The 57,671-nt window shown below is 73.0% G+C and carries 44 protein-coding genes (2 of these 44 cut by a window edge); 18 read left to right on the top strand and 26 right to left on the bottom strand.

Features of this window, described 5'->3' with window-relative positions:
* The 4 genes from ACLZOT_RS34230 to ACLZOT_RS34215 all read right to left on the bottom strand — a co-directional run.
* Positions 1-2,504: the 5' portion of a family 78 glycoside hydrolase catalytic domain gene (locus ACLZOT_RS34230; RefSeq protein ID WP_416973041.1), read on the bottom strand. The gene continues 583 nt to the left of window position 1, outside the view; only the first 2,504 of its 3,087 coding nucleotides appear in the window; the start codon lies at positions 2,502-2,504; its stop codon lies beyond the left edge, outside the window.
* A gap of 28 nt (positions 2,505-2,532) precedes the next feature.
* Positions 2,533-3,783: an ABC transporter substrate-binding protein gene (locus ACLZOT_RS34225; RefSeq protein WP_416973040.1), complete on the bottom strand. Its 1,251-nt coding sequence runs from the start codon at positions 3,781-3,783 to the stop codon at positions 2,533-2,535.
* A 23-nt stretch (positions 3,784-3,806) separates the two neighbouring features.
* A complete protein-coding gene (locus tag ACLZOT_RS34220) occupies positions 3,807-4,307 on the bottom strand; it encodes a carbohydrate ABC transporter permease (protein ID WP_416973039.1) in 501 nt (166 codons plus the stop codon).
* A gap of 316 nt (positions 4,308-4,623) precedes the next feature.
* Positions 4,624-5,505, bottom strand: a complete 882-nt coding sequence (locus tag ACLZOT_RS34215) for a carbohydrate ABC transporter permease (RefSeq protein ID WP_416973038.1) — start codon at positions 5,503-5,505, stop codon at positions 4,624-4,626.
* A 187-nt stretch (positions 5,506-5,692) separates the two neighbouring features.
* On the opposite strand from ACLZOT_RS34215, the gene ACLZOT_RS34210 reads away from it, so the two are divergent.
* Together ACLZOT_RS34210 and ACLZOT_RS34205 are read left to right on the top strand one after the other, a co-directional pair.
* Positions 5,693-6,727, top strand: a complete 1,035-nt coding sequence (locus ACLZOT_RS34210; RefSeq protein WP_416973037.1) for a LacI family DNA-binding transcriptional regulator — start codon at positions 5,693-5,695, stop codon at positions 6,725-6,727.
* A gap of 93 nt (positions 6,728-6,820) precedes the next feature.
* Positions 6,821-7,282, top strand: coding sequence for a hypothetical protein (locus ACLZOT_RS34205; RefSeq protein WP_416973036.1), 462 nt, complete (start codon positions 6,821-6,823; stop codon positions 7,280-7,282).
* Between the two features lies 1 nt (position 7,283).
* Here ACLZOT_RS34205 and ACLZOT_RS34200 read toward each other — a convergent pair whose 3' ends face one another.
* The 10 genes from ACLZOT_RS34200 to ACLZOT_RS34155 all read right to left on the bottom strand — a co-directional run bounded on the left by ACLZOT_RS34200 (position 7,284) and on the right by ACLZOT_RS34155 (position 22,994).
* Complete coding sequence (locus ACLZOT_RS34200) at positions 7,284-8,090, bottom strand: SDR family oxidoreductase (RefSeq protein WP_416973035.1); 807 nt, start codon at positions 8,088-8,090, stop codon at positions 7,284-7,286.
* 397 nt (positions 8,091-8,487) lie between these two features.
* A complete protein-coding gene (locus tag ACLZOT_RS34195; RefSeq protein ID WP_416973034.1) occupies positions 8,488-15,510 on the bottom strand; it encodes an SDR family NAD(P)-dependent oxidoreductase in 7,023 nt (2,340 codons plus the stop codon).
* 182 nt (positions 15,511-15,692) lie between these two features.
* Positions 15,693-16,733: a pyridoxal phosphate-dependent aminotransferase gene (locus ACLZOT_RS34190; RefSeq protein ID WP_416973033.1), complete on the bottom strand. Its 1,041-nt coding sequence runs from the start codon at positions 16,731-16,733 to the stop codon at positions 15,693-15,695.
* Positions 16,730-17,095 carry an aromatic amino acid lyase gene (locus ACLZOT_RS34185; RefSeq protein WP_416973032.1) on the bottom strand — a complete coding sequence of 122 codons (366 nt, stop codon included), beginning with the start codon at positions 17,093-17,095 and terminating at the stop codon, positions 16,730-16,732. Before ACLZOT_RS34185 ends, ACLZOT_RS34190 begins: the two co-directional genes overlap by 4 nt.
* A gap of 381 nt (positions 17,096-17,476) precedes the next feature.
* On the bottom strand, positions 17,477-18,301 hold the full coding sequence (locus ACLZOT_RS34180; protein WP_416973031.1) for an aldo/keto reductase: 825 nt from the start codon (positions 18,299-18,301) through the stop codon (positions 17,477-17,479).
* Between the two features lie 35 nt (positions 18,302-18,336).
* Entirely contained in the window at positions 18,337-19,344 is a 1,008-nt protein-coding gene (gene dmpG, locus ACLZOT_RS34175; RefSeq protein WP_416973030.1) for a 4-hydroxy-2-oxovalerate aldolase, read from the bottom strand.
* Positions 19,341-20,276, bottom strand: a complete 936-nt coding sequence (locus ACLZOT_RS34170; RefSeq protein WP_416973029.1) for an acetaldehyde dehydrogenase (acetylating) — start codon at positions 20,274-20,276, stop codon at positions 19,341-19,343. Before ACLZOT_RS34170 ends, dmpG begins: the two co-directional genes overlap by 4 nt.
* Positions 20,273-21,052 (bottom strand): 2-keto-4-pentenoate hydratase, encoded by a 780-nt coding sequence (locus ACLZOT_RS34165; RefSeq protein WP_416973028.1) that lies wholly within the window; start codon positions 21,050-21,052, stop codon positions 20,273-20,275. Before ACLZOT_RS34165 ends, ACLZOT_RS34170 begins: the two co-directional genes overlap by 4 nt.
* Before the next feature lie 5 nt (positions 21,053-21,057).
* Positions 21,058-21,996, bottom strand: a complete 939-nt coding sequence (locus ACLZOT_RS34160) for a 3-carboxyethylcatechol 2,3-dioxygenase (RefSeq protein ID WP_416973027.1) — start codon at positions 21,994-21,996, stop codon at positions 21,058-21,060.
* Between the two features lie 29 nt (positions 21,997-22,025).
* Positions 22,026-22,994, bottom strand: coding sequence for a zinc-binding dehydrogenase (locus ACLZOT_RS34155; protein ID WP_416973026.1), 969 nt, complete (start codon positions 22,992-22,994; stop codon positions 22,026-22,028).
* Between the two features lie 149 nt (positions 22,995-23,143).
* Between ACLZOT_RS34155 and ACLZOT_RS34150 the strand changes: the two genes are divergently transcribed.
* Together ACLZOT_RS34150 and ACLZOT_RS34145 are read left to right on the top strand one after the other, a co-directional pair.
* Complete coding sequence (locus ACLZOT_RS34150; RefSeq protein WP_416973025.1) at positions 23,144-23,704, top strand: helix-turn-helix domain-containing protein; 561 nt, start codon at positions 23,144-23,146, stop codon at positions 23,702-23,704.
* Positions 23,705-23,809: 105 nt separating this feature from the next.
* Positions 23,810-25,597 carry a DUF4157 domain-containing protein gene (locus ACLZOT_RS34145; protein WP_416973024.1) on the top strand — a complete coding sequence of 596 codons (1,788 nt, stop codon included), beginning with the start codon at positions 23,810-23,812 and terminating at the stop codon, positions 25,595-25,597.
* A 7-nt stretch (positions 25,598-25,604) separates the two neighbouring features.
* On the opposite strand, the gene ACLZOT_RS34140 is transcribed toward ACLZOT_RS34145, so the two are convergent.
* Complete coding sequence (locus ACLZOT_RS34140) at positions 25,605-26,393, bottom strand: IclR family transcriptional regulator (protein ID WP_416973023.1); 789 nt, start codon at positions 26,391-26,393, stop codon at positions 25,605-25,607.
* 148 nt (positions 26,394-26,541) lie between these two features.
* Positions 26,542-26,697 carry a hypothetical protein gene (locus ACLZOT_RS34135; protein ID WP_416973022.1) on the bottom strand — a complete coding sequence of 52 codons (156 nt, stop codon included), beginning with the start codon at positions 26,695-26,697 and terminating at the stop codon, positions 26,542-26,544.
* Positions 26,698-26,744: 47 nt separating this feature from the next.
* Between ACLZOT_RS34135 and ACLZOT_RS34130 the strand changes: the two genes are divergently transcribed.
* The 12 genes from ACLZOT_RS34130 to ACLZOT_RS34075 all read left to right on the top strand — a co-directional run bounded on the left by ACLZOT_RS34130 (position 26,745) and on the right by ACLZOT_RS34075 (position 41,444).
* A complete protein-coding gene (locus tag ACLZOT_RS34130) occupies positions 26,745-28,028 on the top strand; it encodes an aromatic ring-hydroxylating dioxygenase subunit alpha (RefSeq protein ID WP_416973021.1) in 1,284 nt (427 codons plus the stop codon).
* Positions 28,025-28,366 carry a bifunctional 3-phenylpropionate/cinnamic acid dioxygenase ferredoxin subunit gene (locus ACLZOT_RS34125; protein WP_416973020.1) on the top strand — a complete coding sequence of 114 codons (342 nt, stop codon included), beginning with the start codon at positions 28,025-28,027 and terminating at the stop codon, positions 28,364-28,366. The genes ACLZOT_RS34130 and ACLZOT_RS34125 overlap by 4 nt, the downstream gene beginning before the upstream one ends.
* Positions 28,363-29,532 carry an NAD(P)/FAD-dependent oxidoreductase gene (locus tag ACLZOT_RS34120; RefSeq protein WP_416973019.1) on the top strand — a complete coding sequence of 390 codons (1,170 nt, stop codon included), beginning with the start codon at positions 28,363-28,365 and terminating at the stop codon, positions 29,530-29,532. Before ACLZOT_RS34125 ends, ACLZOT_RS34120 begins: the two co-directional genes overlap by 4 nt.
* A 93-nt stretch (positions 29,533-29,625) precedes the next feature.
* A complete protein-coding gene (locus ACLZOT_RS34115; protein ID WP_416973018.1) occupies positions 29,626-30,186 on the top strand; it encodes a 3-phenylpropionate/cinnamic acid dioxygenase subunit beta in 561 nt (186 codons plus the stop codon).
* A 13-nt stretch (positions 30,187-30,199) separates the two neighbouring features.
* Positions 30,200-31,066: an alpha/beta fold hydrolase gene (locus ACLZOT_RS34110; protein ID WP_416973017.1), complete on the top strand. Its 867-nt coding sequence runs from the start codon at positions 30,200-30,202 to the stop codon at positions 31,064-31,066.
* Between the two features lie 3 nt (positions 31,067-31,069).
* Positions 31,070-31,909, top strand: coding sequence for an SDR family NAD(P)-dependent oxidoreductase (locus tag ACLZOT_RS34105; protein WP_416973016.1), 840 nt, complete (start codon positions 31,070-31,072; stop codon positions 31,907-31,909).
* 50 nt (positions 31,910-31,959) lie between these two features.
* Complete coding sequence (locus tag ACLZOT_RS34100; protein WP_416973015.1) at positions 31,960-33,534, top strand: acyl-CoA synthetase; 1,575 nt, start codon at positions 31,960-31,962, stop codon at positions 33,532-33,534.
* Positions 33,531-33,836: a hypothetical protein gene (locus tag ACLZOT_RS34095; RefSeq protein WP_416973014.1), complete on the top strand. Its 306-nt coding sequence runs from the start codon at positions 33,531-33,533 to the stop codon at positions 33,834-33,836. Before ACLZOT_RS34100 ends, ACLZOT_RS34095 begins: the two co-directional genes overlap by 4 nt.
* Positions 33,837-33,955: 119 nt before the next feature.
* Positions 33,956-36,175 carry a hypothetical protein gene (locus ACLZOT_RS34090; RefSeq protein ID WP_416973013.1) on the top strand — a complete coding sequence of 740 codons (2,220 nt, stop codon included), beginning with the start codon at positions 33,956-33,958 and terminating at the stop codon, positions 36,173-36,175.
* Between the two features lie 17 nt (positions 36,176-36,192).
* Complete coding sequence (locus ACLZOT_RS34085; RefSeq protein WP_416973012.1) at positions 36,193-36,582, top strand: hypothetical protein; 390 nt, start codon at positions 36,193-36,195, stop codon at positions 36,580-36,582.
* Between the two features lie 240 nt (positions 36,583-36,822).
* Positions 36,823-40,764, top strand: coding sequence for a hypothetical protein (locus ACLZOT_RS34080; protein WP_416973011.1), 3,942 nt, complete (start codon positions 36,823-36,825; stop codon positions 40,762-40,764).
* 128 nt (positions 40,765-40,892) lie between these two features.
* A complete protein-coding gene (locus ACLZOT_RS34075; protein WP_416973010.1) occupies positions 40,893-41,444 on the top strand; it encodes a hypothetical protein in 552 nt (183 codons plus the stop codon).
* Here ACLZOT_RS34075 and ACLZOT_RS34070 read toward each other — a convergent pair.
* Positions 41,441-41,935 carry a hypothetical protein gene (locus ACLZOT_RS34070; RefSeq protein ID WP_416973009.1) on the bottom strand — a complete coding sequence of 165 codons (495 nt, stop codon included), beginning with the start codon at positions 41,933-41,935 and terminating at the stop codon, positions 41,441-41,443. The two genes, ACLZOT_RS34075 and ACLZOT_RS34070, sit on opposite strands and share 4 nt — an antisense overlap.
* A gap of 13 nt (positions 41,936-41,948) precedes the next feature.
* Complete coding sequence (locus tag ACLZOT_RS34065) at positions 41,949-42,473, bottom strand: sigma-70 family RNA polymerase sigma factor (RefSeq protein ID WP_416973008.1); 525 nt, start codon at positions 42,471-42,473, stop codon at positions 41,949-41,951.
* 151 nt (positions 42,474-42,624) lie between these two features.
* On the opposite strand from ACLZOT_RS34065, the gene ACLZOT_RS34060 reads away from it, so the two are divergent.
* A complete protein-coding gene (locus ACLZOT_RS34060; protein ID WP_416973007.1) occupies positions 42,625-43,626 on the top strand; it encodes a MerR family transcriptional regulator in 1,002 nt (333 codons plus the stop codon).
* Here ACLZOT_RS34060 and ACLZOT_RS34055 read toward each other — a convergent pair.
* From ACLZOT_RS34055 to ACLZOT_RS34020, 8 genes are all read right to left on the bottom strand, one after another.
* Positions 43,601-44,914 (bottom strand): cryptochrome/photolyase family protein, encoded by a 1,314-nt coding sequence (locus ACLZOT_RS34055; RefSeq protein WP_416973006.1) that lies wholly within the window; start codon positions 44,912-44,914, stop codon positions 43,601-43,603. The two genes, ACLZOT_RS34060 and ACLZOT_RS34055, sit on opposite strands and share 26 nt — an antisense overlap.
* 82 nt (positions 44,915-44,996) lie before the next feature.
* Positions 44,997-45,647: an alpha/beta hydrolase gene (locus ACLZOT_RS34050; RefSeq protein WP_416973005.1), complete on the bottom strand. Its 651-nt coding sequence runs from the start codon at positions 45,645-45,647 to the stop codon at positions 44,997-44,999.
* An 81-nt stretch (positions 45,648-45,728) separates the two neighbouring features.
* A complete protein-coding gene (locus tag ACLZOT_RS34045) occupies positions 45,729-46,574 on the bottom strand; it encodes a hypothetical protein (protein ID WP_416973004.1) in 846 nt (281 codons plus the stop codon).
* Positions 46,575-46,603: 29 nt separating this feature from the next.
* The gene (locus ACLZOT_RS34040) at positions 46,604-47,260 is read right to left on the bottom strand and encodes a hypothetical protein (protein ID WP_416973003.1); all 657 of its coding nucleotides are present in this window, start codon (positions 47,258-47,260) and stop codon (positions 46,604-46,606) included.
* Between the two features lie 40 nt (positions 47,261-47,300).
* Entirely contained in the window at positions 47,301-51,203 is a 3,903-nt protein-coding gene (locus tag ACLZOT_RS34035; RefSeq protein WP_416973002.1) for an eCIS core domain-containing protein, read from the bottom strand.
* 148 nt (positions 51,204-51,351) lie between these two features.
* A complete protein-coding gene (locus ACLZOT_RS34030) occupies positions 51,352-54,639 on the bottom strand; it encodes a BTAD domain-containing putative transcriptional regulator (protein ID WP_416973001.1) in 3,288 nt (1,095 codons plus the stop codon).
* A 149-nt stretch (positions 54,640-54,788) separates the two neighbouring features.
* Positions 54,789-56,336, bottom strand: a complete 1,548-nt coding sequence (locus ACLZOT_RS34025; protein WP_416973104.1) for a glycoside hydrolase family 43 protein — start codon at positions 56,334-56,336, stop codon at positions 54,789-54,791.
* A gap of 80 nt (positions 56,337-56,416) precedes the next feature.
* Positions 56,417-57,430 carry a LacI family DNA-binding transcriptional regulator gene (locus ACLZOT_RS34020; RefSeq protein WP_416973000.1) on the bottom strand — a complete coding sequence of 338 codons (1,014 nt, stop codon included), beginning with the start codon at positions 57,428-57,430 and terminating at the stop codon, positions 56,417-56,419.
* 202 nt (positions 57,431-57,632) lie between these two features.
* Between ACLZOT_RS34020 and ACLZOT_RS34015 the strand changes: the two genes are divergently transcribed.
* On the top strand, positions 57,633-57,671 hold the 5' end (the start) of the coding sequence (locus ACLZOT_RS34015) for a cellulase family glycosylhydrolase (RefSeq protein WP_416972999.1). Its footprint extends 1,665 nt past the window's final position; the window shows 39 of its 1,704 coding nt (coding positions 1-39); the start codon lies at positions 57,633-57,635; its stop codon lies off the right edge, out of view.

Here is a 57,671-nt window from a genome sequence, read left to right as displayed (position 1 = left end):
AGGAAGCCCACGGAGAGGGTGTTCTCGGCGTAGCGGACGCGGGCGCTGTCCGGGTGGGCGGCCTTGTACGCGGCGTCGTTGCGGATGTTGTCCGCCAAGTGTCCGACGAGGGCGCGGCGTTGGGCCTCGGTCTCGTAGAAGCCGAGTTTCAGGACCCAGAGCAGGGCGGTCTGGGTGTTGTCCTCGGTCTTCTGGTTGGGGTCGGCGCCGGGTTCGATGGGGGACGCCGGGCTGAGGCTCGACTTCACGGTCACCGAACTGCCCTCACCTGCGAGGTACTTGGTGATGAACGCCTGCCGGATGCGGGCGAACAGGTCGGCGTAGGCGCGGCCTTCGGCGGGGCGGCCGATCGCGGGGGCCATCTGCGCCATGAGGCGGGCGACGTAGCCGTAGTAGACGTCGCTCGTGAGCTGGGCGCTGGTCTTCTGCGGGGCGAGCCAGTCGCCGGTGAGGGAGCCCTGTCCGGCGTAGGTGTCGCCGGTCTGCCGGCGGATCCAGTCCAGGTAGGCCACCATGGCGGGCCAGTTGTCGCGGACGATCGTGTCGTCGCCGGTCATCTGCCAGACCGTCCAGGGCAGGACGACCCCGCAGTCGGCCCAACCGCTGCCGCCGCCGGGGAAGTTGTAGCGTCCGCCGGGGGCGACGCCGGTGAACTGGGCCTTGCCCTCGCCGTAGATGCCGGCGGAGTCGACGACGGTGTCCTGGAACTGGGTGAGGAAGGCGCCCGCGTCGGCGTTGTAGAGGCCGGTGGTGGCGAAGATCTGGGTGTCGCCGGTCCAGCCGAGGCGTTCGTCGCGCTGGGGGCAGTCGGTGGGGACCCAGAGGTAGTTGCCGCGCTGTCCCCAACGGACGTTGCTGATGAGCTGGTTGGCGTCGGCGTTGTCGGTGGTGAGGGTGCCGGTCTCACGGATCGCGGAGGTGGCGACCTTCCCGGTGAGCCCGGTGAGGGTGACGGTGTCGCTCGCGGTGACGGAGACGTACCGGAAGCCGTAGAAGGTCAGGGAGTCCTGGTGGGTCTCGCCGGCGCGGTCGCCCTTGAGGATGTAGGCGCTGGTGGCTTTCGCGCTGCGGAGGTTGGCCCGGTAGACGGAGCCCTCGGGGCCGTCGGCGCCCGCACTGGCGTCGTTGAGCATCTCCGCGAACCGGAACTCGACCCGGGCGCCCGCCGGTCCGCGCAGGCCGTAGCGGGCGACGCCGACCATGTTCTGGCCGAGGTCGAACACGGCGGTGTCGCCGGCGCCGATCGTGACCTGCGCGCCGGCCGCCTCGGCGGGGTCGGTGACCGTGCGGTCGGGGTCGACGACGATCCGGCCCCGGCCCTCGCCGGTCACCCCGGTGTACACGGTGACCGACTGGGGGCGGCGGTCCCAACGGGCCATCAGGCGTGCGGAGTCGGCCGGGTAGGCGAGCAACCGGGCGCCGGGGTAGCGGGTTTCGTACGGGACCTGCTGGACGTCTCCCCAACTGCTCGCGTCGTAGCCGGGCTTGGTCCAGCCGGGGAGTTCGCGGCGGGCGTCGTAGGTCTCGCCGTCGTAGATGTCGTCGGCACGCCAGGGGCCGGTGTCGGTGGCTCTCCAGCGGGGGCCGGTGACGACGGACTCGGTGGTGCCGTCGGTGTAGCGGATCAGGAGTTTCGCCTTGAGGGCGAGGGGGTTGCCGTCCTGTGTGTAGTAGGTGCTGCCTTCGGAGATGCGGCCGTTGTACCAGCCGTTGCCGAGGACGGCGGCGAGGGTCAGGGTCCGTTCGCCCGCGAGGAGTTGGGTGACGTCGTAGGTGAGGTAGCTGGCGCGGACGTCGTAGTTGGTCCAGCCGGGGGGCAGGAGTTCGCGGGTGGGGGTGCCGTCCTGGAGGACGGTGAGGGGGCGGCCGTTGACGTAGGCGTCGTACACGCCGAGGGCGGCGACGTACAGGCGGGCTTCGCGGACCCTCGTCCTGAGGGGGGTCTCGGTGCGCAGGAGGGGGGCGCCGGGGGTGTGGGGGGTCTTGCCCTTCATGCCGATCCACTGGGCGCCGTCCCAGCCGGTGGTGCCGTCGGTGGACAGGAGACCGGTCTCGAAGAAGGCGACGGGGGCGGCGGTGCCGATCGTGCGGTCGTGGGTGTCCCAGACGGTGACGGTCCAGTGGTAGCGGGTCGAGGGGCGCAGGGCGGGGCCCGTGTAGCGGACGGCGACCGAGTCGGCGGAGCGGACGCGGCCGCTGTTCCAGACGTCGGCGCGGGTGGTGGTGAGGCGGTCGGGGGAGGTCGCGACGAGGATCTGGTAGGCGCCCTGGGCACGGCCCCGGGCGAGGGAGCGGGTGCGCCAGCCGAAGCGGGGGGCGGTGGCGTCGATGCCGACGGGGTCGGTGCGGTGCTCGACGGTCAGGCCGGTCACCGCGCCGTCCCGGGTGCGGGGAGCGGCCGCGGCGGGCGTCGCCGGGATCGCGCCGCCGGCGCAGGCTGCGGCGACAGCGGTCGCGGCGAGGACGGTCCGGCGTGGGAGGCCCTTGTCGGGTTCATGGTTCACACCGTCTTCCTTTCGTGGTGGGGGGTGGTCAGCGGGCGGCCCGGTAGTCGTCGTCCATCTCCTTGAGGAGGCGGGCGGGTGTGGACTGGCCGCTGAAGATCTCCTGGAGGCCGCTGAGCATCGTCTGCTGGACCTTGGCGTCGGGCCAGAGCTGGTCCATGAAGGGGACGGTGCGGCCGGTGCGGATGTACGTGGCGAGTTCGGCGAGGGCGGGGTCGGCCTTGTTGCCGGTGCCGGGGAGGGTGGGGAGGCTGCCCTGCTTGGCGGTGAAGAGGTTCATGCCCTCGGGGGACATGACGAAGTCGACGAACTTCAGGGCGAGTTGTTCGTGCTTGGTCTTGGCGTTGACGCCGTATCCGGCGCCCGCGGCGGCGGGGACGAGGGTCTGTTCGGGGTCGTCCGTGGCGGGGAGCGCCGTGAAGGTGAAGGTGCCCTGCGGGTTCTTGCCCTTGAGGAGGGCGATGACCCAGTTGCCCTGGACGAGGCCCAAGGTCTTGCCGGTGGCGGCGAGTTGCTGGCTGGCCTCGTAGCTGGTGCCGAGGGGGTTCTTCTGGAAGCAGCCCGTCTTCTGCATCGTCACGTACTTGTCGACGGCGGTGGTCCACGGCGAGGCGGCGAAGGTGGCCTGCCCGGCCTGCATCTTCTGGTCGAAGGCGCGGTCGGGGCCGTAGACGGTGGTGGCGACCAGCGCGTACTGGACGAGCTGGGTGACCCAGTTGTCCTGGAGGCCGAGGGCGAAGGCGGGGGTGCCCTTGGCCTGGGCGGCGCGGCAGAAGGCGAGGAGGCCGGTCCAGGTGTCGGGCGGGGTCAATCCGGCTTTGTCGAGGGCCTGTTGGTTGTAGATGGCGCCGATGCCGTTCTGGCCGAAGATCGCCGTGTACGTCTTGCCGTCGTCCTGGGCGACGCTCTTGATCGGGGCCGGCAGCTTCGCCGCCCAGGGGCGGTCGGAGAGGTCGCGGAGGTAGCCGGGCCCGGCGAGGACGTGGGTGGCGGCCGGGTTGCCGTTGCCCGGCCACACGGACATCACGTCGGGTGCGATCCCGGAGGAGAGCTGGGTGCGGATCTGCTGCTGGTACTGGTCGGCGCCGCTGGTGGTGTAGCGGACGTCGACGCCGGGGTTGGCCTTCTCGAACGCGGCGACGACGTCCTCGACGGAGCCCTGGTCGACGGAGGCGAGGGTCAGGGTCTGCGAACTCCCGCCGGAGCCGCCGGTGTTGGTGCCGCCGCTGCACGCGGTGAGCAGGGCGAGCAGGGCCACAGGTACGGCGTATCTCTTCATCGTGTTTCTCCCTCGGAGAGGTCTCATCCCCGCAGCCCTCCCGCGAAGCCGTTGATGATGCTGCGCTGGAGGACGAAGTAGACGGCGAGGACCGGCAGGACGCTGATCACCAGGGCCGCGAAGACGAGGTTCCAGTCGGTGACGTACTGGCCGACGAACCCGGCGATCGCGACCGGCATGGTCTGCCGGGAGCTGCCGCTGAGGTACAGCAGGGGGGTGAAGAAGTCGTTCCAGACGGCGACCGTGTTGAGGACCAGCGCGGTGACCGTGACGGGTTTGAGCATGGGCAGGACGACGTACCGGAAGCCCTTGAGCGGGGTGCAGCCGTCGATCAGGGCGGCGTCCTCGAAGTCCCGGGGCAGGGCGCGCAGGAACCCGGTGTAGAGGAAGACGGTGAACGGCACCTGGAGGCCCGCGTAGTAGAGGACCAGCGCCCACGGGGTGCCCAGCAGGCCGAGGTCGCGCATCGTCTGGTAGAGGGGCAACGCGCCCAGCTGGAAGGGGAGGACGAGGCCGAGGAGCACCAGCAGTACGTGCCGCGTGACCAGCGGGCGGTGACGCGGGCCAGCGGGTAGGCGGCGAGCGAGGAGACGGCGAGGACGACGGCGACGCTGCACGCGGTGACCAGCGCGCTGTTGGCGAGCGCCCCGCCGAGCGCGCCCTGCTGCCACGCCTGGCGGAAGTTGTCGAGGGTCGGGGAGGCGGTCGGGGTGAGCGGGGAGGAGGTGTCGGAGGCGGGGCGCAGGGCGAGGTTGACGAGGACGTAGACGGGGAACGCGACGAACAGCGCGGCGGCCGTCATGGCGAGTTCGAGGACGAGGGTGCGGGGGCGGTAGCGGTTCATGAGGCGGCTCTCTCGCCGCGCGCGAGCAGCGCGTACTGGCCGGTGGAGGCGACGGCGACGACGATCGTGAGGACGACGGCGAGGGCGATGCTGTAGCCGAACTCGCCGAGGGTGAAGGCGTCCTTGTAGATCAGCGTCGAGATGGTGTCGGTGGCGTGGCCGGGGCCGCCTCCGGTCAGCGCGTAGACCTGGTCGAAGAGTTTGAGGCCGCCGATGACCGACAGCATCAGGTTGACGGTGATCGCGGGGGCCAGCAGGGGCCGGGTGACCGACCAGAACCGGCGTACGGGGCCCGCGCCGTCGAGCTGGGCGGCCTCGTGGATCTCCTGCGGCACGGACTGGAGCCCGGCGAGGAAGATGACCATCGAGTAGCCCGCGAACTGCCAGACGACGACGCCGACGACGGACCACAGGGCGAGGTCGGGGTCGCCGAGCCAGTCCTGTGCCGCGCCGCCGAGCGCGCTGTTGACGGCGCCGTCCGGGCCGAGGAGGTTGCGCCACAGGTAGGCGGTGACGATCGGGGTGATGACCGCCGGCGCGAACAGCAGGACCCGCAGGAGGTTGCGGGACTTGATCGCCGAGTTCACGCCGAGGGCGAGGAGCAGGCCCAGCGCGTTCTGGACGACCGTGACGGCGCCGGCGATCAGGAGGGTGTGGCGGACGGCGGCGAGCGCGTCGGGGTCGTCGAGCATGTCGCCGAAGTTGCCGAGGCCGACGAAGGAGAAGCCCGGGTCGAGACCGTCCCAGTCGGTGAAGGCGTAGTAGACGCCCCGGGCACTGGGGACCAGGACGACGAAGGCGAACAGGAGCAGGGCGGGGAGGGCGAACCACCAGGGCGGGGAGGTCCTGGTGCGGGCGGTCTTGGGGCGGGTGGTCACGGGCCCACCTCTTCCATGGAACGTTTCAATGAGCGGTGCGGCTCGGGGGCGGCTCGGTACGGGCAGTGGAGTGGGTAACGTTTCCCACGGGGTGTTGCCAGACCCTAAGGACGGAGGTGAGGGACGTCAAGACACTGCGCAGTACACTGTCGGGCAACGTTTCCCACTCCGACCGGAGGACACCGGGATGGCCCCACCCCCGCCGCGCCGCGTCACGATCGTCGACGTCGCCCGGCACGCCCAGGTGTCGACGACGGCGGTGTCCAAGGTGCTGCGCAACGCCTACGGGGCGAGCCCCGAGATGCGGGCCAAAGTCCGGCGTGCCATCGAGGAGCTGGGGTACCGGCCGCTGGCCGCCGCGCGCGGGCTGCGCGGGCGGACTTACACGATCGGCGTCATGCTGCCCGACATCCGCAACCCCTTCTTCCCCGAGATCCTCGACGGGATCACCGGGCGCCTCGCCGACACCGACTACCAGGTGTTCCTGGGGCCCGGCTGCAACGGCGAGAAGGAGGAGGCGCGGGTCACCGAGGCGATGGTCGACCGGGGCATGGACGGGCTCGTCCTCATCGCGCCCGTCTCCTCACGCGAGCGCCTCGAACAGGTCGCGTCCGCCGTCCCGACGGTCGTCGTCGGACGGCACGGGCACTCCGCCGTGTACGACACCGTCGTGGACGACGACGTCGCGGGTGCCGGCCTCGTCGTCGACCACCTCACGGCGCTCGGGCACCGCCGCATCGCCCACGTCGAGCACCACGACACGGACCCGACGCGGCTCGTGGAGATGCCCAACTCCCAGCGGGCGGACGGCTACCGGCGGGCGATGCGGGAACGGGGCCTGGTGGACGACGTCGTGTCGACGAGCTACACGCACCGGGGCGGCTACGAGGGCGCGCGGCAGCTATTGGCCCGCGCGACGCGCCCCACGGCGATCTTCGCGGGCGCCGACATCGTCGCGATGGGCGTCCTGGAGGCCCTCGCCGAGGCCGGTCTCTCCGTCCCCGGCGACCTCTCCCTCGCCGGGTACGACAACACGGTCTTCGCCTCCCTCGCCCCCGTCTCCCTCACCAGCGTCGACCAGGCCGGCCGGGAGATCGGCGACAACGCGGCGCGGCTGCTGCTGGAGCGGATCGAGGACCGGGGGAAAGCCTCGGCGCAGGTGAAGCTGTCGCCCACGCTGGTGGTGCGCCGCAGCACGGCAGCGCCCCCGGCGGAGTCGTAGGCGCCCTCGCCGGGGTCTTAGTGCTTTCTGCCGACCCCGTATGCGTCGCGAGACCGATCTCCGTGAGCCCCTTCGCTCCCTATCGTCGACGGTATGAGCGATGCAGTGCGGGACATCGGCCGCGACCGTGCGCTGGAGGTCGTCCACGGCTACGCCGACGGTGACGCCGACGCGGTGAGCCGCGCGCTGGACGGGCTGGACGAGGACGGCTGGGCGGCGGTGTACACCGTCCTCAGCGGGCTGCTGAACACGACCGTCGGCATCGTCGAACTGACCGGTACGCGCCAGCCGTTGGGGCAGGTCGTGCGCTGCGCCGACGAGGTCGCCTCCGTCGCGCCGCCGCACTACGAGTTCGCGATCGCCGAGGCGACCCGGGCCTGGGCGCGCGGCGACCGGGGTGTGCTGCGGGCCATGTCGGGACAGGACCTGCCGGGCGCGGTGCACATGACGGCCGTGTTCGTGACGGTGCTGGGGGTCACGCTGTGGGGGCGGGCGGGGTTCTTCGGGGTGCTGAGGACGTTTCACGAGACGGTGACGGCGCTCCTGGAGGAGTAGCTCACGCGGGCCCGGTCGCCGCCGCGATCAGCGCCGTCAGGTCGTCCTCGTACGTCAGGTAGCGGCCCGTCAGGGCGTCCGCCTCGCCGCTCAGGAGGCGCAGGAGGTTGCCGAGGGCGGTGGGGACGTCGGTGTAGCGGCCCGCGCGGCGCTGGGAGGCGAGCCAGGTGTCGATCCGGCGCTGCCAGGGGTTCTCGGCCTCGTGGGCGGGGGCGGCTCCTATGCCGATGTCCAGGAGGCCGGGGTGGTAGCTGAAGGCGGCGATGTCGTGCGGGAGGAGTTCGATCGCCAGGTTCTCGGTGAGTTTGTTGACCGCCGCTTTGGAGACCGAGTAGGCGCTGACGTAGGGCCAGCGGGTGTGGCCCGCGTGGCTGGAGATCGTGACGACCCTCCCCCGGCCGCGCTCGATCATGCCGGGCAGGACCGCGCGGCACGCCGCGAGGGTGCCGCCCAGGTTCACGTCCATCGCGCGCTGCCACTGCGCCGGGTCGCTCTCCCACACGGGGCCCGCCGGGCCGGTGACACCCGCGTTGTTGACCAGCACGTCGATGCCGCCGAGCCGGTCGGTGGCGAGCTTCACGGCGGCGGCCAGCTCGGCATCGTCGGTGACGTCGGCCACGGCGGTGACGACCCGGGGCCCGAGGTCCAGGCCGGCCGCCGCCGCGCTCCGCGACTCGGGGGTCCGGGTGGTGAGCACGAGATCCGCCCCGGCCGCGTGCACGGCCTCGGCAACGGCCCGCCCCAGGCCACCGGCGGCACCGGTGACGAGGATGCGCAGACCGGTCAGGTCAGGCGGACTTTGGGACATCACTACCTCCAGCACGAGCAAGTACGTTCCTGATCATCCGACCATGGGTGGATCTGTCGCAGGTGAACGGGGTGGGGACGCGGGGAGAGGGGACGGCGGGTGGGGCGGACGGGCTGAGCGGGCGAGCTGAGCTGCCTGCCTGCCTGCCTGGCTGGCTGGCTGGCTGCCTGGCTGGCTGCCTGGCTGCCTGGCTGCCTGGCTGCCTGGCTGGCTGGCTGCCTGGCTGGCTGGCTGCCTGGCTGGCTGGCTGCCTGGCTGCCTGGCTGGCTGGCTGGCTGGCTGGCTGGCTGGCTGAGCCGAACCCGCCCGGCCGCCCCGCCCAGCCCAGCCCAACCGTCCCAGACCGTCCGCCTCAACCCGACCGCCCCGCGCCGCACAGCCCCACCGGCCCTCCGTTCTACCTCCCGCCCTCCAGCGAAGCCGTCACCTCCCCGTCCAGGTGTTCCGCCAGCCCCCGCAGTGCCGAGTGGTCGAACACCAGCGTCGCCGGGAGGCGCAGGCCCGTCAGGGTGCTCAGTCGGTTGCGGAGTTCCACCGCCGTCAGGGAGTCGAGGCCGAACTCGTGCAGGCTCCGGTCGAGGGGGAGCGCCTCGGGGTCCGCGTGGCCCAGCAGTTCGGCGGCGATGCAGCGGACTTCGGTGAGGAGCCGTTGCGCGCGCTCGGCGGGGGCCAGGTCGCGCAGGGCGACGGCCGGGACGGTGGCCGGCGTGGCGGGCACCAGTCCGCGCAGGAGGCCGGGGGCGCCCCGCGTCCGCAGCTTGCCGAGGTCGAACCGGGCCAGGGTGAGGGCCGCCTCGTCCTGGCGGAGCGCCTCGTCGAAGAGGGCCAGCGCGAACGGGGTCGCCAGCGGCAGCGTCCCGTCGGGGAAGTCGCGGTCGCGGACGACGGCCGTCATTCCGGAGATCTCCTCCCAGAAGCTCCACGCCTGAGACTGGACGGGCAGCCCCTCGGCCCGGCGCTGCCGCGCGAACGCGTCGAGGAAGGCGTTGGCGGCGGCGTAGTTGCCCTGCCCGGGGCTGCCGAGGACGCCGGCGACGGAGGAGAAGAGGACGAACGCGGCGAGGCCGGCGTCCTTCGTGAGTTCGTGCAGGTTGAGGACCCCGTCGACCTTGGGCCGCAGCACCTCTTCCACCTGGTCGGCGGTCATCCCGGTGACGACCCCGTCGGCGAGGACCCCGGCCGCGTGCACGACGGCGACGAGGGGGTACCGGTCGGGTACGAGGCTCAGCGCGTCGGCGAGGGCTTCCCGGTCGGCGGCGTCGCAGGCGGCCACGACGACCGAGGCCCCGAGCCCGCGCAGTTCCTGTGCAAGGGCGTCCCCTCCCCCGCTGCGGCTGGTCAGCAGCAGGCTGCGCACCCCGTACGAGGTGACCAGGTGCCGGGCGAGCAGCGAGCCGAGCGTGCCGGTGCCCCCGGTGACGAGGACGGTCCCGGCGGCGAGCGAGGGCCGTTCCCCCCGGGCGGGCGCGACACGTGCCAGCTCCGGTGCCTGGAGCCGCCCCGCGCTGATCCGTACATGCGGTTGCCCGGTGGCGACGGCGTCCCCGATACGCGCCGTGGAGCGGGGGTCGCCGTCGGTCTCGACGACCAGGAACCGCCCCGGGTGCTCGGACTGCGCGGACCGGACGAGCCCTTGGGCCGCCGCGTGCGCCAGATCGCCGCTGCGGGTCAGCACGACGAGCGGTACGTCGGTGTCCCGCTCCCCGTCGAGCCACTGCTGAAGCCGGGACAGCGTGTCCAGGGTCGCCTTGCGCACGTCACCGGGCGACGGCGTGAACACGACCGGCTCCACACCCGACTCCCCTGCGGCGGCGGCGAGTTCGGTCCAGCGGATCCGGTACACGGAGTCCGTGGGCACCGCCCCGGTCAGCTCCCGCAGGGGCACGGACCGCATCCCGAGCGTGCCGGCGAACATGGGCTCACCGGTGAGGGCGAAGACGCGCACGGCGACGTCCGAGCCGCTGGGGACCAGGTGGACGTACGCCTCGGTGTCCTGGCGGTCGCCCGCCCACACGTCACGCCACACGAACGGCAGCCGTACCTCTCCTTCGGAGGTGTCGGCGGTGAACGCGAGGGCGTGCAGGGCGGCGTCGCCGAGGACGGGGTGCAGTCCGGTGCCGCCGAGTCCGCCCGGCGACTCTTCCGGGAGCCGGAGGTGCGCGAAGAGTTCCTCGCCGCGCCGCCACACGCGCCGCACCCCTCGGAAGGCGGGCCCGTACTCGTAGCCCCGCGAGGCGAGCAGCGCGTAGTCCGTGTCGGTCTCCTCCGCGTCGGACGGCACCAGGTCGGGGGTGTTCAGCGGCTCGACTCCCCTGTCGCCCAGGGTCCCTTGGGCGTGCCGCCGCCAGCGGGCACCGGGCTGGTCCGGGCGGGAGAAGACCTCGACCGTGCGCCGCTCGGGCTCTACGACGACCTGGAGTTCGGCGGCCCCCTGCCGGGACAGCACGAGCGGCGCCTCGATGATCAGCTCGTCGACTCCACCGCCGCCGGCCCGCAGCGCCAGGTCGAGGAGCGCGGTCCCGGGCAGCAGGCACGTCCCGTTGACCGCGTGGTCCGCGAGCCAGGGCAGGTCGACGGGCGAGATCCGGCTCGTGGCGACCAGTTCCCCGCTGCGCGCGGACTCGACGACCGGTCCGAGCAGCGGGTGCCCGGTCCCGGTGCGCGGTGCGGCGCTCGTCGTGAGCCAGAACCTCCGGCGCGAGAACGGCGTGGTCGGCAGGGCCACCGGCCGTCCGGCGGCGGGCGTGAGCCGTACGCCGTCCACGCCACGGACGTACAACCGCGCGGCGGACGCCAGGAAGCGGGCGGGGCCGCCGTCGTCGCGGCGCAGGGTTCCGGTGACGACGGCGTTCGCGTCGGCGGCCTCCAGGGTCTCCTCCAGGGCGGAGGTGAGTACCGGGTGGCCGCCCGATTCGACGAAGACCCGGAACCCGTCCTCGGCGAGCCGCTCGACGGCGGGTTGGAAGCGTACGGGCTCGCGGAGGTTGCGGTACCAGTACTCCCCCGTCAGCGCGCCGTCGCGCACCCACTCCAGGTCGACCGTGGAGTACATCGGCACCGATGGCGTCCCCGCCCGTACCTCGCCCAGCCGGTCCAGGAACTCTTCCCGCAGGGCCGCCATCCGGGGCGAGTGCGAGGCGTAGCCGATCCGGACGCGCCGCGCCCGCACCCCGTCGAGCGCGCACTCGGCGAGGAGGCCCTTGAGGGCGATCTCGTCCCCGGCGACGGCGGTCGCGGTGGGCCCGTTGAGCCCGGCCACCCACAGCTGGTCCGGCCACCGCTCCAGCAGCCAGTCGACCTGCTCGCGGGGCGCGGACACGGACACCATGCCGGTGCCGCCACCGAGTCCGGCGATGACCTGTCCACGTACGGCGACGATCCGCGCGGCCTCCTCCAGGGTGAGCGCGCCTGCGACGTACGCGGCGGCCAGCTCGCCGACGGAGTGGCCGAGTACGGCGTCGGGCTCGACTCCGTGGGCCCGCCACAGCGCGGCCAGGGACACGGTCACGGCGAACAGGGCGGGCTGCACGATGTCGACCCGTTCCAGCCGGTCGGGATCGGTGAGGATCTCGGTGAGGGACCAGTCGACGTGCGGGGCGAGGGCGCGTTCGCAGGCGAGGAGGGTCTCCGCGAACACGGACTCGCCCATGAGCCCGGCGGCCATGCCGGGCCACTGGGAGCCGTGTCCGGGGAACACGAAGACGACTTTCCCGGTGACGTCGGCCGTGCCGGTGACGACGTTCGGCGCCGTCCCGCCGTCGGCCAACGCCCGTACTCCGGCGTCGAGTTCACCGCCGATGACGACGGCCCGGTGGGGGAAGCGGGTGCGGGCGGCCAGGGCGTGCGCGAGGTCGCCCGGCGGCGTGGCCCGGACGGCCGGCAGGAGCCGGGCGGCCCAGTCGCGGAGGCGTTCGGGGGACTTCGCGGACAGTGGGAGGGCGACGGCCTCCGGCTCGGGGGCGGCCGAGGGAGCCGGTTCCTTCGGCGGCTCCTCCAGGATCATGTGGACGTTGGTGCCGCTGATCCCGAACGACGAGACGGCGGCCCGCGCCGGGCGCCCGCGCTGCGGCCACGGCATGCTCTCGGTCAGCAGCCGTACGTCCCCCGCCGCCCAGTCGACGTGCGGCGTCGGCGCGTCCACGTGCAGGGTCCTGGGCAGGGTGCGGTGCCGCATGGCCTGGACGACCTTGATGACCCCGCCGACCCCGGCGGCGGCCTGGGTGTGTCCGACGTTGGACTTGAGCGAGCCCAGCCACAGCGGCGCGCTGCGCCCCTGTCCGTACGTCGCGAGCAGGGCGCCCGCCTCGATCGGGTCCCCGAGGCGGGTCCCGGTGCCGTGCGCCTCGACGGCGTCGACGTCGTCGGGTCCGAGCCCGGCGTCCTGGAGGGCGAGGCGGATCACCTCGCGCTGGGCGGTGCCGCTGGGCGCGGTCAGGCCGTTGGAGGCGCCGTCCTGGTTGACGGCGGAGCCCCGGATCACGGCGAGGACGGGATGTCCGGCCCGCCGCGCGCTGGAGAGGCGCTCCAGGACGGCCATCCCGGCGCCCTCGGCCCAGCCGGTGCCGTCGGCGCCGGCGGCGAACGGCTTGCACCGGCCGTCCTCGGCCAGCGCGCCCTGTTTGCTGAACTCCAGGAACCCTTGCGGGGTTCCCATCACGGCGACCCCGCCCGCCAGCGCGAGGTCGCACTCGCCGCGCCGGATCGCCTGGGCGGCGAGGTGCAGGGCGACCAGGGAGGAGGAGCAGGCGGTGTCGACGGTGAGGGCGGGTCCGCGCAGGCCCAGGGTGTAGGCGATGCGCCCGGAGGCGACGCCGCCCTGGACGCCGGTGGCGAGGTAGCCCTCCAGCTCGCGGGGTACCCGGTCCATGTCGTTGATGTAGTCGTGGAGCATCAGCCCGGCGTACACGCCGACCCGTTCGCCGCGCAGCCCGGCGGGGTCGACGCCGGCGCGCTCCAGGGCCTCCCAGGCGGTCTCCAGGAGCAGCCGGTGCTGGGGGTCGGTGGCGAGGGCCTCGCGGGGGGAGATCCCGAAGAACTCGGCGTCGAACTCGGCCGCGTCGTGCAGGAATCCGCCCTTGCGGGTGGTGGACGTGGCGAAGAGCCGCTCCAGGTCCCAGCCCCGGTCGTCGGGGAAGCCGGAGATGGCGTCGACCTCGTCGGCGACGAGCCGCCACAGCTCGTCGGGGGTGGTGACGCCGCCGGGGTAGCGGCAGGCGAGCCCGACGAGGACGACGGGGTCGTCATCGGCGGCGGTGGCGAAGGCTGTCGGGGCGAGGGTTTCGGTGGCGTCGGTGAGTTCGCCGCGTACGTATCCGGCGATGGCGCGGACCGAGGGGTGGTCGAAGACGAGGGTGGTGGGCAGGCGCAGGCCGACGGCGGCGGCGACGCGGTCGCGCAGGCGGACGGCGTCGGCGGAGGTGAGGCCGTACTCGCGCAGGGCGCGGTCGGGTTCGATGCCGACGGGGTCGCCGAGGACGTGGGTGACCTCGCGGGTGATGACGTCGACGAGGGAGGTGCCGGTCAGGTCCGCCTTGTCGGGGAGGCGTTCGGGGGCGGTGGACCGGACGGCGGTGACGAGGGTGGCGCCGGGCCGGCAGAGGGCGACGTCGAGGGCGTCGAGGATGCGGCGGTCGGTGAGTCCTTCGGCGAGGACGAGGGTCGTTCCGGCGACGGTGACGGTGGAGCCGGTGACGGTGACCGCCAGGTCGTACTGCTCGCCGGTGACGCGCCGGGCTCCGTGGCCCTCGGTCAGGTGCCCGGCGATGAGGTCGGCGAGCCGTCCGCCGGTCACGGCGACCTCTCGGCCGGCCAGGGACGGCAGCGGCTCGCTGCCCGGCAGGGGCATCAGCTCGCCGCCCGGTCCGACGAGCTGGAGCCCTTCGTGGACGCCGGAGACGCCGAGGAGGCGGCCGGGGAGGTCGGGCAGGAAGCGGCGCAGGACCTTGCCCGTCGCGGTCTTGGGGAGTTCGTGGACCGCGCGTACCTCCACCGGCACCTTGAAGTAGGCGAGTTCGCGGCGGCAGCGGGCGAACAGGGCGGCGCAGTCGACGCCGTCGGGCCCCGGCACCACCAGGGCGACCGGGACCTGCCCGAACTCCTCGTCGGGGGCGCCGATGACGGCGGCGTCGCGGACGCCGGGGACCTTGAAGAGGACGGCCTCGATCTCGGTGGGGTGGACGTTCTCGCCGCCCCGGATGATGACGTTGCTGCGGCGGCCGGTGATGTAGAGGTAGCCGTCGGCGTCGCGGCGGGCGAGGTCGCCGGTGTGGTACCAGCCGCCCTTGAGGGCCTCGGCGGTGGCGTCGGGCCGGTTGTGGTAGCCCAGCATCACGTTGGGGGCCTTGACCCAGATCTCGCCCTCGATCCCGGCCGGCACGTCGGCGCCGGTCTCGGGGTCGACGACGCGCAGGCCGAGGCCGGGCAGCGGCAGCCCGCAGGAGCCGGGCCGGGGTTCACTCCCGGGGCGCATGGTCGCCATGGGGCCACTGGTCTCGGTACTGCCGTAGTGGTCGGTGAGCCGGACGCCGAAGGCGGCCTCGAACGACGCGGCGAGCTGCGGGGTGGTGACCGCGCCGGCGACCAGGCAGACGCGCAGCCCGTGGAGCTGGAGCCCTTCGGAGCCGGCCGCGTGGACGAGGTTGTGGTACATGGTCGGGACGCCGACGAGGAAGCTGTACGGGCGGGCGCGCAGTTCGTCGAGGACCTCGGCGGCGGAGAAGCCGGGCATGAGGTGCGCAAAGGCGCCGACGGCGGTCACGGACAGCACGCACAGGGTGTGGGCGAAGGAGTGGAACAGGGGCAGCGGCCACAGCATCGTGTCGTCCGGGGACAGTTCGATGATCGGCGTGTAGCAGGTGGCGGTGTTCCACAGGACGGCCCGCAGCGTCGACAGGACACCCTTGGGGAGGCCGGTGGTGCCGGAGGTGTAGAGCAGGAACGCGGGTTCGTCGAGGCCGAGGTCGTCGCGGGCCGGGGCGGCGGGGTCGCGGGTGACGAGGTCCTCGTACGTCTCGTCGACGACGATGACGTGCCGTTCGCCGGGCGGCAGGGCGGTGCGGACCTGGTCGGCGTGGGCGGTGTCGGTGATGACGGCGAGGGCGTCGCTGTCGGTGAGGACGTGGCCGAGTTCGGCGTCGGAGGAATGCGGGTTGACGGGGACGCCGACGCAGGCCGCCCGGTTGACGCCGAGGTAGCTCTCCACGATCTCGACGCGGTTGCCGAGGAGGATCGCGACCCGGGAGCCCCTGGGCAGGCCGAGGGCGGCGAGGTGGCCGCCGAGCCGTGCCGTGCGCAGGTCGAGGTCCGCGTAGGTGACGGACCGCCGGGTGTCGGAGAACGCGACCTTCGTGCCGCGTGTCCCGGCGTGCCCGCGCAGCAGTTCGGGCAGCGGTCGGACCAGGTCGCCGGGTGTCGCGGGCATCGGTGTCTCTTCTCGCGGTGCGGTCATGGAAAGGGTTCCCCTCGCTGTTTCGGCCACCACGAGTACATCGCATCGGCCGACGGCCGGGCCGGGTCTCGGGCGTGGTCAGGGCGTCGGGGTCGGATGGAAGACGCGGTTGTGGGGGATGTCGGGTTCGGTGCGGGCGAGTTCGGCGGCGGCGGTCACCGGGGGGACTCCGGGGTGAGGGCGGCTTCGAGGCGGCGGACGAAGGTGAGGACCTCGGCGGGGGTGCCGACGGAGACGCGGATCCAGCCGGGCATGCCGAGGTCGGTGGTGTCGCGGACGAAGGTGTCGTCGGCGAGGAGCTGCCGCGTCACCTCGGGGGCGGTGCCGGGCAGGTGGAGGGTGACGAAGTTGGTCTGCGAGGGCAGGTGGCGGATGCCGAGCCGGTCAAGGCCCGTGCACAGGGTCAGGCGGGCGGCGGCGGTGCGGATCCTGGTCTGCTCCAGGAACGCCTGGTCGGCGAGGGCGGCGCGGGCGGCGGCCTGGGCGAGCCGGTTGACGTGGAAGGGCATGGCGTCCTGGACGGCGGCGGTGCGGGCGACCGCGCCGGGGTCGCCGATGAGGGCGCCGACGCGCAGGGAGGCCAGGCCGTACGCCTTGGAGAAGCTCCGCAGGACGCTGACGTTGCCCTGTTCGCGGGCCCAGGGCAGGGCGGAGGTGAAGGAGTCGTCGGCGAACTCGGCGTACGCCTCGTCGAAGACGACGTGGGAGCCGGTGGCGCGGGCGGCGTCGCACAGGTCGTGCACGGCGTCCGCGTCCAGGACGGACCCGGTGGGGTTGTGCGGGTTGCAGACGAAGACGAGGGCCGGGCCGCGCTCCATCTGGGCGACGAGCGCCCGGTGGCCGACGCGGTGGCGGTCGAGGGGGACGGCGGTGACGTCGAGGCCGGTGGCCTCCAGGGACTTGGGGTAGCCCTGGAAGGTGGCCTCGGTGACGACGGCGCGTCCGGTGTCGCGCAGGGCGAGGGCCAGCATGAGGACGACCTCGTCGAGGCCGTTGCCGACGACGATCCGGTCGGCGGCGACGCGGTGGTGGGCGGCGAGGGCGTCGATGAGCGCGGTGTGGCTGGGGTCGGGGTAGCGGTTGACGCGCAGGAGTTCGGCGCGGGCCGCGTCGACGGCCCGGGGGCTCGCGCCCCACGGGTTCTCGCTGCGGTGCAGGCGCAGCGGGGCGGCCGGTGCCCGGGTCTGCGGGCTCATGAGAGCGCTCCCGCGACGGCCTCGGCGGTGGCGGGGCGGATGCCGGCGCTGCCGGTGGCGAGGGTGGACAGGCGCGGCAGCATGGTGGCGCGGACGATCTCGCGTTCGACCTCGGGGCCGGTGCCGGCGGTGTGCGGGCGGACCAGGGACTTCTGGAGCCGGGCCCGCTGGGCGGTCGGGACGCGTTCGGTGGAGACGCCGTACACCGCGTCGGGTCCGGCGATGATCTCCTCGACGCGGGTGCGGCCCTGGTCCAGGGCCGCGAGGGCGTCGTCGCCGAGGCGGACGCCGGCGCCCTCGCGGGCCACGGCGACGACGTCGGCGAAGGAGACCGCGCCGGTGCCGACGGTCACGGTCCTCATCGGGTCACCGTCCCGGCTGCCGGGCGGGGTGGCGGCCACTCGGGGTGTCCGTTCACGGCGTTCCTTCCTGTCGAACCGGTGATGTGGGGGGACACCGCCGGTGGGGGGACGCGGGGTGCGCGCGTCGGCGGTGGTGGGAGCCCGTTCCGGGAAAGGGGGTGATCTAGGAGACCGCGCCCGATGCGGGGGTCGACGACGTCAGGTGCACGTCGGACATCTCGTTCCGCATCAGATCTCCCGCCGCCTTTGGTCGGAGAACGTGTTTCCGGGCTGACACCAGCAAAGACCTTGACTATTCAGGCGTCACGCCGCCGTGCCGCACCGTGGCACGAGGGCGACGGAGCGTGCACGGGTAAGGGCGGTCTTCTCCCGGGAAGTTCCTTACGACCGGCCCGCCGGCCCGTCGAGGCGGGCCCGCTGATCCGGCGTCAGCTCCAGCCGCTCCGCCGCGAGGTTCTCCTCCAGGTGGTCGATCCGCGCGGTGCCGGGAATCGGGAGGACGACCGGTGAGCGCGCCAGCAGCCAGGCCAGGGCGACCTGGGTGGGGGTCGCCGCCAACTCGGCGGCCACGGCGGCGACTTCGGCGCGCTCCCCGGTGTTGCCCCAGGCGACTGGGCGCCACGGCAGGAAGGCGATGCCGTACGCCTCGCAGGCAGCGAGGACGGGGTCGTGCTCGCGGTCGAGGAGGTTGTAGCGGTTCTGGACGCTCGCGATGTCCACGATCCGCCGGGCCTGCCCGAGTTCGGTGACGCCCACCTCGGACAGCCCGATCCGCCCGATCTTCCCCTCGTCCCGCAACTCCCGCAGGGCGCCCACCTGTTCGGCGAGGGGCACCTCGGGGTCGACGCGGTGCAGCTGGAGCAGTTCGATCCGCTCGACGCGCAGCCGGCGCAGTGCCTGTTCGACCTGCCCGCGCAGCACGCCGGGCCGCCCGTCGAGCCTCCACTCGCCCTCCGGGGAGCGCGCGACGCCGACCTTGGTGGTGACGACGAGACCGGCCGGGTAGGGGTGCAGGGCCTCGGCGAGGAGTTCCTCGTTGGCGCCCCCGCCGTACAGGTACGCGGTGTCGACGAGGGTCACGCCCAGCTCGACGGCCCGCCGGGCGACCGCGAGGGAGGTCTCGCGGTCCCGTGCGGGCTCGGTCGGCAGGTGCATCGCGCCGAAGCCGAGCCGCCGTACTTCCGGGTCCCCACCGATACGGAACATCCCGGCACGCTAACAGGAAGGCCCCGGCGGGGAGTTCAGGTCCGGGAAAGGTCCAGGGCGATGTCCACGAGCATGTCCTCCTGCCCGCCGACGAGACCGCGCCGGCCGACCTCCAGGAGGAGGGTCCGCGCGTCGACGCCGTAGCGTTCGGCGGCGATCTCGGCGTGGCGCAGGAACGACGAGTACGCGCCCGCGTACCCGAGCGTGAGGGTCTCCCGGTCGACCTGGACCGGGCGGTCGCGCAGGGGCCGTACGAGGTCGTCGGCGGCGTCCTGGAGGGCGAACAGGTCGCAGCCGTGTTTCCAGTCCTGGAGGTCGGCCACGGCGACGAACGCCTCGATGGGGCAGTTCCCGGCGCCCGCGCCCTGTCCGGCGAGGGAGGCGTCGACGCGGGTGACGCCCTCCTCGACGGCGACGACGGAGTTGGCGACGGACAGGGAGAGGTTCTCGTGGGCGTGGATGCCGATCTGTGTCTGCGGGGCGAGGACGTCCCGGTAGGCGCGGACGCGGTCGCGGACGCCGTCCATCGTGAGGCGGCCGCCGGAGTCGGTGACGTAGACGCAGTGCGCGCCGTACGACTCCATCAGCTTGGCCTGCTGCGCGAGTTGGTGGGCCGGGGCCATGTGGCTCATCATCAGGAACCCGGCGACGTCCATGCCGAGGTCGCGGGCCTTCGCGATGTGCTGGGCGGCGATGTCGGCCTCGGTGCAGTGGGTGGCGACGCGGACCGAGCGCACCCCGAGGGCGTGGGCCTGTTCGAGTTCGGCGATGGTGCCGATGCCGGGCAGCAGGAGGGTGGTGAGGACAGCGTCGTCGATCGCGTCGGCGGCGGCCTCGATCCACTCCCAGTCGGTGTGGCTGCCGGGCCCGTAGGTGAGGGAGCCGCCCGCGAGGCCGTCGCCGTGGGCGACCTCGATCGCGTCGACCCCGGCCGCGTCGAGGGCGCGCGCGATACGGGCCACGTCGGCGGGGGCGATGCGGTGGCGGATGGCGTGCATGCCGTCCCGCAGGGTGACGTCCTGGAGGTACAGCTCGGTGCTCATCGGCGGGCCTTCGCTATCGTCTCGGCGACGCGCAGGGCGGCCGACGTCATGATGTCCAGGTTCCCGGCGTACGCGGGCAGGTAGTGGGCGGCGCCCTCGACTTCCAGGAACACCGAGACCCGGGTGGTGACCGGGCCGGCGTCCGGCGGGACGAGGGTGTGTACGGGTTCGTCCGGCGTGACCGGCGTGAACTGCACCTCCTGCTTGAGCCGGTAGCCGGGCACGTACTGGGCGACGCGCTCGGCCATCTCCTTCACGGACGCCCGGATCGCGTCGTGGTCGGCGTCGCCGGTCAGACACAGCACCGTGTCCCGCATGATCATGGGCGGTTCGGCGGGGTTGAGGACGATGACCGCCTTGCCGCGCGCGGCCCCGCCGACCGTCTCGATCGCGTGCGAGGTCGTCTCGGTGAACTCGTCGATGTTGGCGCGGGTGCCGGGCCCGGCGGACTTCGAGGCGATCGACGCGACGATCTCCCCGTAGTGGACCGGGGTCACGGCCGCGACCGCCGCGACCATCGGGATGGTGGCCTGGCCGCCGCAGGTGACCATGTTGACGTTGTCCGCGTCGAGTTGGTCCTCCAGGTTGACCGACGGCACCACGAAGGGGCCGAGGGCGGCGGGCGTCAGGTCGATGAGCCGCTTGCCGTACGGGGCGAGCTTCTGCGCGTTCGCGAGGTGTGCCTTCGCCGACGTCGCGTCGAAGACGATCGCGATCTCGTCGAAGCCGGGCATGGCGATCAGGCCGTCCACGCCCTCGTGCGTCGTCGGCACCTTGAGCCGCGCCGCGCGGGCGAGGCCGTCGGACTCCGGGTCGATGCCGACGAGTGCGGCGACCTCCAGGGTGTCCGACAGGCGCAGGATCTTGATCATCAGGTCGGTGCCGATGTTGCCGGAGCCGATGACGGCGACCTTGGTCGTACGGGGAGTCATCCGTCCCTCTTCTCCGAGAACACCGCCGACACCTCGCCCAGTTCCCCCACCTCCGCGCGGATCCGAGTCCCCGGCAGCGCCGGGACCATCGGGCCGAGGGCCCCCGACAGCACGACCTGCCCGGCCCGCAGCGGCTCCCCGAAGGCCAGCGCCGTACGGGCCAGCCACGCCAGCGCGTTCAGCGGGTCGCCCAGGCAGGCGGCGCCCGAACCCTCGGAGACGAGGACACCGTCGGCGTACAGACGCATCGGCGCCTCGCGGGGCTGGAACTCGTCGAGGGTGAGCCGGTGTCGGGCCAGGACGTACAGTCCGCTGGACGCGTTGTCGGCGACCGTGTCGGCGAGGGTGATGTCCCAGCCGGCGATCCGGCTGTCGACGATCTCCAGCGCGGCGACCGCGTACCCGACGGTGTCGCGGACCCGCGCCGGGTCGGTGACGTCCGCCTTCAGGACGAACGCGATCTCCGCCTCCGCCTTGGGCTGCAGGAGCCGCTCCGAGGGCACCTCGGGCAGCGCGGAGACGTCCATGTCGGCGAAGAGGACACCGAAGTCGGGCTGGTCGACGCCCAGTTGGGCCTGGACGGCGGGCGAGGTCAGGCCGATCTTGCGGCCGACGACCACCGCGCCCCCGGCGAGCCGTCGCCGGGTCAGCTCCTGCTGCACGGCGTACGCGGCGTCGAGGTCACCCGTGCCGATGAGGTCCCGCACGGGAGCCACCGGGCGGGCCTGGGCAGTGGCCCGCGCCAGCCGCTCCGCCGCTTCCTGGACCGAGGTCATACCGTTCACCTTCCTTGCGCCGTCGCGACGGCGAACCCGGCGATCCACGCGGGGACCGGCTCGTAGAAACGGGACGTCATGTCGTAGGACCCGGTCGCGGCGAGCGAGGCGAAGGCGGCGATCCAGGCACGGACCTCGTGCGCGGAGCCCCCGCCCTCGGCGGCCATCCCGGCGACGGTCCAGGCGTCGAACGCGGTCAACTCGCCTTTCTCCAGGTGGTCGAGGAGCCGGTTGTCCCACTCCGGGTTGATCGGGACCATCGCCGAGGACCCGGCCGCGTACGCGCGGCCCGCCTCGACGACGCGCCGCTCGCCGCGCTCGCGCTGCTCCGGCGTCGGGGGGCGGCCCTCGATGAGGGCGTCGGCGACGCGGGGCGGAGCGCCGTCGAGGACGGGGACCGGCGGGTCGTGGGAGAGGCCGCCGGACGCGAGGAACAGGACCCGCCGGTCGAGGGCCCCGGCCGCCTCGCCGATCGCCGTGCCCAGGGCGCGGATCCGGCTGACCGGGCCGAGCGGGGTGGCGACGCCGTTGACGAAGACGGGGACGACGGGGACGCGGTCGATGCCGCCGAAGAGGACGTCGAGGGGCTGCGCGAAGCCGTGGTCGACGGTCATGCGGGCGGAGACGGTGAGGTCGACGCCCCGGTCCAGGACGCCCTGGGCGAGGGCTCGGGCGGCGGCCGTGTCGACCGACAGGGGTCCTGCGGGGGTGCCGAAGTCACCCACCGCGTGGGCCTCGGTGGCCAGGCAGAAGGGGGGCATCTCCTTGTAGAAGAAGCCGTTGTAGTGGTCGGGGGCGTACAGGACGACGAGGTCGGGGGCGAAGTCCCGGATGAAGTCCCGGGCCTCGTCCACGGCGTTCTCGACCCGGAGGAGGACCTCGGGGGCGGGGTCGTTCTTCCCGATGAGCGGCGAGTGGGACAACCCCACGGCTGCTGCGGTCATGGCGGTGGTTCCTCTTGACGGTGGATGCCTCAGGGGTGGATGACGAGCTTGCCGGTGAGTTCGCCGTCGATCATGAGCTGGAATCCCTGGTGGATGTCCGCCAGCGGCAACGCGCGGTCGATGACCGGCCGGGTCCCGGTCGCCTCCATCATCCGCAGCATCGCGACGAGTTCGGAGCGGGTGGCGCCGGTCGAGCCGAGGATGCGCTGCTGGAGGTAGAAGATCCGGCCGAGGTCGGCTGGGGGGTTCGTGCCGCTGGTGGCGCCCGCGATGACGACCGTCCCGCCGGGGCGCAGCGCCTTCAGCGAGTGCGGCCAGGTCGCCTCCCCGACCGTCTCGATGACGACGTCGACGCGTTCCGGGAGCCGTTCGCCGGTGCCGAGGGCCGCGCGGGCGCCCCAGGAGAGGGCCTCGGCGCGTTTGGCCCCGCTGCGGCTCGTGGCGTACACGACCGCGCCGGCGGCGACGGCGAGGCGGATCGCGGCGGAGGCGACACCGCCGCCCGCGCCCTGGACGAGGACCCGGTCCCCGGCGGTGACGCGGGCCTGGGTGAACAGCATGCGGTAGGCGGTGCTCCAGGCGACGGGGAGGCAGGCGGCCTCGTCGAAGGAGAGCCACGCGGGTTTCGGCACGAGGTTGCGGGTCGGGACGGTCAGGTACTCGGCGAAGGCCCCGTCGTGCCGTTCGGACAGCAGGGCCCGGCCGGGGTCGAGGGTCTCATCACCCCGGCCCGCGTCGGGGTCGCCGAGGACGGGGTGGACGATGACCTCGTTGCCGTCCTCGTCGTACCCGGCCGCGTCGCAGCCCAGGACGATCGGGAGCCGCTCGGGCGGGTGGCCGACGCCTCTCAGGGTCCACAGGTCGTGCATGTTGAGCGAGGAGGCCACGACACGGACCCGGGACCAGCCCGGCGCCGGCTCGGGCACGGGGGCGTCGCGCAGCACCAGGCCCGACAGGGGGTCGGTGGCGCTCTGGGAGATGGCGGTTGCAGCTAGCACGTAGTCACCGTGGACCGTGCCGGGCGGCCGGCCCCAGCCGGTGTTCCGCTGGGCAGCACACGAGGTCGGCCCGGCTCGTGTTCCGCTGGGCAGCACACGAGGCGCGCTCCCCCTCCGGTGGGACGGGGGCGCGTGTCTACAGTGGTCGCGTGTCCTCAGAGAACGCCATGGTGGCCCACAACATCCGGCTGCTCAGGGAGCGGCGTGGCCTGTCCCTGGCCGAGCTGGCGCGGCGGTCGAAGCTGGCGAAGCAGACGCTGTCCCGGCTGGAGCAGGGGTCGGGCAACCCCACGGTGGACACGCTGTTCGCCATCGCGGCGGCGCTGGGGGTGCCGGTGGCCCGGCTGGTCGCGGAACGGCAGACGTCGGTGATCGTGCAGCGGGGCGACGAGGTGGTGTGGGAGTGCGGCGCCGGCTTCGAGTCGCGGGCGCTCGGGCTGGTGTACGGCTCGGGTGTCGTCGAGAACTACCTGCTGCGGGTGGGCGGGCGCGCGGGCGGTGCGTCCGAGCCGCATCCGACGGGCACGCTGGAGCATCTGTACGTGGTCAGCGGGCGGGTGCGGGTGGGGCCGGAGGATAGCCCGGTGGAGCTGTCGGCGGGCGACTCGGTGCGCTATCCGGGCGACCGGCCGCATGTGTACGAGTCGCTGGACGGCGAGAGTGTCGTGCATGTCGTGGTGAGCGTGCCGTACGGGGGCGGGCGGCGCTGAAGGAAACGGTCTTGCCCCGAGGTCTGCCCTCCAGGGCCTGGACCTGGGGCGATGGGCCTCGGTACGAAAGAGAGGCCCTTGTCTGAACGTTGGACGGAGACCGCCATGCACGCCCACGACAGGCCGGACCGGAAGCCCGCCAAGGCCCCGCGACCGGACCGGGGACCGGAGGCCGAGGCGGCGGACCCACGCGTACGGCTGCTGACGGCGTCCGTGCTGGGGGCGTTGCAGCGCAGCGTCGGGAACGCGGCGGTGAGCCGGATGGTGTCCGGTGAGAACGAGCAGGCGCCGGTGCAGCGGTCGTCGGCGCACGACGTGCTGCGCTCGTCCGGCAAGCCCCTCGCCGAGCCGGTCCGCGCCGACATGGAGTCCCGCCTCGGGCACGACTTCTCCGACGTACGCCTGCACACGGGCGAGGCGGCGCGGCGCTCTGCGGCCGAACTCGGCGCGCGGGCCTGGACGTCGGGCAACCATGTCGTGATCGGCAAGGGCGGCGGGGACCCGCACACGCTGGCGCACGAGCTGACACACGTCGTGCAGCAGCGGCAGGGGCCGGTCTCGGGTACGGACAACGGGTCGGGCCTGTCGGTGTCGGACCCCTCGGACCGCTTCGAGCGGGAGGCGGAGGCGACGGCACGGCGGGTGATGTCCCGTCCGGCGGGGGACGCGGCGCCGGCGCAGACCGCGCCCGCCCACCACGGGCACCACCATGAGGCTCCGGTGCAGCGCATGGAGGGGGTGGAGGCCGAGTTCGACAAGCGCGCCCGGGACCGGCTCGGCGGGAAGCTGCCCGGGGACACGCATCTCGCGAACAGCTCGCGGGAGAAATTCTCGGTCGTCTCGGACAGCCGGGGGCTGACCGGTGGCGGTTCGTACTCCAACATCGAGTTCGTGTCGGGCGCCGTGCAGGTGGTGGGGACGAAGAAGGACGCCGGTCCGGACGAACTCGACCGGATCGTCGACGAGATGAAGCGGGTGCGGGACGCCTTCTACGCGGCGGTGGAGGGGACCGCGCTGGCGGATGCGACCGTGGGTCTGGAGCTGCTGCCCGCCGCCGAGGGGGTGACGCTCAGCAGCGAGGGCTACACCGAGACGTCCGGTATGCCGGGCCGGGGTGACGGCCTGTACGTGCAGTACACGATCGGCATTCCGCTGGCCGGGGTGCCGCTGGTGTTCGACCACTACCGGGAGGAGGCCCCGGAGGTCGCGCGGGCACCCCTGCCACGGGCGCTGTTCCGGCTGAACCAGGCGAAGCCCTTCGCGGCGGCCGAGGTCACGAAGTTCGAGAACTCGGCCGCCGGGAAGAAGCGCAACCGGGACACGAGCGAGACGGACTCCCTGAACGGCTTCCTCCAGCTCTACTTCACCCAGGTCGCGGCGATGGCCGACTATGTCGCGCAGGACCGCGACCAGGGCCAGATCAAGAACCAGACGATCTTCCTGTCCCGGTCGAACCTCACCGACACCTACCGGCTGCTCCCCCAGGACGTGCAGGCGTATCTGCGCAAGAACAACAACCACATCGTCAACCGGCTGGCGGCGTTCCAGGAGAAGACGGAGGTGCCGGACCAGACCCTGGAGTTCTTCGACAACAGCACCCGGCAGCTCAACGGCCTGGAGGAGGTGAGCCTGGAGACCTACGCGAAGTCGGCGCTGCGGGGTGAGCCGGAGGTGGCCCAGCAGCAGGTGTTCGGCGGGATGAAGGAGATTCCCCCGCACGACGTCGAGGGCACCCAGGTGATCCCGATGGAGATCCGCGCGATCGGCAACTACTTCAAGACCTGGGACGAGATCAAGGCCGAACTCCGCAAGATCGCCGGGTGGGCGCAGGAGGGCTACGAACGGGACCAGGAACTCGGCGGCGGCTCGGGCGCCAGCAAGAGCAGGCGCTGACGGGCGCTCAGGCGGCGGGCCGTACGCTGAGCGCGCGGGCCGCCGCGTACGCCACTCTGCGCAGGGCGGGCGCGTAGCGGGCGGGGTCGAAGCGGTGGTCGGCTCCGGCGACGGAGAGCGCGGCGACCGGCCGGCCGCCGGGTCCCATGATGGGGACGGCGACGCAGGTGAGGCCGAGGGCGACCTCCTGGCGGTCGTAGGCGATGCCGTCGCGGCGGATGCGGCCGAGGTCGGCGCGCAGCCGGTCGGGGTCGGTGAGGGTGTACTCGGTGCGCGCGGGCAGTCCGGCCGCGACGGCGGCCTCGGCGGCGTCGTGGTCGAAGGCGAGGAGAGCCTTGCCGACGCCCGTGCAGTAGGCGGGCAGGCGGGCGCCGATGCGGGAGGGGGAGCGGGTCACGCGGTGGCCGTGGATCTTGTTGACGTACACGATCTCGGTGCCGCGCAGGACCGCGAGGTGAACGGTTTCGTGGGTGAGCTCGTACAGGTCGGCGAGGTAGGGCAGGAGCCGTTCCTGGAGGAGCTGGGGGGTGGGGCCGTAGACGCGGTTGCCCATGTCGTAGAGCTGGGCGCCGAGGCGGTAGTTGCTGCCGACCCGCTCGACGAGTTCGTTGCGCTGGAGGATGCCGAGCAGCCGGAAGGCCGTGGACTTGGTGAGGCGGGCCCGGCGGGCCAGTTCGCTCACCCCGATGTCGCCGTCCTCCTCGGCGAGGGACTTGAGCAGGACCAGCGCCTTGTCGACCGCGGTCTGCTGGTCGGGGGCGGGGTCGGGGTGGTCGGCAAAAGGCGGGACAGGCATGGGGGACTCCAGGGGAAGAAGCACCTGACGACCATTGAAGTGGACGCGCGTCCAACCTATGAGACACATGCGGCGGTTGTAAACGTCTTGTGCTGGTGCCCGCAATCCCGGTTCCACCCACCCGGGTTGTGGTGGGCGGGACCCTTTTTCACTGGCCGAAAAGCCGGTCGCGGGTCTCGGGCAGGGCGAGCGCGCGACCGAGGCCGACGGTGAACGCGCCGGTGACGATCCAGCCGTTCTGCGTGGTGGGGGCCTTGTGCCGGTGTGCGGAACGGGAGAAGGGCGCCCCGGTGTGCCGCACCACGGAACGGCTGCTGGGCCGCTCAGAGCCCTGTGGCGTCTGCTGGGGTCATGCAGCGAAACGACACCGTCAGCGGGTACTTCGATCTCGACCGCGGGCTCGTCGACCGCCGGATCTTCGCCGACCCCGCCGTGTACCGGCAGGAGCTGCGCCGCGTCTTCGCGCCGAGCTGGCTCTTCCTCGCGCACGAGAGCCAGTTCACGAAGCCGGGCGACTTCTTCACGACGTACCTGGGCGAGGACCCGGTGATCGTCGCGCTGGGCCGGGACCGCAGGCTGCGGGCGTTCCTCAACGCGTGCCGGCACCGGGGGATGCGGGTGTGCCGGGCCGACGCGGGCGCCACGAAGGCGTTCACGTGCAGTTACCACGGCTGGTCGTACGACACCTCCGGGAAGCTGGTCAACGTCCCCAACGGGGAGGACTACCCGGCCCACTTCGACCGCGAGCAGTGGGGGTTGGTGGAGGTCGCGCAGGTCGAGACGTACAAGGGGCTGGTGTTCGGGACGTGGAACCCCGAAGCGCCGCCGCTCGTCGAGGCGTTGGGCGGGATGACCTGGTACCTGGACGCGATGCTGGACCGCGACCCGCGGGGCACGGAGGTCGTGGGCGGGGTCCACAAGTGGGTCCTGGAGGGCAACTGGAAGCTCGCCGCCGAGCAGTTCGCCTCCGACTGGTACCACGTCAACATCTCGCACGCGTCCGCGCTGATGGTCATGTCGCCCAGCGGCAAGGGTCCCAAGACGGACATCGCGCAGACGCCGGGCCGCCAGTTCACCGACCCCCTCGGGCACGGGGCGGGTTTCCCCACGCACCCCAAGAGCCGCTTCGACGACCGGGTCGTGCACGACTGGTACGACTACGACGCCCTGCGCGCCCGCCTCGGTGACACCCGTGTCGAGGGCCCGATGACGACCGGGCACGCGACGGTCTTCCCGAACTTCTCCTACCTCCCCGTCAACGGCTCCATCCGCGTCTGGCACCCCAAGGGCCCCGACAGGATGGAGGTCTGGGCCTGGACGATCGTCGACAGGTCGATGCCGGACGAGGTGAAGGACGCCCAACGCCTGTACAACCTGCGGACGTTCGGACCCACCGGGATCTTCGAGCAGGACGACGGCGAGAACTGGAGCGAGGTCCAGGCCACCGCGCACGGCTTCGTCTCCGGCTCCCTGACCCTCAACTACCAGATGGGCCTGGGCCTGGAGACCGAGGACGGCGTCCACCCCGGGACCACGGGCCGCCTCTACAGCGACGGCGCCGCGCGCGGCTTCTACGCCCGCTGGCGCGACCTGATGAACACGCCCGCGTGGCACGAGCAGAAGGACTCCCGATGAACACCACGACCACCGGTATCCGCATCGCCGAGACCGGCGACATCGAGGAGGGCGAGGCGCTGCGCGTCCCGGCCGAGGAGACCGGCCACGGCGACGCGATCGCCGTCTTCCACGACGACGGCGCCTACTACGCCCTCGACGACACCTGCACCCACGGGCAGGCGTCGCTCTCCGAGGGCTGGATCGAGAACGGCGAGGTGGAGTGCCCGCTGCACAGCGCCCGCTTCTGCCTGCGCTCGGGCGAGCCCCAGTGCATGCCGGCGACCGTGGCGCAGCGCACGCACCGCGTCGAGGTCCGCGACGGCGGCGTGTGGCTGCACCCGGGGAGCGAGGCGTGAAACGTATCGCGGTGGTCGGCGCGGGCCTAGCCGCCGTCTCCACCTGCGCGGCCCTGCGCGCCCAGGGCTACGACGGCCGACTCACCCTGTACTCCGCCGAGTCGGGCCTCCCCTACGACCGTCCCCCGCTCAGCAAGGACGTCCTCCTCGGCAAGGCCGACCGCACGGACGTCCTGCTGCGCCCCGCCGACTGGTACGAGACCCAGCGCATCGGCCTCCGGCAGGCGACCCCGGTCCGGGCGATCCGCCCCGGCGAGGGCGCGCTCGAACTCGCCGACGGCACCCGCGAGTTCACCGACCGCGTCGTCCTCGCGACCGGCGGTACGCCGCGCACGGTGCCCGGCGCTCAGGTGCTGCGGGACTGGGCGGACGCGGAACGCCTGCGCGCACAACTCCTGCCGGGGGCCAGGGTCGTGGTGATCGGCGCGGGGTTGATCGGCGCGGAAACGGCTGCTGCGGCAAGGGCGTCGGGCTGCGAGGTGACGATCGTCGACCCGGTCCCGGTACCGCTGGCCTCGGTGGTCGGGGACGACATCGCGGGCGCCCTGCACGCCCGGCACACCGCCGAGGGCATCAGCCTCGTCACAGCGGGGGTGGACCGCGTCGAGGGCTCGGCCGTCGTCACGACCGACGGCCGCCGTATCACCGCCGACACGGTCGTGGCCGGCATCGGCATCCGCCCCGCCACCGAACTCGCCGCGCACGCTGGCCTGTTGGTGGACAACGGCATCGTGGTGAGCCCCGCCCGCGCCACCTCCCACCCCCACGTGTACGCCGTGGGCGACGTGGCCCGGCAGAACGGCCACCCGATCCGCCACGAGCACTGGGAGGCGGCCCAGCGGGACGGCGAGGCCGCCGCGCACGGCATCCTGGGCCGCCCCGCCCCCTCGCCGGGCGCCCCCTGGTTCTGGTCCGACCGCCACGGCACCCGCCTCGAAGCGGCCGGCACGATGACGGACGCCTCCCGCGTCGTCCTGCGCGGCACCCCCGGCTCCGGTGCCTTCACGGCGTTCGGTCTGCACGCCGGACGGCTGGTCGCGGCGGCGGCGATCGACCGGGGCCGCGACATCAAGGCGGCGCGGCGGATCATCGACCGTCAGGTCCCGGTCGACGCGGACCAACTCGCCGACGAGAGCCTCGACTTGCGCACTTTCCTCAAGCGCTGACGCGCCGCGTGCCACCCCTCGGCACACGCGCTCCCCGAACCACCCCCGCCGCGCTGGAATGACCCCCACGCGGCCCGCAGGAGGACCACCTCGATGAGCATTCACCCACCGGAGACGCCGGAAGCCACGGCGGCCCTCTCCGACGCCGCCCTCCGCCTCCACGTCGAGGTCCAGCGCCTGTACGCCGTCGAGGCCCGCCTCCTCGACCAGCACCGCTACGCCGACTGGCTGGACCTCTTCGCCGAGGACCTCCACTACTGGGCGCCGGTCCGCACGAACCGGCTGCGGCGGCAGCAGAGCATGGCCGACGGAGCCCCCGGCGAGGTCGCGGTCTTCGACGAGACGAAGGCCAGCCTCGCCTGGCGGATCCGCCGCTTCGACTCGGGCATGGCGTGGGCGGAGGACCCGCCGTCCCGTACCCGGCATCTGGTCACCAACGTCCTGGTCGACCCCGGCGAGGAGCCCGGCACCTACACGGCGACCTCGGACTTCCTCTGCTACCGCAACCGGCTGGAGCGCGAGGTCGACCTGTACGCGGGCGGCCGTACGGACACCCTGCGCCGCACCGAGGACGGTGGCCTGCTGATCGCCCGCCGCACGATCCTGCTCGACCAGAACGTCCTGCTCGCCAAGAACATCAGCACCTTCCTGTGAACCGGAGCCGCGCGTGACCACTGAAGACACCCCAGAGGTGAAGCTCGTCGAGCACACCGTGTCCACCTCGCTCGGAACCGTCGCGGTGAGCGAGGCCGGGGCGGGTCCGGCGCTGGTGATGCTGCACGGCGGCGGTCCCGGCGCGAGCGCGGTCGCCAACTACGCGCAGAACCTCCCGGCGTTGACCGAACGCTTCCGGGTGATCCTGCCCGACCAGCCCGGGTTCGGCGGGAGTTACCGCCCCACGGAGGCCGACCTCGACGCCCGCAGCATCACCGAGATCACCGTGGACGCCCTGCTCCAGACCCTGGACTCGCTCGGCGTGGACCGCTTCCACCTCCTGGGCAACAGCCTCGGCGGGGCCGCCGCCATCGCGACCGCCCTCGAAGTCCCGGACCGGGTCGAGAAGCTGGTGCTGATGGCGCCCGGCGGCGGCTGGCTGCCGTTCGGCCCGACGCCGACCGAGGGCCAGAAGGCGATGTTCCGCTACTACAACGGCGAGGGCCCGACGCTGAAGAAGATGCGGGACTTCATCGGCGTGATGACCGCCGAGCCGAAACGCTGGACGGACACCGCGCAGGCCCGCTACGAGGCGTCGCTCGACGAGACCCACATCGCCTTCTACCACCGCTACAACGCCGCGTTCGCCAAACGCCACGGCATGGATCCGCTCTGGCAGCGCGTCCACCGGATCGAGGCGCCGACGCTCCTGCTGTGGGGCCGCGACGACCGCACGATCACCCTGGACGGCGCCCAGCTGATGCTGAAGCAGATCCGGGACGTCCAGCTGCACGTGTTCGGGGGCTGCGGCCACTGGGTGCAGCTGGAGCGGCGGGCCGAGTTCGAGCGGCTGGTCTCCGGCTTCCTCACGGAGGGCTGAGCGATGGGCTGGCTGGACAGTGACGTCGCCCTGATCACGGGCGGGGGCTCGGGCATCGGGCGGGCGGTGGCGCTGCGGTTCCTCGACGAGGGCGCGCGGGTCGCCGTGTTCGGGCGCGACGAGGACCAGTTGAAGGAGGTCGTCGAGGAGGCCGGGGACCTCGGGGAGCGGATGCTGACCATCGCCGGGGACGTGCGGGAGCCCGACGATCTGCACCGCGCGGTGCGGGCGACGGTGGAACGGTTCGGGCGGCTGGACGTGCTGGTGCCGAACGCCGGGATCTGGGACTACCACCGCAGCCTGACCCGCCTGGACGGCAGCCAACTCGCCGACGCGTTCGACGAGTTGTTCGCCGTCAACGTCAAGGGCTACGCCCTCACCGTGGAGGCGGCCTGGCGTGAACTCGTCGCGAACAGCGGCAACATCGTCATGACGCTGTCCAACGCCTCCTTCCACACCGACGGCGGCGGCGCCCTCTACACCGCCAGCAAGCACGCCTGTCTCGGCCTGCTGCGCCAGTTCGCCTACGAACTGGCGCCCCGGGTCCGCGTCAACGGCGTCGCCGTCGGCGGGATGCGCACCCAGTTGCGCGGCCCGGAGAGCCTCGGCCTCCAGGACCGTACGCTCGCCGCGTCGTTCGCCCGCAACGAGGCGTCCGGCGTCGAGCAGCCGCCGCTGATCCCGCTGTACGGCTCCAGCGTCGAGCCGGAGGACTTCACCGGCCCGTACGTCCTGCTCGCCTCCCGCGTCAACAGCTCCACCGTCACCGGCGCCGTGATCCCCGCCGACGGCGGCATCGCCGTACGCGGCTTCCGCAGCGCGGCCGGTGGCGCCGGACTCTGATCCGCCCTGCCCCTCTCCCGTACGACCCGTCCATCGAAGGAGCCGACGCCATGGCCGCCGTCGACATCAGTCCCGCCACGGCGCTCTCGCGCAGAGCCCAGTCCCCGACCGCCGCCGCTCTCGTGTACGAGGGCCGGGAGATCTCCGCCGCCGAACTCAGCCGTACGGTGGGCGAGTTGGCGGCCGGGCTCGCGGAGTACGGGGTGCGGCGGGGGGACCGGGTCGCGTATCTGGGGTTCAACAGCGCGGCCTTCTTCGAGACGTTCCTCGCGGCGGCGCACCTCGGGGCGGTGTTCGTGCCGGTGAACTTCCGGCTCGCGGCGGACGAGGTGCGGCACATCCTCGTCGACAGCGGGGCGCACACGCTGGTCGTGGAGGAGGGGCACCGGGAGGTCGTGGAAGAGGTGCTGGACGCCGTACCGGCCCGTCGGCACCTCCTCGTCGACACCGACCCGGCGTGCCCGGCGGCCCCGGAGCCCGGCGCCGGGTGGACGCCGCTGTCGGAGCTGCTGGGCGGCGGGCGGGCGGCGCGGGAGCGGACCGTGCTGCACGAGGGCGACCTCGCGGTCCTGATGTACACGTCCGGGACGACCGGGCGTCCCAAGGGCGTGATGCTGACGCACGGCAACGTGTGGTGGAACGCGGTCAACGTGGACAGTGTCGTGGACACCCGCGCCGACGACGTGAACCTCGCCGTCGCCCCGCTCTTCCACATCGGCGGCCTCAACGCCCTGACGCTGCGCACCCTGTTGCGGGGCGGCACGGTCGTCCTGCGGCGGGCCTTCGACCCCGTCCAGTGCCTGGCCGACCTGGTGGAGCACCGGGCGACCAGCTTCTTCGGGGTGCCCGCGATGTACGCGGCCCTCACCCGCGTACCCGGCTTCGACCGGGCCGACCTCGGGGCGCTGCGCTCCGCGATCGTGGCGGGGGCGCCGGTGCCGCCGGGGCTGATCACGGAGTACGGGGAGCGGGGTGTCCTGCTCCAGCAGGCGTGGGGGCTGACGGAGACGGCGCCGTTCGCGACGTACCTCCCGGCGGGGCTGACGCTGGAGAAGACCGGGTCGGCGGGGACGCCGATGCCGTACACGGAGGTCTGTATCACCCGTCCCGGTACGGGAGTTCGCGTGCACGAGGCGGACGCGCGCGGGGAGATCTGTGTGCGGGGGCCCAATGTGACGCCGGGGTACTGGAACGACCCGGACGCGACGCGGGCCGCGTTCGACGACGCGGGGTGGTTCCACACGGGGGACGTCGCGTACCGGGACGCGGACGGGCACTACTACATCGTCGACCGCCTCAAGGACATGATCATCTCGGGTGGGGAGAACGTGTACCCGGCGGAGGTGGAGCGGGTCCTGCACGCCTGCCCCGGTGTCCTGGACGCCGCCGTCGTCGGGGTCCCCGACCCGAAGTGGGGCGAGACGGTCCTCGCCGTCCTGAGCTGCGCCCCGGGCGCGGCGCCGAGCGTGGACGACGTACGGGACTTCGCGGGCCGGCACCTCGCCCGCTACAAGCTGCCCACCCGGGTCCTGGTCGCGGAGCGGCTGCCGCGCAACGCGAGCGGGAAGCTCGACAAGGCGCAGCTGCGGCGCTGGGTCGAGCAGCGGACGGCCGCGGCACGATGATCCGGCGCGTCCACCGGCACCCCGTGCGTGCCTGCTACCCCTACGGCGCCCACGACCTCCTGGTCGAACTCCCCCTGCCCTCCCCCGACCCGCTGCCCGCCCTCTTCGCCGCCCACCCCCGCTGCCGCCGGGTCGTCGCCGCGCCCGCCGAGGAGGACACCGCCGGCCAACTCGCCCTGGAGGCGGCCGGGTTCCGCCGGATCGCCGAGGCCGACCTGCCCACGGGGACCGTGGTCCTGTACGTCGCCGAGCCGCCGGAGGTCATGCGGGTCCCAACTGCCCTGGACGACATGCCGCATTGAGGGGAGTCGACGGAGGTTCTGCGGATTCGGGGTGCGCGGGACGGGGGATGCCATAGAGTGCGGCCACTGTTCTCGGGGATGGGGGAACCCCAGTGCTGTTGTCTCGTCAGCGACTTGTGATGCTGGGCCTGTTGGTCGCCGTCGGCGGCCCCTGGTTGCGCGGCCCCTTGAACGACTACTACGCCGAGCAGTACCGCGAGGACGGCTTCCAGAGGTGGCTGGCCGTCGCGGGGTACGCCCCGTCGTGGCAGTACGACCCCGACGACATGGGCGGCATGGGCTACCTGCTGTCCAACAACCTGCTCACGCTGCTGATGTTCGTGGGGATCCTGCTGCTCCCGGCGCGGCTGCCGGCGCGCATGCCGGGCTGGCTGCGCTGCCTCGCCGGGAGCGTCCTGGCGGCGGAGCTGATGTACCTGGCGCTGTGGCTGATTCCCGAACTGTTCTACACGGACCCTTCGGACATCAGGTTCAACGAGACGGTGCTGAAGAACTTCGCACGCTCGGGGCTCATCTTCGGCCTGGCCGCGGGCATCGTGCTCGCACTGCTGACCAAGGGGTCCCCCGGAACGCGTACGGCCGTGTCCGCCAGGAGGGTGAGGGCGTTGTCGGGTCTGAGGAGCAGACAGGGGGTCGGAGTGAGAAACGCCGTACCGATGAGCATGCCGCTGGGGCGGACCAAGGGTGACGTCACCCGGTACCTGTGCGCGGCGGCCTACACGGACGAGACCTTCGCCCGCCGGGTGGTGGACGAGGTCCTCGCGGACGAGGCGAGCGCGGTCGCGCCGTCGCCGGACGTCGATCTGGTCGCGGTGACGCTGCACTGCCTCCACGCCGAGAAGCTGCGCCACGCGCGTGACCTGCGGCTGTCCGTCGCGTTCGGGGCCGTCGCGCTGGTCGCGCCGCTGTGGCTGATCCCGGCCGGGCTGTATCTGGGGGTCGTGCAGCGTCCGGTGCAGCCGAGCCTGTCGACGCGTGGGCGCCACCATCCCGACAGCAAGGTGCTGTGGGGGGCGGCGCTCTCGGCGGGGATCATCGCGCTGGTCGCGCTCTACTTCGCCGTCCTGCTGTCGTCGGCGCCGCTGCCCGGGTTCTTCGCCTGGCTGCTCGGCGGGTACGCGGGCGGCGTTCCGGCGGCGCTGGTGTCGTTCGGGGCGGTGGCGTCGGCGTACGCGATGGTCGTGCAGCACGAGACGCAGATCGACCGGCTGCTGCGCTCGACGATGACGCGTGAGACGTTCGGCAGGGTGCCGCCGCCCGCGCCGCCCCGCAAGGACTGGATCACGCGGCGGATCGCGGCGATCGGCGAGGCGCAGAACGGGAACGTGACGATCTACAGCGGCTACGCCCCGTGGATGGGGTACGCGGCGACCGTCTCCAAGTACCCGCTGACCGTGCCGCTGCTGCCCGCCGACGATCCGACGGGCACCGGCCGGCCGGTCGACACGACGCCGTTCACGGTGACCGAGCTGATCGCGCACGTGCGCCGCAGGATCCAGGCGACGGCCGGCGAGGAGGCGCTCGGGTCGCTCACGATCGAGGACCGGGTCTTCGTGAACGGGACGACGCTGACGGACGACCAGCGGTTCATGCGGGCGGACACGCTGGTGCCGGTGACCCGGCTGTCGCCGGAGGAGGTCGAGCAGGTCATGCTGCGGCCCACCGGGCATGTCCGGCACTATCTGGCGGTGCATGTGCCGTTGTGGGGCGGGGACGTCGTCCCGAGTGTGCTGCTGCACTTCTCGACGGCGAGCCAGACGCTCCAGCTGCACATCGACAACCACATCATGAGCCCGGTGTTCGCCGCCTACCACGCGGTGGACCGGCTGCGTGGTCCCGGGCTCGGGTCCGACGCGCGGCGCGGGGTGCTGGTGAACGCCATCGGCCGCACGGGCGGCGCGCTGCTGGCGGCGCCGTTCCGGGCCCGGCACCACGCGCAGTTCGACAAGCTGCACTCGCGGCGCATGGACGACGAGCTGAAGGCGATGGAGCAGGACCCCGGGTACGACTACGGGGCGCGGATCAGTGTGCGGGAGATGGCGCTCGACCCGAGCTACCACAACTACTTCCAGGTGCTGGACGCCGAGCGGATCACGGCACTGATCCAGCGTCACACGTTCGCGGCGATCCGGGAGTTCCTCGACGCGCACGGCTACGACACGACGGACTTCCGGGCGCAGCAGCAGACGATCCTCAACCAGGGCGTCATCCAGCAGGGCGGGACGAGCTTCGTCGGCAACCAGGCGATCGGCCCGAACGCGACCGCGCTCCAGGGCATCCCGAAGCAGCAGGGCGGCGGGGCGGCGGCTCCGAGCCCGGCGGGCGGCGCGGCCAAGTAGAGCCAAGGGGAGGGTTCATGAGTGACGCAGGCCGGCAGGGCCCGGTGATCAACCAGGGTGTCGTGCAGTACGGCGGCACGAGCAACGTCGGCAACCAGGCGATCGGCCCGGGCGCGACGGCGTACTCGGGGACGGTGTCCTTCGAGTCCTTCGACGCCGGGCGCTCGATGCAACTCCTCGACCGTGTCGAAGAGTTGCTGGTGCTGCACAGGGCGCAGCTGCCCGACCAGGAGGGCACGACCCATCAGCTGGTGCGGCTGCGTGAGGAGTTGGCCGAGCCGGAGCCGGAACCCGGCGTCGTGCGGCGGGCGTTGACGCGGCTGAACGACTTCGTGCAGCCGGTGACGCCGCTGGTGGTGGCGGTCGGGGAGCTGGCGCGGTCGGTGCAGGGGCTGCCGGGTCTGTGACCCGGCGCGTCCCGGCCGTACCACCGGGCCCGTCTTTTCCAGAAGCCTACGGTTTCCACACCTTCCCTTTGCCTGAACCCCTGTGAGACGATCGCCGCGCCTTGGGGGGAAGGCAGGGGGACGGCGTGCTTGACCCGCACGCCACGGGACCGACATCTCTTTCCAGCGACGTCCGGCTGACCACCGGGTGGCGCCTGCTTCTCCTAGGCATGACATGTACCTGGAAGGAGCGGCTGACCCGTGCTGAGAGCTTTCCGAAGAGACCCGCGCGCCCGGCGCGCGGCCCTGACCCGAGGCGTGGCCCTGACCGCGCTCACCACCTCCGCGGCCCTGCTGACGGGCCTGGTGCACGCCGTCCCGGCGCGCGCCGACGCACCCGGCGACCATCCCGCCAACCCCTACCAGCGCACCCTGCGGATCAGCCTGGGCGCCCAGGCCCGCCACGACCGCTGCCTCGTCGGACAGGCCACGCACTACGGCGGCCCGGAGATGAAGACGGTCGCGAGCGCCACCCTGTCCGGCCCGGACACCGCCCTCAGGACCGTCTGGGAGGAGTGGTGGTTCAAGGGCGGCCCGCTCGGCGATGCCCAGAAGCGGGACGAGGACGCGCAGGACGCCCGCGCCGTCGCGTTCGGGGACCGCCAGCAGCAACTGAACGAGGCCAACAAGCCGTACGCGTCCACCAACCAGTCGGGCGGCCGGGACTACTTCGCCCCGGAGTTCGGCGCCGACATCAAAGCCTTCGCGCAGGCCGAGCGGGAGTTCTCCTACAAGGTCAGCGAGGACCCGACGCCGAAGCCCGGCCAGGCCGCGGTCGACCGGGCCAGGGAGGTCCTCGCGGCCTTCGGCACCGGCGGTGACGCCTGGGCGGCGAGCTACAAGCCGCTCGCCGACACCGAGGTGCTCGGCTACAGCGGCGGCCCGGTCAACGGCTCGGCGAACGACTTCGCCGGGGTGCTGCGGTTCGGCGGCTACGCGACGCACGAGCCGGTGCCCGGCTCCATGGAGGAGCGCGGCGAGATCGAGGCCCTCAAGGCGGCCTGGGCGGGCTGCGACAGCGCCAACCCGGTCGACCAGTACCGGGTGCTGAGCGGGGTCGTCCTGCGGGCGCACGCCGAGTGGGAGGCGGAGTACGCCGCGCAGGCCGCCCAGCGCGCGGACGTCGTCGCCGCCGAGACGACCGCGTCGAAGGAGGTCCGGGCCGCCACCGAGGCGATGACCGAGGCGATCCGGCAGGCGTGGCAGGCCGACCAGATCCTGTTCTTCCAGAAGTACTGGGCGGCCCACAAGGACGACCTCCACTACCCCAAGCCCGCCGTGTTCACGAAGGCCGCGGCGGACCTGGCGGCGGCCCGGTCGGCCGCCGCCGCGCAGGTGCCGATCGCGGACAAGGCGGTCGCGGCGGCGAAGACGGCCGCCGAGAAGGCGGCCGCCGCCCAGGCGTCCGCGTGGGCGGTCGCCGACACGAACAAGACGCCGCGCGGCCGGGGCCTGATGTACGCGCAGCGCTCGGTGCAGGTCGCGAAGGCGTCGTACGCCGCCGCCCAGGCGGCCGCGAAGACGGCGCTGACCGCGTCGAACGCGGCGAAGGCGACGGCCGCCGACAGCCAGGCGCTGCTGGCGCTCGCCAAGACGCAGGCGCACGCCCTCCAGACGGAGTTCCGCAAGGCGGCGGCGCTGGAGGCGGCCGCGCAGGCGAAGGCGGCGGCGCAGGCGGCCGACCGGCAGGCCAAGGAGGCCGCCGCGAACGCCACGAAGGCGAAGAACGCTCAGGCCACGGCCGAGGCGGCGGAGAAGACCGCGCAGTCGGGCGCCGCCGAGGCGAAGCGGCAGCGGGAGACCGCCGAGCGCGAGAAGGGCAACGCCGCACAGGCGCGGGCCGACGCCGCCCACGAGCGGGCGAAGGCGGGCGAGGCAGAGCGCCGGGCGAGCGCCGAACAGGACGCGGCGCACGCGGCGCGCGGCGCGGCCGAGGCGGCCGGCGCGACGGCGGCCCAGAAACGGGTCGAGGCCGAGGAGGCGGAGGCGGAGGCGTATCTCGCCCGGGACCTCGCGGCGCAGGCCGAGCGGGAGAAGCAGGCGACCGCGTCACGGGCCCGCGCCCTGGAAGCCGCCGCGGCGGCCGCGACGGGTACGGCCAGCGCGGGTGAGGCGCGCGAGGCGGCGACCGAGGCGCGCGGCGCGGCCGACGACGCGACGGCGGCGGCGAGCCGGGCACAGAGCGCGGCAACTGACGCGTCGACGGCAGCCGTGGCCGCACGGGCCGCGGCGACCCGCGCCCAGGGTGCCGCGTCCCGCTCCCGCGCCTCGGCGGACGAGGCGATGGCGGCGTACGCCACGACGCACGCCGCCGCTGCCACCGCCCACGCGGCGGCGGCCGACGCGATCGACGCGGCGGCCAAGGCCGGCGAGAACGCCCGCGCCGCCGAGACCGAGGCGAAGAAGGCGCAGGCGTCGGCGGTGAAGGCCCGTCAGGAGGCCACGGGCGCCCGGGAGGAGGCGACCAGTACGGCCGCGTGGGCCGTGAAGACGGCCGGGTTCGCGATGGCCGCGGGACAGGCGGCGACGGCGGCCCGGGACGCGGCGAACGCCGTGACGAAGGCCGCCGACACCGCGATCCAGCTCGGCGCCCCCTACCAGGAGACGGACGTCTCGGCGGCGTTCGCGGTGCTGGTCGGGCAGACCTCCAAGACGCTCGCCGAACAGCAGGCGTCGGCGGCGAAGGCCAAGGCCGACGAGGCGGACCGGGCCACCACGGCCGCGAAGGCCCTCGCCGCCCAGGCCGAGGGCGACGCGAAGATCGCCGCCCAGGCGGCGGTGGACGCGGCGGACGACACCGAGAAGGCGCTCGCCTCCGTAGTGGCGGCCCGTGCCTCGGCCGCCGAGGCGGACCGGGCGGCGGCAGCGGCGAAGCAGGCCGACGCGAACGCCCAGCGCCACGACCAGCAGGCCGGCACCGACGCCGTGTACGCCGGTTTCGCCGCGGACGAGGCGGCGGCCGAGGCGGCCGCGGCCGACCGGGACGCGACGGACGCCGAGCGCGACGCCGTCCGGGCCCGCTCCTCGGCCGCCGCCGCGGAGTCGGACGCGTCCAGTGCCCGGTCCACCGCGACCAAGGCTGAGCAGGACGCCACCGCCGCCGAGACCGCCGCACGCAACGCGGACGGCGCCGCCCGGGAGGCGGACGCGAGCGCGGACCGCGCCGAGGAGGCCGAGCGCAAACGCCAGGAGGAGCAGCGCAGGACCGCGATGGCCAGCGGCGACACGGGCACCGGCGGTCCCCTGGAGGGGGCGCTCAACGCCTCCGACGAGGCGATCCTCTTCGGCCAGTGCGGCCAGCAGTGCGTCGACGACTACCGTGCCGCGCTCGCCGCCGTCAACAAGTCCGTCGTCGACTGGCTCGGCGAGAACGGCGCGGACATCCTCCTCGAAGTGCTCGGCGTGAACAACGTCAAGCGGTGCATCGGGCAGGGCGACATCGAGAGCTGCCTGTGGTCGCTGGTGGACGTGGCGAGCCTGGTCGTCGTGGTCGGGAAGATCCCGGCCATCGCCAAGGCCATCGTGCGGATCGTCAGCGGGATCGCGAAGTTCTTCGAGAGCGCCCAGTGGGGCCGTAAGACCCTCACGTTCCTGAAATCGATCATCGAGAAGGCCCGCAAGGGCGAGGAACTCGGCCAGTGCGTCCTGGACGCCTCCGAGCTGTTCCCGGACATCGCCCCCGGGACCCTCGGGTTCTCGGCGAAGGCCGCCGGCAAGAAGCGGTTCTGCGGGATCAAGCACATCTCGCCCGTCAGCGGTGACTGGTGCACCAAGCGGGGCGCGCACATCAACCTCATCAACGGCGCCGAGGTCGGGGTCCAGACCACGCACGAGCGCGGCGTCCTGATGGCCGTGCCCCTGCGCATGTCCAACGGCAAGGTGCCCACCGAGGCGGAGATGCGGGCGACCATCCAGGCGCTCACGGACAACGACATGCTCCGCGAGGACCTGATCCTGAAGTCCACCGAGGCGATGAACATCTTCAACCTGGACTCCAACGCCAAGCGCTACAACGACAACCTTCCGCCCGGCGGGAAGCGCAAGCCGCTCCAGTTCGGCTGCGACACGAACTTCGCGCCGAAGCTGAAGATCCTGATCGACGCGCTGAACATCATCACCGAGGAGAAGAAGAAGCGCGGCTGACGCGCCACGGGAAAGGGCCGCTCCGTACGGGGCGGCCCTTTTCGGGATTCTCCGGACCGCCGGAACGGCGGCGGTCTACGGTACGGGCACGAGGCGTTGCCCACCGTGACCGTCCGAGGAGGAACCCCGTGCCCTCGCCCTGCGATCCCGAGTACGCGCCGATCGGTGACGTGAGCACCGCGCTCATGATGATCGACTCCCGGCTGAAGACGCTCTACTCGGGCCGCACGACCGCGGACCCCGGGCAGCAGAAGCTGGTCGACCAGTACACGGCGTCGATGACTCCCCAGGGGGCGCGCGACGTCCTGGACGGGGCCTGCACCCTCATCTACCTGTACATGAAGTGGCTGCGGATGGCCCACGAGGAGCACGGCAGGGACGTCGTCGAGCAGGTCGTACCGAGCCTGGTGACCACCCTGCGGCAGATGACCCGGACCGTCGCGCCCGAGGCGGTCCCCACGATGGCCGGCCTGGTCGTCTCCTCGGCCATGGACCTGAGCCCGAGCCTGTGGCGCAAGCAGTACGGCAAGTGGACCAAGGCGGAGATGACGGCCCTTGAGGCGACGGCGACGCTCCTCGCGGAGCACATCAACCGGGTCACGGACGACCAGGACTTCGCGACGCGGCTGATCACGGACGCGTTGACGCGGGCGGAGGAGGGGGAGCCGGACGAGGACTAGCAGGCGTGCTCGACGTCCTTCGCGATCACGCTGTGCAGGGTGGCGGTGTCCGGTGTGGCGGGGTCGGGGACGGCGAACGTGTAGTGGACGTCCTGCGGGTACTCACCGACGACGACCGTGAGCTGCGTCCTGACCGTGGGCGGTTCCCACAGCTCCCACTCCACCCCGGCCGTCGCGAACAGCTGCTTCAGCTCCGCGAAAGTGACCTCCGAGGCGAGGGTGGCCAACTCCCCCGGCTGCCCGGTGGGCACCTCGACGGTCCCGGTCCAGGTGCTCAGGGCGACTGTGAAGATCCGCCGGCACTCGCACACCTCAAGCCGTACGTCCCCGTACGCGAAGGTCCGGGACCAAGTCCCCTTCGGATTCGGGAAGTAGTCGGCCGCTCTCGGCTCTCCGAGCACCTCGGTGACCGCGTCCAGTCCGGCCCCCGGCCTCAGGACACCGACACCGCCGGTCGTCGCGTACTCCGTCAGCACCCGTCTCATGTCCATGCCGGAGATGATCTCAGGCTTCCGTCAGGGTGTTGCGGAGTTTCCGCAGGCCCCGTCGCGCGTGACTCTTCACCGTGCCCAGCGGCCAGCCCGTGCGCTGGGCGATCTGGGTCTGGGTGAGGTCCTCGTAGAAGGCGAGGGTCAGGACCCGGCGCTGGGGCGGCGGGAGTTTGGCGAGTTCGGTGCGGACGAGGAGCCGGTCGAGGGTGGCCTCGGGGGCCGGCGGGTCGGGAGGCGCGGCTCCCAGCGCGCAGCGCCGCGTGCGGGCCGTCAGCGCGTCGGCGACGCGGTGGCGGGTGATGCCCAGGATCCACGCCGGGAACGTGCCGAGGTGGGGGCGGTAGGTGTGCCGGCCGCGCCAGACGCCGAGGAACACGAGCTGCGTGACGTCCTCGGCCTCCTTCGCGTCGCCCAGGCACCGCAGGGCGGTGGTGTGCACCAGCGTGGACCAGCGGTCGTAGGCGGCGGCGAGGGACGCTTCGTCGCCCGCGACGACGCCCTCGGCGAGTTCGGCGTCGGCCAGGGCGGCGTGGTTCATGGCGGGGCTCCTCGGGTGGGCGGTCGCAGCTCGTGCGAAGGGGCGTGCCCCCCGCCCGGCGGATTCCGGCGCGGGCCGCCCATCGTGCGAGGGAGCGTGTCGGCCCTCAACCTGCGTCGGTTCTGCGTCGGTTCGCGCGAGGATCGCCCCCATGGACAAGGACCCCGGCCTGACCACCGGCACCCTGGCCCGCCGCCTCGGCGTCGCCCCCACCACCCTGCGCACCTGGGACCGCCGGTACGGCCTCGGCCCCACCGCCCGCACCTCCGGCGGCCACCGCCGCTGGACCCCGGACGACGTGGCGGCCGTGGAGCGGATGTGCGGCCTGACGGCGACCGGCGTCCCTCCGGCGGAGGCGGCACGGCTCGCGGCGGGCAGGCGTGACGGGGAAGAGGCGGCACGGCTCGCGGCCCGGGGCCGTGGCGGGGAAGCAGCGCCGGAGCGCGCGGCCGGCGGGTGCGGCGAAGAGACAGCGGCCCACGCCGGTCACGGCACGACCAGAGGTCCCCTCGGCGACCACCAGGCCACCCACCGCGAGCGCCGCGGCCTGGCCCGCGCCGCCCTGCGCCTCGACTCCCCCTCCCTGGAACGCCAGTTGACCGCGGCGGTCGAGGCGTACGGTGTAACCACCGCCTGGGAGCACGTGATCGCCCCCGTCCTGCACGCCGTGGGCCGCAAGTGGGCCTCCTCCGGGGAGCGTTACGTCGAGGTCGAGCACCTCCTCTCCTGGCACGTCTCCACAGCCCTGCGGCACCGCACCACCCCTGTGACCGGCCCCGACCCGATCGTCCTGGCCTGCGTCCCTGGCGAGCAGCACACGCTGGCCCTGGAGGCCCTGCACGCCGGTCTCGCCGAACTCGCCCTGCCCGTCAGGATGTTCGGCGCCGCCGTCCCCGTACCCGCCCTCACCGCGGCGGTGGACCGGCTGGGCCCCTCCGCCGTCGTCCTGTGGGCGCAGACCCGCTCCACGGCGAACCCGGCGCCGGCCCGGCGGATCGCCGGCGCCCGGTGGGGTGTGCGGGGCGCCCGCCGCGGCCCTCTGGTCGTGCTGGCCGGCCCCGGCTGGCTGGGCCGCAGCGGCGAGGGGACGGTGCGGCCCGGCAGTCTGCGGGACGCGCTCGGTGTACTCAGTCGAGGCCGCGGGCCCGCCTGAAGCGGGCGAGGCCGTCGGCGAGGTCGACGATGGGGCCGGGGTAGTCGGCGACCGCACCGCGAAGACGCCAGGGCTCGTGCACCAACGGCCCCTCGACACCGGCGAGTTCGGGGACCCAGCGGCGTACGTACACCCCCTCGGGGTCGTACCGCTTCGCCTGTGTGACCGGGTTCAGGACCCGGTTGGGCCGGGAGTCCGTGCCGGTGCCCGCTGTCCACTGCCAGTTGAGCTGGTTGTTGGCCACGTCGGCGTCGACGAGCAACGACATGAAGTGGGCGGCGCCCACGCGCCAGTCGATGTACAGGGTCTTCGTGAGGAAGCTCGCGGCCAGCAGGCGGCCCCGGTTGTGCATCCAGCCCTCGTGCAGGAGTTGCCGCATCGCCGCGTCGACGACGGGGTACCCGGTGCGGCCCGCCCGCCACGCCTCGATGTCGTCCCGCGCGTCCGCCCCGGTGCGCCAACGGTCGTGTTTCGTACGGTAGTCGGCATGCGCGGCGTCGGGCCGGGCGGCGAGGACCTGGCGGTGGAAGTCGCGCCAGGCGACCTGCCGGCGGAACGCCTCGGCGCCCGGTCCGGGCACGGTCCGCACCAGGTGGACCAGTTCGACCGGCGAGAGCGTCCCGAAGTGCAGGTGCGCGGAGAGTTTCGAGGTCGCGTCGCCCGCGAGGTCGTCGTGCCGCTCCTCGTACGCGTTCACCCCGGTCCGCAGCCAGGCCGCGAGCCGCGCCCGGCCCGCCGTCTCCCCGCCGGTCCCCTCCCCAGCCGGCAGCGGCTCGGACGCGACCCCCTCGGGGACCCGTACGGTGCGCGGCGCGGCGAGCGGATGGCGCAGCGGGGTGCGGGACCAGTGGCGGTAGTAGGGCGTGAACACGGCGAAGTGGTCCGAGCCGGCGGGGAGTACGGCGCCGGGGGCGACGGCCGCGTTCACCGCGTCGTGGACGTGCAGCCGCGCCCCCAGCGCCTGCCGGAGCCGCTCCTCCCGGCGCTGTGCGAACCCGCTCACGTCGGCCGCCATGTGCACCGCGCCGGCGCCGGTCTCCGCGACGATCCGGGCCACCTCCTCGACCGGGTCCCCGCTGCGGACGACGAGCCTGCCGCCGCGCTCCCGCAGACCGGCGTCGAGGTCGCGCAGGCAGTCCGCGAGGAACGCCAGCCGGGCCGGGGCCGTGCAGCGGGGGTCGCGGACGAACAGGGGGACGACCTCGCGGGCCCCGGCGAGGGCCGCGGTGAGCGGGGGGTGGTCGTGCAGGCGCAGGTCGGAGGTGAACAGGACGACCGAGACGTTCATGGTGCGTGACTCCGGGGAGCGGGACGGATTGCCTTCCACAGATCACTTCCATGGCGGGGCGGTGTCCGGATGCTCCGAAGGGTCACGAATTCCAGGAGGTCGGCAGGAGGTCCGCCGGCAGCGGGTCGGGGCCGGTCCCGGGGTCGACGAGGTGCGCGACGAGCGCCGTCGTGGTGCGCTGCCAGACGCGGTACCGGCGCAGCATCGCGTGGTCGCCGCCTCTGACGAGCGCGAGGTCGGCGCGTACGGCGACACCCTGGGCCCGCCGGATCAGCTCGGCGCTCTCGCCGGCCGACGTGATGTGGTCGCGGTCGCCGTGCAGGGCGACGATCCGCCGCCCGGCGAGCTGCTCGACGGGTTCGCCGGGCGGCCACCAGGGAGCGAGCCCCACCACGGCGTGGACCAGCGGATGCCCGGCGGCGTGCAGGGCGGCCCGCCCGCCCATGGAGTGTCCGACCAGCACGGTGGGGACGGGCCCGTACCGCTCGGCGAGCCGGTCGAGCGCGCCGAGGGTGTCCGGTACGGGGTCGGCCTGGGCGCCGTTCCAGCCGCGCACCCGGTAGCGGACCCGGGTGACGAGGACGCCCTCCCCCACCGCCGCGCCCAGCGCCCGCGCCACGGGTTCCATCCGCAGCGCGGCGAGCTGCCGGGCCCGGCCGGGCCGTACGTCGTTCACCGCGCCCCCGTGCAGCACCACCACCGCCGCGCGGAACCGCCCGGTCACGCCGTCCATCCGCACCCCCGCCTCGGCCCCTGTCGGCCCGTCTCCCCCGATCCTCCCCCACCCCGTGCGCCCCGTAACCGCCGCGCCCCCTCAGGTGGTGGAGAAGGAGATCGGGCTGTGGTCGGACAGCGGGCCTCCGGCGCGCACGGCGTGGAGGTAGGGGTTGCCGTCGTTGGTGACCATCGCGTCGAGTTCGCTGTCCTGTGTGGAGCCGAAGTGCGTGGCCTCCCCGGTGAAGACGACCCGCAGCGACAGCGGCACCGTCGGCCACAGCTGGGTCGCCGGGTCGCGGTTCCAGTCGCCGATGGCCGCCCACGACGGCGAACCGACACCCCGCATGACGAAGTCGATCTGGGCGACGATGTTCGCGGCGTCGTTGCGCATCGCCCCGGCGGCGCCGAAGGACTGGGCGTGCACGTTCCAGTACACCGACGTGTTCGCGCTGCCGTCGGTGTCCTGCACCTCGACCCCGAAGCTCGGCCTGCCCGCGCCCCGCGCGCCCTGCGGGGGAATCATGAACACGCTCTGGGCCTGGGTCCTGGTGACGATGGCCATGTTGGTCCGTGTCCCCGCGCCGCCCACCTGGACGTGGTAGACGAAACGCCGGTTCCACAGGTACTCGACGACGGCGTACCCGCCCACCGCCGCGGTCCCCGGCAGCGGCCGTCCCGTGGGCCGCGCGGAGGCGGGCACCGCGCCGGCCTCCTGGAGGGTGACCACCGAGTACCAGGTCATCATCCCGACGACCTGGTCGGCCCAGTTGTTGGACGGCGGGTCGTTGGGGTTGCCGCCACCGCTGGACGCGCCCTGCATGTTCCACCCGGCGACGGTGTTGACCGACACGGTCGCGGCGGCGGGCTGGGCGGGCAGGGCCACGGCCGCAGCGGCGGCCAGCGCAACGGCCACGACCGCCGCACGGATTGGTCTGTGTGTCATCAGTACTCCTTCGTATAAAAAAGGCGGGATTACGCCAGCCAGCTCTGCGGCAACTCGGGGAACTCGTCGGCGAGTCGGCGTACGGCCTTGCGCCCCAGGTCCGTGTGGTGGACCTCGTCGCCCCGCACGAACACGTGCACCCAGTTGGGCAGGACGTACGCGGCGGTCGTCCCGCTCGCGAAGTGCCCCGGCAGCGTGGGGAACCGCTCGGCGAGCGGCCGGACCGAGCCCGGCGCCCAGTCGGTGTGGTGGACCTCGCCTCCGCGCACGAACCCGTACGCCCCGTTGGGCAGCACGTACGCCGTGTCCACGCCCCGCGTGAAGCTCCTCGGCAGCGTCGGGAACTGCCCGGCGAGCGTGCGGCCGGCCCCGCGTCTCCACCCGGTGTGGTGGACGTCGGCGCCTCTGACGAAGCCGTGGGTGCCGTCGAGGAGGGTGTACGCGGTGTCGACGCCCCGTGTGAAGCTCGCGGGGAGGCTCGGGAACCGGTCGGCGAGGGGGCGGAGGCCGCCGTCGGTGTGGAAGGTCTCGGCACCTCGGACGAACCCGAACTCGCCGTCGGGGAGCGGGTAGGCGGCGCTGATGGCGAGGGGCGACGCCGAGGCCGGGGACGCGAGCCCCACGGTCGTGCCCAGCGCCAGCGTGGCCGCTCCGCCGAGGACGCGCCTGCGATTCAGTTCGTGCATGCTGGGTCTCCTACTGAAGAGGCTTACGCAGAAAGGGAGTTCAGGGCGCGATCACGACGACGCGGAGGTAGTCCGAGCCGAAGTAGTCGTCGACGCGGGCCATGGTCACGGCCTGTACGCCGGTCGGGGCGCCCTGGAATCTGGGCTGCCAGTCGTGCCAACTGCCGTTGTCGTCCTGGTAGGTGCGGTACAGGACGCCGTGGGCGTCGAGGCCGAACGCCTCGATGAAGCCCCCGTTGACGGGCCCTCGGCCGATGACGGCGGACTGGAGTCCGGGAGGGCCGTCCATCGGGGTGAACGCGTACCAGCCCGCGTCCATCCGGGCCTGGTGCAGCGACCCGTCGACGCCGACGGCGAGGACCATCAGGTGCTCGTTGCCGTAGTCCAGGGTCCAGGCGATGTCCTGGATCTTCGGGGCGCCCATGAAGTCGGACTCCCACGGGCTCCAGGTCCCGGAGGTGTCGCGCGCGGTGTGGAAGAGGGTGCCGTCCTGGCCGATGCCGAAGACCTCGGCGGACGACACGGGCGACAGGGCGACGGTGACGGACTGGAGTCCGGTGGGGGCGCCGTTGAGGCCCGCGACCCAGCCCTGCCAGTGGGGGTCGCCGTCGTCGTCGTAGGTGAGCTGGTTCTGGTAGAGGACGCCGTCCAGGCCGACGGCGAAGAACTGGGAGACCGTCTCCTGCGGCGGGTAGGCCCCGCTGAACGCGGCGACGCAGCTCGCCTTGGGTGCGTCCATGAAGTCCGCCTGCCACGTCGACCAGCGGTCTCCGGTGCCCGGCACCTGCTGGTTGTAGTGGACGGTGCCGTCGTCGCCGACGGCGAACGCCTGGACGTACTGCATGCCGCCGGGGGCGACCGCGAGGGACCGCATCGTGAAGTCCTGGCCGCCGAACCTCGCCGTCCACCCCTTCGTCGTGCCGAGTTCGTTGTGGTGGCCGGTGCCGTCCGAACCGATCGCGAAGACGCCGACGTGGGCGAGGTCCTCGGTGATCGCGGTGACGGACCGGACGGCGGACGGCGCTCCGTCGAACCCGGCGACCCAGTCCTGCCAGTCGCCCGCCTCGTCCTGCGTGTTGAGGTACAGGTTGCCGTCGGGGCTGGCGTTGTTCGTCAGGACCTTGGAGGCGTAGCCGTGGACGCCGGTGTAGAGGTCCCAGCCGTCGGGGACGACGGTGGTCGTGTAGTCGCCGGTGCCGACGGCCGAGGTCATGAGGAGGCTGTGGAGGATCTTCCCGGTGCCCGGGTCGAGTTCGTACACGTACCCGTTGGAGCCGGCGAAGAGCCGTCCGGCGGCGGCGTTCACGGTCACCTTCGCGTAGACGCCGACGCCGCCGAGGCCGGTCGACCAGGACGCCTTCTGCCAGGTGTCGAGGTCGATCGCGTACGCGTAACCGTGCACTCCGGCGTACAGGTTGAAGCCGTCGGAGTCGATCTGTGTCGTGTAGCCGCCGATGCCGACCGTGGCGGCGACCAGCAGGCTGCCCAGGATCTTGCCGGTGCCGGGGTCGAGTTCGTACACGTAGCCGTTGCAGCCCGCGAAGAGGCGGCCGTCGTGGAGGAGGACGCTGGCGGGGACGTAGGCGAGGTTCCCGCCGACGGGGGTCGACCAGGCGGGCTGCTTCCAGTTGCCGAGGTCCACCGCGTAGACGTAACCGTGGACGCCGGCGTACAGGTTGGTGCCGTCGGTGGTGACCTGGGTGGTGTAGTCGCCGACACCCAGCGTGCTGCCGAGCAGGAGGGTGTTCTCGATGTCGCCGGTGTCCGGGGCGAGTTCGTACACGTAGCCGTTGGAGCCGGCGAAGAGGCTCTCGCCGTCGTTGGAGAGGGCGAGGTCGACGGGGTGATAGGAGCCCTTGCCGCCGAGGGGCACCTGTTGGGTCACCTCGAACTCGTCGAGGGAGAGGTAGTAGACGTAGCCGTGGGTGCCGCAGAAGAGGCTCGTGCCGTCCGAGGTGAGGGTGGCCGTGTAGTCGCCGACGCCCACGAGGTCGGTGAGGAGTCTCTGGTTGAGCAACTTGCCGGAGCCGGGGGCGAGTTCGTAGGCGTAGCCGTCGGAGGCCGCGAAGAGGCGTTTCTCGGAAAGAAGCAGTTCGACGGGGGCGTAGGTGAGGCTCTCGTTGGGCAGGCCCTGGGCCCAGACGCTGCCGAAGTTCTGGTCCTGCGAGACGACGCCGAGGCGGGGGCTGGCGAGGCCGACCAGGAGTTGCTTCAGGGTCTGGCCGAAGTCGCTGAACATGTCCTCGCAGGACGCCTTCTGGCCCGTGGCCCAGGACTTGAGGTCCGTCATCGAGGCGCTCGTGTCGCCCGCCCGGCTGGGGAAGCGGTCGCGGATCGACTGGACGGTGATGTCGGTGTCGCCCTGGGTGAGGAGGTCGAGGATCGCCTGCTGGGACTGCTGGGCGGCCGTACTGGTCGCCTCGACGCCGGCGGAGCCGCCCGCGCCGGTCAGGAGGGTGGCGTCGCCCCAGACGACGTACGGGGTCGGCTGCTGGACCGAACTGACGTACAGGGACGAGTCGTTGTAGTGGTTGTGCAGCATGGCCGAGCCGAGCTGGGCGACCGCGCCGGTCAGGAAGGTCAGGTAGTTCTGGTAGGTGCCGCCGAGACCGAGGCGGGTGTCGGCGACGAGGCCGCTGCCGAGGGCGCGACGGACGAGGGTGGCCGCCTCCTGGGAGGTCTGGGGGTCGTTGGAGGGGCCGTTGTACGCCGGGTCGTAGAGGCCGAGGCCCGCGAGGCCGGGTTGCTGGGCGGCGGTCATGTTCTTGATCTGGTCCCAGTCGGCGACCGGGAGGAGGTTCTGTCCGGCGGCCCACTCGATGAACCACTGCATGACGAGCGTCTTGTTGACGAGGTGTCCGGCGGCGAAGGAGTCCTGGAGGAAGTGGTCGGCGTACCCGTTGTACATGAGCGCCTGCCGGGCCAGTTCGGGGTCCCGCTTGTTCAGGTAGGAGCGCTGGGCGAGGTTGCGGGCGACGAGGTGGAAGGACTGCCAGCGGTACCAGGAGAACGGCGCGAAGTGGCAGGCGTTGCGGGCCAGCAGGCCCTGGTAGTGGTCCTCGCCGAGGAAGCCGAGCCCGGAGGTGAACTCGTCGAGGGAGGACGTCTCGACGATGTCGTTGATCAGGTCGAGTTTCCAGGGCGCGGAGGCGGCGTACGCGAACTCGTCGTTGGGCGCCGCACGGCCGGTCCGGATGCCGGTGAGCTGGTTGAAGCTCTCCTGGCGGATGCACTGGAGGATCCCGAGGAGGGTCTCCGTGGGGACGTCCCCGAAGGCGCCCGCGTTGGCGAGGTAGTCGGGCAGCGCGTTCAACTCGCCGTAGGTGACGAGGAGTCCGGCGTCGGGGCCGATGCGCAGGGTCCTGATGCCCAGCTTGAGGGCGTCGATGTCCTGTTCGGTGACCTTCTGCGGGGCGTCGCGCCACAGGTTCTGCAACTGAATCTGCGCGTCGAGGACAGCGCCCCGGTCGGGCGCGTTCGCGGTGATCGACAGCAGGTTCTTGGTGGGGGCGTCGCCGAGGATGCGGTGCTCGTAGGAGACGTGCCGCTGGATCGCCGGTGAGCCGCCGGGCGGTACGACGACCCGGGCCCCCTGCCGGGTGCGGCCCCCGGCGACGGCGTCGGCCCACCGGTCGGCCTGCCGCTCCCAGCGGTCGCCGGTTCTGCCGATGCCGGTACCGACCCCGCCGAGCGCCTGTTGGACGGCGTGCGCGGCCTCGTGCGCCAACAGCCGGAATCCCGCCGGGGTTTCGGGCCGGTAGGCGCCGTGCCGGAAGTACACGTGGGAGCCGCTGGTGAACGCGTCGGCGCCGAGCGCGCGGGCCCGGCGGTCGGCGTCCGGGCCGGTGTGGACGCGCAGGGCGGACAGGTCGGCGCGCAGACCGCGTTCGAGGCGGCGCAGGATCGGTGGGGGCGGGCTCTGTCCGGTGTCCGCTGTCGTCATCGGGCCTCCGTAGGTCGGTGGGTGGCGCCTCAGACGTTAGGGAGGGGCGGGGAAGGAAAAGCTGGCAGCTTTCTGTATCGGCAGGGCGCCCATGACTCAGGCTCTGACCTGCTCATTTGCCGGTCAGGCACCCATGCGACCGGCAGCGCTAGAGCGCCGTCGCCCTGTCGAGGAGACCCAGGGCCTGCACCTGCCCCTTGCGGTGGCCGGTGCCCCGGTGCACGGCGAGGGCCTCGCGGGCGTGGGTGGCGGCGGTGGTCCGGTCGCCGCGTTCGAGGGCGCCGCGTGCGAGGACGGTGAGCGCCTCTCCCTCGACGAGGACGTACTCGGTGCGGCGGGCGAGGGCCAGCGCCTCGCGGGCCTGGGCAAGGTCCGTCGGGACGGCGACGGACGCGAGGCCGAGGAGGGCGCGGGCCTCCTGGTCGTACGCGCCGCGCTCGCGGGCGAGTTTCAGGGCCTCCCGGTACGCCTCGGCGGCCCGGTCGCGCCGGTCGAGGGCGAGGAGCACCCCGCCGAGGGTGACGCGGGCGGCGGCGCGGAAGTATTCGTCGACGTCCTCGTCGCTCAACTCGACTGCTTTCAGGGCGAGTTCGAGGGCGCCGTCGGGGTCTCCGCTGTCGCGTCGGGCGGATGCCGTCAGGCGCAGGACGTACGCCTCGACCCCCGAATCGTTGCTGCGGCGGGCCATCCTCAGGGCTTTCGTGAACCGGCGTGCCGCCTTCTCCGGCTCGCCGAGGAGGTGCAGGGCGCGGCCGATGTTGGCCTGGCGGTGGATGCGGCTGTGCTCGGAGTCGAGGTCGGGCGGGAGGCGTTCGGCGCGCAGGAGGCAGTCCAGGGACTCGGTGAGCCGGCCGAGGTCGCGCAGGACGTTGCCGAGGTTGTCGAGGACGACGGGGTGTTCTCCGGCGAGGCCGCTGCGCCGGTCGAGTTCGGTGGCCGCCTCCAGGTGCCCGGCGCTGCGCCGGAGTTGTCCGCTGAGGCGGGTGACGGAGCTGAGGTTGGTGTGGGCGGTGGCGGCACCCTCGTACCACTCGGCGGACTCGGCGAGCGCGAGGAGCTGCTCGAAGTGGCCGGTGGCCCGGTCGGTGCGGCCCTGCTGCATGTGCGCGTGACCGAGCAGGTTGTGGACGGCGGCCTGCGCGAGCGGCTCCCCTGCCGTACGCGCCGCCGCGAGCGCGGCCTCGCCGACGGCGGGCCAGTCCACGGCGTGTTTGCGGGTCCACGCGTATCCGCGCAGGGCGTCGGCGAGCCACCAGGACGCGGGGTCGCCGTCGGCCGCCGCCTGGTGGACGGCCGCCGCCAGGTTGACGAGTTCGGTGTCGAGCCAGCGCATCGCGGAGGTCTCGTCGGGCAGGTCGAGGGGCGGGGGCCCGCCGAGCACCTTCTCGCGGATGCCCGGCAGGCGCTGCTTGCCCGGGTAGAGGAGGCGCGCGCAGTGGTCGACGGTGGCCAGCAGCCAGGCGTACAGGGCCCCGGCGGCGGCCGCACGGCTCCCGGCGGTCTCCTCCTGGGCGAGCCGTTCGGCGGCGTACAGGGCGATGAGGTCGTGGAAGCGGTAGCGGCCGGGCCGGTGTTCGCGCAGCAGGTGCGCGGCGGTGAGCCGGTCCAGTGTCCGGGCGGTCTCGGTGGCCGTGCGGCCCGTGACGGCGGCGACGGCGTCCCGGCCGGTCTCCGGGCCCGGTATCAGCGACAGCAGCCGGAAGGTCCGCCGCGCCTCGGGCTCCAGGGCGTGGTAGGAGAGGCCGAAGGCGTTGCGTACGGCGGTGCTGCGGTCGCCGGTGGCGGACAGGGCGGTGAGGCGGTCGCCGCCCCGGAGTTCGTCGGCCCGGTCGCGCAGGGTGTGGTGGGGGGTGTGGTCGAGGTTGGCGGCGGCGATGCGCAGGGCGAGGGGGAGGTGGCCGCAGGCGTGGGCGAGGTCGGCGGCGGCGTCGGGTTCGGCGGCGACGCGGGCCGCGCCGAGGGTGCGGACCAGCAGGAGCCGGGACTCGTCGGGGGTGAGGACGTCGACGCCGACGCGGTGGGCGCCGTCGCGGGCGGCGAGTCCGGCGAGCCGGTCGCGGCTGGTGACCAGGACCGCGCAGCCCGGTCCGCCGGGCAGCAGGGGGCGGATCTGCTCGGCGTCCACGGCGTTGTCGAGGACGACCAGCATCCGGCGTCCGGCGGCGAGGGTGCGGTACAGGTCGGCGGCGGCCTCGGGGGTGCCCGGGATGCGGTCGGGCGGGGTGCCGAGGGCCAGCAGGAACCGGGCCAGCGCCTCGGCGGGCCGCACCGGGGCCTGCTGCGCGTGCCCGCGCAGGTCCACGAAGAGCTGCCCGTCGGGGAAGCGTTCCCGCGCCCGGTGCGCCCAGTGCACAGCGAGCGCGGTCTTCCCCGCCCCGGCGGGCCCGGTGAGCCCGCCGAGGGCGCCGGTCTCGAACAGGGCATCCAGCCGGGCGAGTTCACCGGCGCGTCCGGTGAAGTGCGGGGCGTCGTAGGGCAGGAGCGCGGGCGTCTGGTGCCGCGTCGCCGGGCGCGGCGGCTTGCCGCGGACGACTTCGAGGTGGGCGTCCGCCAGTTCGGGCCCCGGCAGCACGCCGAGTTGGTCGTCGAGGCGGTCCTTCAGCGCCGCGTACAGGTGCAGCGCGGCGGCCTGCTGCCCGGACGCGGCGAGCGCCAGCATCAGCCGGGCGTGCACGCCTTCGTGGAGTTCCTCCAGGTCGGCGGTGCGCTGGAGTTCGGGTACGGCGTCCTGGGGGCGGCCGAGGGTGCGGGCCGCGTCGGCGTAGGACTGGACGAGGGTCAGGCGCAGGCGGGTCAGGGCGATCGCCGAGGGGTGTTCGCGCAGGGAGGACGGGGAGCCGTGGAGGACGGGGCCGCGCCACAGGCGTAACGCGGTCGCGGCCGCCTCGTACGCCTCGTGCGACGCGGTGAGGTCGCCGGGGTGGGTGGCGCGGGCGGTGAAGCGGGCCGCGTCCGACTGGTCGGGGGTGAGGGCGAGTTGGTAGCCGTCGCGGGTGCGGCGCAGGATCGCCGGGTCCTGCGGGTCGAGCAGGCGGCGCAGCCGGGTGACGTACGTGTGGACGAGGTTGAGGCAGGTGGCGGGTGGTGCGTCGGCCCACAGGACGTCCACGATCTCGTCGCGGGACACGGGCTTGCCGGGGTGCAGGGCCAGCAGGGCGAGCAGGGCGCGCTGTTTCGCCGTGCCGGGGTCCACGGGGTGGCCCGCCACGCGCAGGGTGAGCGGGCCGAGGACCGCCAGTTCGACGCGGGCCGTGTCCAGGGCGGCGAGCAGGCGGTGCACGGGGCGGCCGTACGGCCGGTGGGCGCGGCCGTTCTCGATCTCGCGGATGCTGCGGGTGCTGACCTGGGCCAGCTCCGCCAACTGGGGCTGGCTCAGGCCCCGTTCCCGCCGCCGGGAGCGGAGCCACGCCCCCAGTTCCTCAGGCGTGCGCTCCACCGTGTCCCGTCCCCAGCGTGCCTGGCCCGTGCCGGACGACGGCGCAGGTCAGTGGTCCTTCGCCGGGCGGGTGGTCGGTCCCGTCGGCGCGTTGGTCGACGGTACATCGCCGGCCCGGTGGCGGAGAGGCGGTTCTCGGCCAACGGGGGTCAGGGGGCGACCGGTTCGTACGCGCACCAGTCGAAGTGGACGGTGCCTTCGGCGGCGTACATGCCGATGACGCGGCCGGTGAAGCCGCCGGCGACCTCGGTGGAGAGGTAACGGCCGTCCAGGGCGGCGAGTTGTACGTACGTGCCGTCGGGGTTCTCGATGCCGAGGGTGACCGTGTCGGGGCCGGTGCGGGCGCCCCGGGGTTCGGGGGTGGTCGTCTCGATGCGCAGGACCAGCGGGCCGGGCGGGGTCGGGAGGGTCGCCACGACGGGGTTCAACGGGCCGATGCGGGCCCGGACTTGGACCTCGCCCCGGGTGGCCTCGATGGCGTAGTGGTGCTGTTCGTCGAGGCGGACCGCGAGGCCGCCGCGGCCCTCGGAGGGGTCGATGAGGGCGCGGGTGCGGGAGGCGGGGTGCTGTTGGCGGCGGCCGGTGAAGACGACGTCGGGGGCGTCGAGGGAGGTGCCTCGGGCGCGGAGGGTGAGCCAGCCGGGGCGGTCCTTGGTCGTGCAGTGGGTGGTGGGGCGGTCGCGGAGGGAGATCCAGTGGGGGGCGAGGCCGGGGTGGTCGAAGTCGTCGTGGGGCGGGTCGAGTTGGGTGGGGTGGAGTGCGGGGGTGTGGGTGTGGGGCGGTTCGGGGGTGGACCCGTCGGCGGGGGATGTGAAGTGGCCTGCGGAGCCGGCGGGTTCGCTCGCGGGAGCGGCGAGTTCGCCGACGACCGGCCAGCCGTCCTCCCACGTCACGGGCGCGAGGAACGTCTCGCGGCCCAGGACGTGCCAGCCGGGTGTGCCGCCGCCGGGGCGTACGCCGAGGAACACCATCCACCAGGTCCCGTCGGACGCCTGGACCAGGTCCGCGTGGCCCGTGTTCTGGACGGGGTCGTCGGTGCCCCGGTGCGTGAGGACCGGGTTCGCCGGGCACGGCTCGAAGGGGCCGTAGGGCGCGGGGGCCCGGGCGATGGAGACGGCGTGGCCGCGTTCCGTGCCGCCCTCGGCGATGAGGAGGTACCAGAAGTCGCCGACGTGGTAGAGGTGGGGCGCCTCGGGGGCCTTCGCGCCGGGGCCGCCGGACCAGACGCGGCGGACCGGGCCCAGGGTCTCGCCGGTGCGGGGGTCGATGCGGTACTGGCCGACGCCGGCGACCGTGCACCAGCAGGTGCCGTCGTCGTCCCAGGCGAGGTCGGGGTCGATGCCCTGGACGCCGGGCAGGAGGACCGGCTCGGACCAGGGGCCCGCCGGGTCGGTGGCGGTGACGATGAGGTTGCCGTCCGCGCTGACGTTCGTGACGATCAGCCAGAAGCGGCCGTCGTGGTGGCGGAGCGTGGGCGCGTAGATCCCGCCCGAGGAGGGCGAGTCGAGGGGCAGCCTCAGCTGGCTGGGCCGGTCGAGGGCGTTGCCGATGCGGGTCCAGTTCCGCAGGTCGCGGCTGTGGAAGAGGGGTACGCCGGGGAAGTACTCGAAGCTGGAGCAGGCGAGGTAGTAGTCGTCGCCGACCCGGCAGACGGTGGGGTCGGGGTGAAAGCCGGGGAGGACGGGGTGGGCGACCATGGGGTTCACGATCCCCAGGGACGGCCGGGGTTGGCAAGTGTCGTACCGCTGATCGGAAAACTTTCGTACGGGCCGTCGGGTCAGTTTCTCGGCGGTGCCGTGCTCTCCCGGACCGTCAGCCGGGTCGCGATCTCCACCCCCACCTGCGGCGCCTCCTCCCCGCGGCCCAGCAGCAGCGCCAACTCCGTTGCCGCCACCGCCATTTCGGTCAGCGGCTGGTGGACCGTCGTCAGGGGCGGGTCGACCCAGCCGACGACCGGCAGATCGTCGAACCCCACGACGCTGAGGTCCTCGGGGATCCGCAGGCCCGCTTCCCGCGCCGCCTGGTAGACGCCCAGTGCCTGGAGGTCGTTGGCGGTGAAGATCGCCGTGGGCCGGTCGGGCAGCGCGAGCAGGGCGCGGGCGGCTTCGTGGCCGTCCTCGCGGGTGAGCTGGGTGTGGACGACCAGGCCGGGGTCGTCGGGGAGTCCGGCCGCGCGCAGGGCGGAGCGGTGGCCGTCGAGGCGTGCGGCGCAGCACAGTTGGTCGCGGGGGCCGCCGATCATGGCGATGCGGCGGTGGCCGAGGGCGGTGAGGTGGCGGGTGGCCGCGCGTCCGCCGGACCAGTTGGTGGCGCCGACGAAGGGGACGTCGTCCGGGAGTTCGACGATCGGGTCGAAGACGACGAACGGGATGCCCTTGGCGGTGAGTTGGGCGCGTTCCGCCTCGGAGAGCTGGGCCACGGACAGGACGCAGTTGGGGCGCCGGGCGACCGTGTCGTCCCAGCCGGGGGTGGAGTCGTGCAGGCCGAAGCGGGAGACCATGAGGCCCACGCCGTGACGCCGGGCGACCTCCTCGACGCCCCGGATGATCTCGACGGCCCACATGTCCCTGAGCTCGCGGAAGACGAGTTCGACGACGTTGCTGCGGCCGGCGCCCGCCGGTTTGCGGTAGCGGTACTTGTCGACCAGGGCCTCGACGCGGGCGCGGGTGTCGGCGGAGACGCCGGACTTGCCGTTGATCACCTTGGAGACGGTCGGGACGGAGACGCCGGCCGACTCGGCGATGTAGGCGATGGTGACGGGGCGGGGGGTGTCGGGTGCGTGGTTCTCCAAGGTCGCCTTCCTCGTCGTCGTACCGGCATTCTCGCACCGGCTCTGGCCCGTTGTAGATCCCCGTGTTAGCTTCTCCGCCGCGTACGACGAAAGTTTTCCCGCACAGCCAGCGTTTCCTTCGCACCACTTTCCTGAGCGGCGGCCCGCCGAGAGCGGCCCGTGCCCCGGCAGGCCCCGCACCCCCACCGTCCGGAAGGTGCACATGGACTTCATCCGCCGGCGAACCCTGCCCCGGCTCGCG

This window comes from Streptomyces sp. 4F14, from assembly GCF_048159485.1.
In the GTDB taxonomy this organism is placed as follows: domain Bacteria; phylum Actinomycetota; class Actinomycetes; order Streptomycetales; family Streptomycetaceae; genus Streptomyces.
The sequence above is the reverse complement of the archived record's forward strand: the minus strand, read 5'-3'. Positions and strand labels throughout refer to the sequence as shown.

What these genes read in the sequence shown, in the direction of transcription:
- ACLZOT_RS34165 (WP_416973028.1), bottom strand. Translation starts at nt 21,052, where the DNA reads ATGACCTCGGTCCAGGAAGCGGCGGAGCGGCTGGCGCGGGCCACTGCC.
- ACLZOT_RS34085 (WP_416973012.1), top strand. Translation starts at nt 36,193, where the DNA reads ATGAGTGACGCAGGCCGGCAGGGCCCGGTGATCAACCAGGGTGTCGTG.
- ACLZOT_RS34090 (WP_416973013.1), top strand. Translation starts at nt 33,956, where the DNA reads ATGCTGGGCCTGTTGGTCGCCGTCGGCGGCCCCTGGTTGCGCGGCCCC.
- ACLZOT_RS34065 (WP_416973008.1), bottom strand. Translation starts at nt 42,473, where the DNA reads ATGAACCACGCCGCCCTGGCCGACGCCGAACTCGCCGAGGGCGTCGTC.
- ACLZOT_RS34195 (WP_416973034.1), bottom strand. Translation starts at nt 15,510, where the DNA reads ATGCCCGCGACACCCGGCGACCTGGTCCGACCGCTGCCCGAACTGCTG.
- ACLZOT_RS34210 (WP_416973037.1), top strand. Translation starts at nt 5,693, where the DNA reads ATGGCCCCACCCCCGCCGCGCCGCGTCACGATCGTCGACGTCGCCCGG.
- ACLZOT_RS34115 (WP_416973018.1), top strand. Translation starts at nt 29,626, where the DNA reads ATGAGCATTCACCCACCGGAGACGCCGGAAGCCACGGCGGCCCTCTCC.
- ACLZOT_RS34190 (WP_416973033.1), bottom strand. Translation starts at nt 16,733, where the DNA reads ATGAGCCCGCAGACCCGGGCACCGGCCGCCCCGCTGCGCCTGCACCGC.
- ACLZOT_RS34170 (WP_416973029.1), bottom strand. Translation starts at nt 20,276, where the DNA reads ATGACTCCCCGTACGACCAAGGTCGCCGTCATCGGCTCCGGCAACATC.
- ACLZOT_RS34205 (WP_416973036.1), top strand. Translation starts at nt 6,821, where the DNA reads ATGAGCGATGCAGTGCGGGACATCGGCCGCGACCGTGCGCTGGAGGTC.
- ACLZOT_RS34125 (WP_416973020.1), top strand. Translation starts at nt 28,025, where the DNA reads ATGAACACCACGACCACCGGTATCCGCATCGCCGAGACCGGCGACATC.
- ACLZOT_RS34040 (WP_416973003.1), bottom strand. Translation starts at nt 47,260, where the DNA reads ATGCACGAACTGAATCGCAGGCGCGTCCTCGGCGGAGCGGCCACGCTG.
- ACLZOT_RS34035 (WP_416973002.1), bottom strand. Translation starts at nt 51,203, where the DNA reads ATGACGACAGCGGACACCGGACAGAGCCCGCCCCCACCGATCCTGCGC.
- ACLZOT_RS34100 (WP_416973015.1), top strand. Translation starts at nt 31,960, where the DNA reads ATGGCCGCCGTCGACATCAGTCCCGCCACGGCGCTCTCGCGCAGAGCC.
- ACLZOT_RS34095 (WP_416973014.1), top strand. Translation starts at nt 33,531, where the DNA reads ATGATCCGGCGCGTCCACCGGCACCCCGTGCGTGCCTGCTACCCCTAC.
- ACLZOT_RS34140 (WP_416973023.1), bottom strand. Translation starts at nt 26,393, where the DNA reads ATGCCTGTCCCGCCTTTTGCCGACCACCCCGACCCCGCCCCCGACCAG.
- ACLZOT_RS34060 (WP_416973007.1), top strand. Translation starts at nt 42,625, where the DNA reads ATGGACAAGGACCCCGGCCTGACCACCGGCACCCTGGCCCGCCGCCTC.
- ACLZOT_RS34185 (WP_416973032.1), bottom strand. Translation starts at nt 17,095, where the DNA reads ATGAGGACCGTGACCGTCGGCACCGGCGCGGTCTCCTTCGCCGACGTC.
- ACLZOT_RS34225 (WP_416973040.1), bottom strand. Translation starts at nt 3,783, where the DNA reads ATGAAGAGATACGCCGTACCTGTGGCCCTGCTCGCCCTGCTCACCGCG.
- ACLZOT_RS34145 (WP_416973024.1), top strand. Translation starts at nt 23,810, where the DNA reads ATGCACGCCCACGACAGGCCGGACCGGAAGCCCGCCAAGGCCCCGCGA.
- ACLZOT_RS34070 (WP_416973009.1), bottom strand. Translation starts at nt 41,935, where the DNA reads ATGGACATGAGACGGGTGCTGACGGAGTACGCGACGACCGGCGGTGTC.
- ACLZOT_RS34200 (WP_416973035.1), bottom strand. Translation starts at nt 8,090, where the DNA reads ATGTCCCAAAGTCCGCCTGACCTGACCGGTCTGCGCATCCTCGTCACC.
- ACLZOT_RS34025 (WP_416973104.1), bottom strand. Translation starts at nt 56,336, where the DNA reads ATGGTCGCCCACCCCGTCCTCCCCGGCTTTCACCCCGACCCCACCGTC.
- ACLZOT_RS34045 (WP_416973004.1), bottom strand. Translation starts at nt 46,574, where the DNA reads ATGACACACAGACCAATCCGTGCGGCGGTCGTGGCCGTTGCGCTGGCC.
- ACLZOT_RS34130 (WP_416973021.1), top strand. Translation starts at nt 26,745, where the DNA reads ATGCAGCGAAACGACACCGTCAGCGGGTACTTCGATCTCGACCGCGGG.
- ACLZOT_RS34105 (WP_416973016.1), top strand. Translation starts at nt 31,070, where the DNA reads ATGGGCTGGCTGGACAGTGACGTCGCCCTGATCACGGGCGGGGGCTCG.
- ACLZOT_RS34180 (WP_416973031.1), bottom strand. Translation starts at nt 18,301, where the DNA reads ATGTTCCGTATCGGTGGGGACCCGGAAGTACGGCGGCTCGGCTTCGGC.
- ACLZOT_RS34050 (WP_416973005.1), bottom strand. Translation starts at nt 45,647, where the DNA reads ATGGACGGCGTGACCGGGCGGTTCCGCGCGGCGGTGGTGGTGCTGCAC.
- ACLZOT_RS34055 (WP_416973006.1), bottom strand. Translation starts at nt 44,914, where the DNA reads ATGAACGTCTCGGTCGTCCTGTTCACCTCCGACCTGCGCCTGCACGAC.
- ACLZOT_RS34160 (WP_416973027.1), bottom strand. Translation starts at nt 21,996, where the DNA reads ATGACCGCAGCAGCCGTGGGGTTGTCCCACTCGCCGCTCATCGGGAAG.
- dmpG (WP_416973030.1), bottom strand. Translation starts at nt 19,344, where the DNA reads ATGAGCACCGAGCTGTACCTCCAGGACGTCACCCTGCGGGACGGCATG.